At 74.7% G+C, this 57,671-nt stretch carries 39 protein-coding genes (1 of these 39 cut by a window edge); 12 read left to right on the top strand and 27 right to left on the bottom strand.

Annotated features, from left to right (window positions below; translation table 11 throughout):
- Both ABZ497_RS05525 and ABZ497_RS05520 read left to right on the top strand, forming a co-directional pair.
- Positions 1-3,508: the 3' portion of a bifunctional glycosyltransferase family 2 protein/CDP-glycerol:glycerophosphate glycerophosphotransferase gene (locus tag ABZ497_RS05525; protein ID WP_359803551.1), read on the top strand. It extends 65 nt beyond the left edge of the window; the window shows 3,508 of its 3,573 coding nt (coding positions 66-3,573); its start codon lies beyond the left edge, outside the window; the stop codon is at positions 3,506-3,508.
- 308 nt (positions 3,509-3,816) lie between these two features.
- Positions 3,817-6,381, top strand: coding sequence for a CDP-glycerol glycerophosphotransferase family protein (locus ABZ497_RS05520; protein ID WP_359803549.1), 2,565 nt, complete (start codon positions 3,817-3,819; stop codon positions 6,379-6,381).
- Here the strand turns inward: ABZ497_RS05520 and ABZ497_RS05515 are convergent.
- The 6 genes from ABZ497_RS05515 to ABZ497_RS05490 all read right to left on the bottom strand — a co-directional run bounded on the left by ABZ497_RS05515 (position 6,366) and on the right by ABZ497_RS05490 (position 11,991).
- On the bottom strand, positions 6,366-6,854 hold the full coding sequence (locus ABZ497_RS05515) for a 2'-5' RNA ligase family protein (RefSeq protein ID WP_359803548.1): 489 nt from the start codon (positions 6,852-6,854) through the stop codon (positions 6,366-6,368). The genes ABZ497_RS05520 and ABZ497_RS05515 overlap by 16 nt on opposite strands.
- Positions 6,855-6,916: 62 nt before the next feature.
- The gene (gene trpS / locus ABZ497_RS05510) at positions 6,917-7,957 is read right to left on the bottom strand and encodes a tryptophan--tRNA ligase (RefSeq protein WP_329488032.1); all 1,041 of its coding nucleotides are present in this window, start codon (positions 7,955-7,957) and stop codon (positions 6,917-6,919) included.
- 30 nt (positions 7,958-7,987) lie between these two features.
- Positions 7,988-9,310 carry a hemolysin family protein gene (locus ABZ497_RS05505; protein ID WP_329488033.1) on the bottom strand — a complete coding sequence of 441 codons (1,323 nt, stop codon included), beginning with the start codon at positions 9,308-9,310 and terminating at the stop codon, positions 7,988-7,990.
- 80 nt (positions 9,311-9,390) lie between these two features.
- Positions 9,391-10,383, bottom strand: coding sequence for a malate dehydrogenase (locus ABZ497_RS05500; RefSeq protein WP_329488034.1), 993 nt, complete (start codon positions 10,381-10,383; stop codon positions 9,391-9,393).
- Between the two features lie 215 nt (positions 10,384-10,598).
- Positions 10,599-10,985: a DUF3017 domain-containing protein gene (locus ABZ497_RS05495; RefSeq protein ID WP_329488035.1), complete on the bottom strand. Its 387-nt coding sequence runs from the start codon at positions 10,983-10,985 to the stop codon at positions 10,599-10,601.
- Positions 10,986-11,136: 151 nt separating this feature from the next.
- On the bottom strand, positions 11,137-11,991 hold the full coding sequence (locus tag ABZ497_RS05490; protein ID WP_329488036.1) for a bifunctional methylenetetrahydrofolate dehydrogenase/methenyltetrahydrofolate cyclohydrolase: 855 nt from the start codon (positions 11,989-11,991) through the stop codon (positions 11,137-11,139).
- Positions 11,992-12,500: 509 nt separating this feature from the next.
- Between ABZ497_RS05490 and ABZ497_RS05485 the strand changes: the two genes are divergently transcribed.
- Positions 12,501-13,247, top strand: coding sequence for an RDD family protein (locus ABZ497_RS05485; protein WP_329488037.1), 747 nt, complete (start codon positions 12,501-12,503; stop codon positions 13,245-13,247).
- 119 nt (positions 13,248-13,366) lie between these two features.
- Here the strand turns inward: ABZ497_RS05485 and purH are convergent, their stop codons facing one another.
- Positions 13,367-14,968, bottom strand: a complete 1,602-nt coding sequence (gene purH / locus ABZ497_RS05480; RefSeq protein WP_359803545.1) for a bifunctional phosphoribosylaminoimidazolecarboxamide formyltransferase/IMP cyclohydrolase — start codon at positions 14,966-14,968, stop codon at positions 13,367-13,369.
- Positions 14,965-15,624, bottom strand: coding sequence for a phosphoribosylglycinamide formyltransferase (gene purN, locus ABZ497_RS05475; RefSeq protein WP_359803543.1), 660 nt, complete (start codon positions 15,622-15,624; stop codon positions 14,965-14,967). Before purN ends, purH begins: the two co-directional genes overlap by 4 nt.
- Positions 15,625-16,159: 535 nt before the next feature.
- On the opposite strand from purN, the gene ABZ497_RS05470 reads away from it, so the two are divergent.
- Positions 16,160-16,825, top strand: coding sequence for a hypothetical protein (locus ABZ497_RS05470; RefSeq protein WP_359803541.1), 666 nt, complete (start codon positions 16,160-16,162; stop codon positions 16,823-16,825).
- 26 nt (positions 16,826-16,851) lie between these two features.
- Here the strand turns inward: ABZ497_RS05470 and ABZ497_RS05465 are convergent, their stop codons facing one another.
- The gene (locus tag ABZ497_RS05465; RefSeq protein WP_359803539.1) at positions 16,852-18,489 is read right to left on the bottom strand and encodes a DUF6350 family protein; all 1,638 of its coding nucleotides are present in this window, start codon (positions 18,487-18,489) and stop codon (positions 16,852-16,854) included.
- 135 nt (positions 18,490-18,624) lie between these two features.
- Here ABZ497_RS05465 and ABZ497_RS05460 point away from each other — a divergent pair, with 135 nt between their 5' ends.
- Positions 18,625-20,685 carry a LuxR C-terminal-related transcriptional regulator gene (locus tag ABZ497_RS05460; protein ID WP_359803538.1) on the top strand — a complete coding sequence of 687 codons (2,061 nt, stop codon included), beginning with the start codon at positions 18,625-18,627 and terminating at the stop codon, positions 20,683-20,685.
- 283 nt (positions 20,686-20,968) lie between these two features.
- Here ABZ497_RS05460 and sucD read toward each other — a convergent pair whose 3' ends face one another.
- From sucD to ABZ497_RS05435, 5 genes are all read right to left on the bottom strand, one after another.
- Positions 20,969-21,853: a succinate--CoA ligase subunit alpha gene (gene sucD, locus ABZ497_RS05455; protein WP_329488045.1), complete on the bottom strand. Its 885-nt coding sequence runs from the start codon at positions 21,851-21,853 to the stop codon at positions 20,969-20,971.
- A gap of 18 nt (positions 21,854-21,871) precedes the next feature.
- Entirely contained in the window at positions 21,872-23,044 is a 1,173-nt protein-coding gene (gene sucC, locus ABZ497_RS05450) for an ADP-forming succinate--CoA ligase subunit beta (protein ID WP_329488047.1), read from the bottom strand.
- 337 nt (positions 23,045-23,381) lie between these two features.
- Positions 23,382-24,572 carry a VWA domain-containing protein gene (locus ABZ497_RS05445; protein ID WP_359803537.1) on the bottom strand — a complete coding sequence of 397 codons (1,191 nt, stop codon included), beginning with the start codon at positions 24,570-24,572 and terminating at the stop codon, positions 23,382-23,384.
- Between the two features lie 78 nt (positions 24,573-24,650).
- On the bottom strand, positions 24,651-26,972 hold the full coding sequence (locus ABZ497_RS05440) for a DUF5682 family protein (protein ID WP_359803535.1): 2,322 nt from the start codon (positions 26,970-26,972) through the stop codon (positions 24,651-24,653).
- A 137-nt stretch (positions 26,973-27,109) separates the two neighbouring features.
- Entirely contained in the window at positions 27,110-28,192 is a 1,083-nt protein-coding gene (locus tag ABZ497_RS05435) for an AAA family ATPase (RefSeq protein ID WP_329488051.1), read from the bottom strand.
- Between the two features lie 178 nt (positions 28,193-28,370).
- Here ABZ497_RS05435 and ABZ497_RS05430 point away from each other — a divergent pair, with 178 nt between their 5' ends.
- Both ABZ497_RS05430 and ABZ497_RS05425 read left to right on the top strand, forming a co-directional pair.
- The gene (locus tag ABZ497_RS05430) at positions 28,371-29,693 is read left to right on the top strand and encodes an SWIM zinc finger family protein (RefSeq protein WP_359803533.1); all 1,323 of its coding nucleotides are present in this window, start codon (positions 28,371-28,373) and stop codon (positions 29,691-29,693) included.
- Positions 29,694-29,802: 109 nt separating this feature from the next.
- Positions 29,803-31,479, top strand: a complete 1,677-nt coding sequence (locus tag ABZ497_RS05425) for a DUF5691 domain-containing protein (RefSeq protein ID WP_359803532.1) — start codon at positions 29,803-29,805, stop codon at positions 31,477-31,479.
- Between the two features lie 243 nt (positions 31,480-31,722).
- Here ABZ497_RS05425 and ABZ497_RS05420 read toward each other — a convergent pair whose 3' ends face one another.
- Complete coding sequence (locus tag ABZ497_RS05420) at positions 31,723-32,130, bottom strand: cobalamin B12-binding domain-containing protein (RefSeq protein WP_329492132.1); 408 nt, start codon at positions 32,128-32,130, stop codon at positions 31,723-31,725.
- Positions 32,131-32,481: 351 nt separating this feature from the next.
- Here ABZ497_RS05420 and ABZ497_RS05415 point away from each other — a divergent pair, with 351 nt between their 5' ends.
- Complete coding sequence (locus ABZ497_RS05415; protein ID WP_359803530.1) at positions 32,482-33,291, top strand: M23 family metallopeptidase; 810 nt, start codon at positions 32,482-32,484, stop codon at positions 33,289-33,291.
- Between the two features lie 104 nt (positions 33,292-33,395).
- Here ABZ497_RS05415 and pcrA read toward each other — a convergent pair whose 3' ends face one another.
- The 3 genes from pcrA to ABZ497_RS05400 all read right to left on the bottom strand — a co-directional run bounded on the left by pcrA (position 33,396) and on the right by ABZ497_RS05400 (position 38,184).
- A complete protein-coding gene (gene pcrA, locus ABZ497_RS05410; RefSeq protein ID WP_359803528.1) occupies positions 33,396-36,029 on the bottom strand; it encodes a DNA helicase PcrA in 2,634 nt (877 codons plus the stop codon).
- Positions 36,030-36,146: 117 nt separating this feature from the next.
- Positions 36,147-36,845 (bottom strand): response regulator transcription factor, encoded by a 699-nt coding sequence (locus ABZ497_RS05405; RefSeq protein ID WP_329488057.1) that lies wholly within the window; start codon positions 36,843-36,845, stop codon positions 36,147-36,149.
- Positions 36,838-38,184 (bottom strand): PspC domain-containing protein, encoded by a 1,347-nt coding sequence (locus ABZ497_RS05400; RefSeq protein ID WP_329492133.1) that lies wholly within the window; start codon positions 38,182-38,184, stop codon positions 36,838-36,840. The genes ABZ497_RS05405 and ABZ497_RS05400 overlap by 8 nt, the downstream gene beginning before the upstream one ends.
- A gap of 262 nt (positions 38,185-38,446) precedes the next feature.
- On the opposite strand from ABZ497_RS05400, the gene ABZ497_RS05395 reads away from it, so the two are divergent.
- Positions 38,447-39,886 (top strand): PspC domain-containing protein, encoded by a 1,440-nt coding sequence (locus tag ABZ497_RS05395; RefSeq protein ID WP_359803526.1) that lies wholly within the window; start codon positions 38,447-38,449, stop codon positions 39,884-39,886.
- Positions 39,883-40,104 carry a hypothetical protein gene (locus tag ABZ497_RS05390; RefSeq protein WP_329488061.1) on the top strand — a complete coding sequence of 74 codons (222 nt, stop codon included), beginning with the start codon at positions 39,883-39,885 and terminating at the stop codon, positions 40,102-40,104. Before ABZ497_RS05395 ends, ABZ497_RS05390 begins: the two co-directional genes overlap by 4 nt.
- A gap of 29 nt (positions 40,105-40,133) precedes the next feature.
- On the opposite strand, the gene ABZ497_RS05385 is transcribed toward ABZ497_RS05390, so the two are convergent.
- The 7 genes from ABZ497_RS05385 to ABZ497_RS05355 all read right to left on the bottom strand — a co-directional run bounded on the left by ABZ497_RS05385 (position 40,134) and on the right by ABZ497_RS05355 (position 52,670).
- Positions 40,134-41,183 carry a Rieske 2Fe-2S domain-containing protein gene (locus ABZ497_RS05385; RefSeq protein ID WP_329488063.1) on the bottom strand — a complete coding sequence of 350 codons (1,050 nt, stop codon included), beginning with the start codon at positions 41,181-41,183 and terminating at the stop codon, positions 40,134-40,136.
- A 205-nt stretch (positions 41,184-41,388) separates the two neighbouring features.
- Positions 41,389-42,984 carry a glutamine-hydrolyzing GMP synthase gene (gene guaA, locus ABZ497_RS05380; protein ID WP_329488065.1) on the bottom strand — a complete coding sequence of 532 codons (1,596 nt, stop codon included), beginning with the start codon at positions 42,982-42,984 and terminating at the stop codon, positions 41,389-41,391.
- Between the two features lie 1,166 nt (positions 42,985-44,150).
- Positions 44,151-45,689 carry a hypothetical protein gene (locus tag ABZ497_RS05375; protein WP_359803524.1) on the bottom strand — a complete coding sequence of 513 codons (1,539 nt, stop codon included), beginning with the start codon at positions 45,687-45,689 and terminating at the stop codon, positions 44,151-44,153.
- Positions 45,690-45,993: 304 nt separating this feature from the next.
- Positions 45,994-47,796, bottom strand: a complete 1,803-nt coding sequence (locus ABZ497_RS05370; RefSeq protein WP_359803522.1) for a GMC family oxidoreductase — start codon at positions 47,794-47,796, stop codon at positions 45,994-45,996.
- Between the two features lie 100 nt (positions 47,797-47,896).
- Entirely contained in the window at positions 47,897-49,540 is a 1,644-nt protein-coding gene (locus ABZ497_RS05365) for a succinic semialdehyde dehydrogenase (protein WP_359803520.1), read from the bottom strand.
- A gap of 106 nt (positions 49,541-49,646) precedes the next feature.
- A complete protein-coding gene (locus ABZ497_RS05360) occupies positions 49,647-51,410 on the bottom strand; it encodes a protein kinase (RefSeq protein WP_359803518.1) in 1,764 nt (587 codons plus the stop codon).
- 159 nt (positions 51,411-51,569) lie between these two features.
- Positions 51,570-52,670 (bottom strand): protein kinase, encoded by a 1,101-nt coding sequence (locus ABZ497_RS05355; RefSeq protein ID WP_359803516.1) that lies wholly within the window; start codon positions 52,668-52,670, stop codon positions 51,570-51,572.
- Positions 52,671-52,781: 111 nt separating this feature from the next.
- On the opposite strand from ABZ497_RS05355, the gene ABZ497_RS05350 reads away from it, so the two are divergent.
- A complete protein-coding gene (locus ABZ497_RS05350; RefSeq protein ID WP_352291282.1) occupies positions 52,782-53,330 on the top strand; it encodes an SHOCT domain-containing protein in 549 nt (182 codons plus the stop codon).
- A 57-nt stretch (positions 53,331-53,387) separates the two neighbouring features.
- Here the strand turns inward: ABZ497_RS05350 and ABZ497_RS05345 are convergent, their stop codons facing one another.
- On the bottom strand, positions 53,388-55,325 hold the full coding sequence (locus ABZ497_RS05345) for a serine/threonine-protein kinase (RefSeq protein ID WP_359803514.1): 1,938 nt from the start codon (positions 55,323-55,325) through the stop codon (positions 53,388-53,390).
- A gap of 252 nt (positions 55,326-55,577) precedes the next feature.
- Between ABZ497_RS05345 and ABZ497_RS05340 the strand changes: the two genes are divergently transcribed.
- Entirely contained in the window at positions 55,578-56,174 is a 597-nt protein-coding gene (locus ABZ497_RS05340) for a hypothetical protein (RefSeq protein ID WP_359803512.1), read from the top strand.
- 58 nt (positions 56,175-56,232) lie between these two features.
- Here the strand turns inward: ABZ497_RS05340 and ABZ497_RS05335 are convergent, their stop codons facing one another.
- Positions 56,233-57,360 (bottom strand): GuaB3 family IMP dehydrogenase-related protein, encoded by a 1,128-nt coding sequence (locus ABZ497_RS05335; RefSeq protein ID WP_329488079.1) that lies wholly within the window; start codon positions 57,358-57,360, stop codon positions 56,233-56,235.
- Positions 57,361-57,671 lie beyond the last annotated feature (311 nt).

Genomic DNA, 57,671 nt, shown 5'->3' with positions numbered 1-57,671 from the left:
CGACTCGATCGCCGCCCAGACCTTCACGGACTTCGAGTGCGTCATGGTCGACGACGGTTCGAAGGACGGCAGCGCGGCACTCGCCGAGGCGTACGCCGCCAAGGACTCCCGGTTCCGGCTGGTCCGCCAGGTGAACAAGGGCCTCGGCGCGGCCCGCAACACCGGCATCCGCCACATCGACCCGGACGGCGAGTTCCTCTGCTTCGTCGACTCCGACGACTCGATGCCGCCGAGCGCCTACGAGCTGATGATCAACACGCTCGACGAGACCGGCTCGGACTTCGCCACCGGCAACGTCCTGCGGTTCCGCGCGGTGGGCTACTACCAGTCCGGCGGGCACTCGCGGCCGTTCAAGGAGACCAGGCTCAAGACCCACATCACCGAGATCCCCGCGCTGGTCACCGACCGCACGGCGTGGAACAAGGTGTACCGCCGCTCCTTCTTCGACGCGGCCGGCATCCTCTACCCCGAGGGCATCCTGTACGAGGACGCCCCGGTCAGCGTGCCGCACCACTACCTCGCCACGAGCGTGGACGTGCTCTCCGAGCCGATCTACCACTGGCGCGAGCGCGAGGTCGGCGAGATGTCGATCACACAGATGCGGACCAACCCCAAGGGCCTGGTCGACCGCGTCACCTCGGTGGAGCTGGTCCGCACCTGGCTGAAGAAGCAGACCGACCCGCGCTTCGCCGAGTACCTGCGCTCCTACGACGAGAACACCCTCGTCGAGGAGATCCCGATGTTCTTCTGGTCCGTCGTGGACGGCGACAAGGAGTACCGGGACGCCTACCAGAAGAACGTCGGCCGGCTGCTCCGGTCGATCGGCCCCGAGCAGGTCCGCAAGCTGCGCGCGCCGCTGCGGCTGAAGTACCACCTGACCCTGGCGGGCCGGATCGACGAGTTCGTCGAGCAGATCAAGTACGAGGGCGAGAGCAACGGCGGCGTCGCCGCGCGCGGCCTGCTGCGCCCGTACGCCGACTACCCGTTCCTGCGCGGCGGCCGCAAGAGCGTGCCGGCCGGCATCCTCAAGCTGGACAACTCGCTGGTGATGCGCAGCCGGCTGTACGAGTCGGCCTGGGAGGGCGGCAAGCTGCAGCTGACCGGGCACGCGTACCCGGAGCAGCTGGGCGCCGAGAACCGGCACGACATGGTCCGGGTGCTGGTGCTCCGCGAGACCAAGGGCCGGCGCGTGCTGGCCGTGCCGACCAGGACGCAGTACAGCCCGGAGGCGACCGCCAGCTGCCACCACGACCTGTACAACTGCGACTGGGCCGGCTTCACCGCCGCCATCGACCCCAAGCGGCTCAAGCACCGGGGCCAGTGGAAGGACGGCAACTGGCGCGTCCTGGTGGCCGGCGCCGGCAAGGGCGGTGTCTACAAGGGCCGGATCTCGGCGGGCTGGAGCGACACCGCCCAGTACCTCCCCGCGCACTGGGTCGAGCCGGACGTGCGGATCGTGCCGTGGGTCCGCGACGGCAGCGTCTACCTGCGGGTGGAGACGGTCCGGACCAGGGTGACCGGGCTCGCCGTGCGGGACGGCCGGCTGGAGATCTCCGGCGCCGCCCGCTCCGGCCCGAACCTCACCGGGGCCCGCTTCAAGCTGACCCACGTCGAGTCGGACCGCGAGGTGGTCTACCCGCTGGAGCTCACCGCCCCGGTCGGCACCCTCCAGCCGTTCACCGTCACCGCCCCGGTCGACGAGCTGACGGCCGTCCGCGAGGCCTGGGCCGAGCTGGACCCGGTCGCCCCGGAGCGGGCCCGGGACCGCTGGGACACCGCCATACTGCTCGCCGACGGCAGCACCGTGCCGGTGGCCTGGGACGACCGCAACGCACCCGAGCAGCTGCACCTGCCGCTGAACCCGGACGCCCCGGTCGACGAGCGCCGCGCGCTGTACTCGAAGCCCTCCCCCGGTGGCTACCTCCAGCTCTCCGACCAGCTGCTGCAGCCGGTGGTGACCGAGGTCGCCTCGCGCGGCGCGGACGGCTACCTGCTCAGCGGCACCTTCCCGCTGCCCGGCACGCACCGCTGGGAGCTGGTCGTGCGGCACAACTGGCGCGAGGAGGAGCACGTCTACCCCGTGGAGATCGCGGACGGCGGGTTCCGGGCCGCGCTGCCGGCGGTGCCGACGGCCTCCTTCGCCGGCCGGGTGCCGCTCGCCCAGGGCACCTGGGACGTCTTCTTCCGCCCGCTCGGCGAGCCGGTCGAGACCCCGGCGACCCGCTACGCGCTGATCGCCCCGGAGTGCTTCGCCACCCTGCCGCTGGAGGTGGAGTCGCGCGGCAAGCGGATCGTGCTGGAGCGCCGCCACTACGACGGCCTCTCGCTGGAGTCGCACTCCGCGCTGCTGCCCGAGGAGCGCAGCGGCTTCCGGCAGCGCCAGCTGCGCACCACCGACTACCCGTCGGCCCGCCGGCTCCCGCTGCGCGACACCGTGCTCTACAACGTCGCGCTGGGCGGCCTCTACGCGGACTCGCCGCGGGCGATCCACGAGGAGCTGGTCCGCCGCGGCCTGCCGCTGGAGCACCTCTGGGGCAGCGACGACCTGCAGGCCGAACTGCCGCAGACGGCGGGCGCGATCCGGCTCTGGAGCCCCGAGTGGTTCGAGACGCTGGCCACCGCCAAGTACATCGTCACCAGCGCGCACCTGCCGGACTTCTTCGTCCGGCGCCCCGGCCAGGTGGTCGTGCAGACCTGGCACGGCACCCCGCTGAAGCAGATCGGGTACGACTTCGAGAAGGTCTGGTTCACCGACGCCAACTACCTGAAGGGCGTCGTCAAGGAGGTCCCGAACTGGAGCATGCTGGTGGCCGGCAACAGCTGGTCGGCTCCGGTGCTGCGCCGCGCGTTCGATTTCAAGGGCGAGATCCTGGAGAGCGGCGCGCCGCGCAACGACCTGCTGTTCGCCCCCGACCGGGAGAAGACCGCCGAGCAGGTCCGCGAGCGGCTCGGGCTGCCCGAGGGCAAGAAGGTCGTGCTCTACGCGCCGACCTTCCGTGAGGACCGCCGCCGCCCGAACGGCGGCTACCAGATCGACCTGCGGATCGACCTGGAGGCGGCCAAGGCGGCGCTCGGCGACGACCAGGTGCTGCTGGTCCGCCGGCACAGCGTGATGTGCGGTCAGATCCCCGGTGCCGGCAACGGCTACATCTGGGACGTCGGCAGCTACCCCGACATGGCCGAGCTGCTGCTGATCGCGGACGTCCTGGTCACCGACTACTCGGCGACGGTGTTCGACTTCGCCACCACCGGCAAGCCGGTCCTGTTCTTCACGCACGACCTGGAGCACTACCGCGACAACCTGCGCGGCTTCAGCCTCGACTACGAGGCGGAGATGCCCGGCCCGCTGCTGGCCACCTCCGAGGAGCTGGTCGCGGCGCTGGGCCGGGTTGACGAGCTGACGGGTGAGTACGCCGAGAAGTACACGGCGTTCCGCGAGGCGTACTGCGACCTGGACGACGGCCAGGCCGCGGCCCGCGTGGTGGACGGCATGCTCCGCCAGCAGTAACCGGTACCGCCCCGGAGGCGCCCGACGCGAATCCCGCGTCGGGCGCCTCCGTGTTTTCCCGGGCCGCCCCGGACAGCTTTCCGGACTTTTCTGGACGCTTTCCGGGAGGCCGCCGGAGATTCATATGAACAATTCAATCGAACCCATGTTTCGCCTACGGATTTCTCAGCTATTCCTCCGGATTTCTCAGTTGACCCCGGGTGTCATTTCGGTATTCGATATTGAATCGGCTTCGTCCGCTCCCCCGGTACGAATGCCGCCCCGGACCGCCGCCATGGGCCGGGATCCCGTTGCCGAAGGGCCACCCCATGCCTGTCCTCACGCGGTTCGTCCTCCCGCAGGCCTCCCCCCACTCGCACGACGACCTGCCCGCCGCCGACGAGGGCGTCGCCTTCGGCCTGCTGCGCGCCCGCTGGCACGCCCGCGGCCTCGAACTCACCGGCTTCGCCCGCCCCGACGACCTGGACACCGCCCGCCCCGGCTCGGCCTGGACCTGGCTGACCCTGCTCCGGGACGACGCCGAACCGCCCCTCCACCTCCGGTCCCGGCCGCGCCGGCTGCCCGAGATCACCGACGACAGCGCCCAGCCCGACCACAACCACGACTGGTCCGGCTTCACCGCCCTGGTCGAACCGCGCCGGCTGCGGCGGGCCGAGGAGTGGCTGCTCGGCGACTGGCGGATCGGGGTCACCCTGTTCACCCGCCCCCGGCCCACCCGGCTGCGCCGCCAGTACGGCGCCCTCGCCCCGCACTGGTGCGGCTCCGGCGAGTACCCGCCGGCCCGCTGGGTCGACCACGACGTCCGCCTCCAGCCGCACTTCGCCGACGGCCGACTGCGGCTGCGGCTCGAACGCCCCGGCGTCCGGCTCACCCACGCCGCCCCCGCCCCGGACGGCCTCGACCTGCGCGGCACCGCCGGGCACTGCCCGCCCGGCACCGCGCTGCGGCTGCGCCACCGGGAGAGCGACGCCGTCCTGCTGCGGCCGGTCGCCCGGACCGGCAACACCTTCGCCCTCCACCTGCCGTACCGGCCGTTCACCGCCGACGGGCGCGGCGCCGGCCACCTGGAGCACTGGGACGCCGAACTGCTGCGCCCGGACGGCTCCACCGAGCAGCTGACCCTGGACGAGCGCGGCGGCCCGGTGGCCGGTCAGCACGCGCTGCCCGGCACCCTCGACCGGGCGCTCTACCTGAAGCACCTCGCCGACGGCCGGCTGCAGTTCTGCGTCCAGCCCGCGGCCGGCTACGTCGAGCGGATCGCGGTGCGGGCCGGCGGCTTCGAGCTCACCGGGCACTGCCCCGGCCGCGAGCCGCTCGACCTCGTCCTGCGGCACACCGGGACGGCCGGCGAGGTCCGCCACCGGGTCGACCGCGGGGCGGACGGCCGTTTCACCGTCCGGCTGCCCGCCACCCGCACCGGCTCCGACGGCACCGCGCTGCCGCTGCGCAAGGGCGTCTGGGAGGCCTCGCTGCAGCCGTCCGGCCGGCCGGGAGCACCCCGGCCGCTGATCGCCGCCCCCGCGGCGCTCCCCGCGCTGCCCGCCGCCACCGGGGCCGGCGGCAAGCGGATCCTGCTCCAACGCCGCTGGCACGACACCCTGCTGGTGGACTCCACCCCCGTCCTCTCGCCCGCCGAGCGCAGCGCCTGGAGCCAGGCCCGCCAGCGTGCCGACGGGTACCCGGCCGCCCGCCGGGAGCCGCTGCGCGACGCCGTGCTGTACGACGTCTTCGGCGGCCGCGGGTACGCCGACTCACCGCGCGCGGTGCACGCCGAACTCGCCCGGTGCGGCGAGCCGTTGGAGCACCTCTGGGCGGTCGACGACGCCCAGGCCGAACTGCCCGCCGGTGTCCGCGCGGTACGGGTCTGGAGCCCCGAGTGGTACCGCGCGCTGGCCACCAGCCGGTACCTGGTCGGCAACACGCACTTCCCCGACTTCCTGGACCGCCGGGACGGCCAGGTGGTCGTCCAGACCTGGCACGGCTCGCTGCTCAAGCGGATCGCGCACGACGTCGAGAACCCCTGGCTCGCCGACCACGGCTACCTGGCGGCGCTCGACCGGGAGACCCCGCAGTGGAGCCTGCTGCTCTCGCCCAGCCCGTTCGCCACCCCGCTGCTGCGCCGGGCGTTCCGCTTCGGGGGCGAGGTCCTGGAGTCCGGCTACCCGCGCAACGACGTGCTGGCCCGGCCGGACGCCGGGCGGGCGGCGGCCGTCCGGCGCCGGCTCGGCATCCCCGACGGCAGGCGCGTGGTGCTCTACGCCCCGACCTGGCGGGAGGACCAGCGGCGCGGCGACGGCGAGGGGTTCCGCCTCGACCTGCGGATCGACCTGGACCGGGCCCGGCGCGCCCTCGGCCACGACCACGTCCTGCTGATCCGCCCGCACGCGCACGTCCGCGAGCCGCTGCCCGGCGCCGGGGACGGCTTCGTCCTCGACTGCGGGGACTACCCCGACGTCCAGGAACTGCTGCTGATCGCGGACGTGCTGGTCACCGACTACTCGTCGATCACGTTCGACTTCGCGATCACCGGCCGCCCGGTGCTCTTCTTCACCTACGACCTGGAGCACTACCGCGACACGCTGCGCGGCTTCTCCTTCGACTTCGAGGCGCAGGCTCCCGGCCCGCTCATTCCCGACTCGGCCGGGCTGCTCGACGCACTGCGGGGGCTCGCCGACGACGGCTCCGGCCCGCCGCCCGGGTACCGGGAGCGCTACCGCGCGTTCCGCGCCACGCACTGCGGGCTGGAGGACGGCGGGGCCGCGCGCCGGGTGGTCGACCGGATGCTCGACCTCGGCCGGGCGGGCGGGCACGGGGCACCGCGGCCCGACGGCCGCGCGGCCGCCGGCGGCGGCGCGGGTCAGCCGAAGTCGTAGGAGCGCCAGGGGCGCCAGACCTCGTCGACGTCGAACCGGGACAGGCCGAAGCCCGGCACCGCGAAGGCCGCCCGGAAGCCACGGGTCTGCCCGTACGCCTGGTCCAGCACGTCCTCCGCCAGCCCGTGCGCCACCGTGACGTGCGGGTGGTACGGGAAGGCCAGCTCCCGGGCCAGCGGGCCGGAGCGGATGTCCGCCTCCAGCAGCCGGCACTCCTGGGCGCCCCCCTCGACCCGGACGAAGACCACCGGCGAGACCGGCCGGAAGGTCCCGCTGCCGCGCAGCAGCATCCGGAACGGCCGGTGCGCCCGGGCCACCGCCGCCAGGTGCTCCTCGATCTTCGGCAGCTCGGCGGCCGCCACCTCGGTCGGCGGCAGCAGGGTGACGTGCGTGGGTATCGACCGGGCCAGCGGATCGCCGAACCCGGCCCGCGCGTCCTGGATCGCCGAGCCGTACGGATCCGGGACGCTCACGGACACGCCGATGGTGACGAGCTCGGGGAGATCGTCACCATCGGGCAGGCTCGTCAGGGCTGTCACCGCTTGGCGGCCGGGAGGAAGCCGATCCGGTCGTACACCGTCTCCAGCGTCTGCGACGCCACCGTGCGGGCCTTCTCCGCACCGATCGCCAGCACCCGGTCCAGCTCGGCCGGGTCGTCCAGGAAGGTGCGGGTGCGCTCCTGGAAGGGCGTCACCCACTCGGTGAACAGCTCGGCCAGCTCGGTCTTCAGGGCGCCGTACATCTTGCCCTCGAAGTGCGCCACCAACTGGTCGACCGACTGGCCGCTGAGCGCGGAGTGGATGCGCAGCAGGTTGGAGACGCCGGCCTTCTCCTCCTCGTCGTAGGAGACGACGGTGCCGGTGTCGGTGACGGCGCTCTTGAACTTCTTGGCGCTGACCTTCGGCTCGTCCAGCAGGCTGACCAGGCCCTTGGCCGAGGAGGCCGATTTGCTCATCTTGATGCCCGGGTCCTGGAGGTCCTGGATCTTCGCCGTCTCCTTGAGGATGTACGGCTTCGGGACGGTGAAGGTCGGGCTGTAGCGGGTGTTGAAGCGCTCCGCGAGGTCCCGGGTGAGCTCCACGTGCTGGCGCTGGTCCTCGCCGACCGGCACCGCGTCCGCCTGGTAGAGCAGGATGTCGGCGATCTGCAGGATCGGGTAGGTGAAGAGGCCGACCGAGGTGCTCGCGGCGCCCTGCTTGGCGGACTTGTCCTTGAACTGGGTCATCCGGGAGGCCTCGCCGAAGCCGGTGAGGCAGTTCATCACCCAGCCGAGCTGCGCGTGCTCGGGCACGTGGGACTGGACGAACAGGGTGCAGCGCTCCGGGTCCAGGCCGGCGCCGAGCAGCTGGGCGGCGGAGACCCGGGTGTTCTGGCGCAGCGTCGCCGGGTCCTGCTCCACGGTGATCGCGTGCAGGTCGACCACCATGTAGAAGGCGTCGTTGGCCTCCTGGAGATCGACCCACTGGCGGACGGCACCGAGGTAGTTGCCCAGGTGGAACGAGCCGGAGGTGGGCTGGATGCCGGAGAGTACCCGGGGACGGTCCTTGACCGGACCAGTGACCGCTGCGTTGACCATGCGGGCCATTGTTCCAGTTCCACCGACCGGTCAGGAAACCTCTGCCCCCGGAGGTTCCGACAGTGTGACCGCACTCACCCCGACCCGGGCGATCCGCCGGCCCTCCAGCTTGGCCACCGTCAGCCGGACCTCCTCGGCGCCGATCGGGATCCGGACCTGGTCACCGTCGACGGGCAGCCGGCCGAGCGCGGCCACCAGGCAGCCGGCCACCGTCTCGTACGGGCCCTCGGGCAGGGTGACGCCGGTCTCCTCGGTGAAGTCGCCGAGGTTCAGCAGGCCGTCCAGCTCCATGGCGCCGCCGGCCAGCCGGCGGGTGGTGCTCGGCTCCTGGGAGTCGTACTCGTCACGGATCTCGCCGATCACCTCCTCGACCAGGTCCTCCAGGGTGACGATGCCGGCGGTGCCGCCGTACTCGTCCACCACGATGGCCAGGTGGTGGCCCTCCCGGCGCATCTCGCCCATCGCCGCCAGCACCCGCTTGGTGCCGGGCAGCAGCTTGATCGGGCGGGCCAGGTCGCGCACCTTCACCGCCTGCTCGCCGCGGGCACCGTACAGGTCGCGGACGTGGACGAAGCCGGTGACCGCGTCGTAGCTGCCCTCGACCACCGGATAGCGCGAGTGCGGCGAGGAGTCGGCCTGCTCGCGGACCTCGGCGAGCGGGCGCTCTGCGTCCAGGAAGGTCACCTCGGTGCGCGGGACCATCACCTCGCGCAGCTGGCGCTCCCCCGCGGCGAACACGTCGGCGATCAACGCCCGTTCGTCGCTTCCGAGTTCGGTGTTGGTGGCGACCAGGCCGCGGAGCTCCTCGGAGCTCATCGAGCCGCGCCCGGCCGCCGGGTCGCCGCCGAGCAGGCGGACCATCAGGTTGGTGGAGTGGCCGAGCAGCCAGATCACCGGGCGCAGCGCCACCGACATCACGTCCACCACCGGGGCGGCGAGGACGGCGATGGAGTCGGCGCGCTGGAGGCCGATCCGCTTGGGGGTGAGCTCGCCGAGCACCAGCGAGGCGTAGCTGATCAGCAGGGTGAGGCCGACCAGGGCGAGCGCGTCGGCGACGCCCGCGGACAGCCCGGCCCGGACGAACAGCGGCGCCACCTTGCCGGCCAGGGTGTCCGCGCCGAAGGCGGCGGACAGGAAGCCCATGCAGGTCACCCCGACCTGCACGGCGGCCAGGAAGCGGTTCGGGTCGGCGGCCAGGTGTGCGGCGCGGGCCGCGCGCCGGGTCCCGCGCCCCTCCAGTGACCTGATCTGGCCCTCGCGCAGCGAGATCAGCGAGATCTCGGCGACGTTGAACAGGCCACCCAGCATGATGAAGACGAGGACGAGGGCCGCGTCCTCCAGGGTTTCGTTCACAGCGGGTCAGTGTAGGGCGACGGCCCGCCGCCTCCGGTCAAGGAGGCGGCGGGCCGTCGAAGGTCCTGCCGGGAACGGGCTCAGATGAGGCCGAGCTCCGTGACGGCGTCGCGCTCCTCGACCAGCTCCTGGACCGAGGCGTCGATGCGGCCGCGGGAGAAGTCGGAGATCTCCAGGCCCTGGACGATCTGGAACTCGCCGTCCTTGGTGGTGACCGGGAAGGAGGAGATCAGACCGGCCGGAACGCCGTAGGAGCCGTCGGAGACGACACCCATGGAGGTCCAGTCGCCCTCGGCGGTGCCGTTGACCCAGGTGTACACGTGGTCGATGGCGGCGTTGGCGGCCGAGGCGGCCGAGGAGGCGCCACGGGCCTCGATGATGGCCGCGCCGCGCTTGGCGACGGTCGGGATGAAGTCGCCCTCCAGCCACGCCTGGTCGGCGCCGACGGCCTCGAAGGCCGGCTTGCCGGCGATCTCGGCCTGGAAGATGTCCGGGTACTGGGTCGCCGAGTGGTTGCCCCAGATGGTGACCTTCTTGATCTCCGACACGGCGGCACCGGTCTTGGCGGCCAGCTGGCCGAGCGCGCGGTTGTGGTCCAGGCGCGTCATCGCGGTGAAGCGCGCGGCCGGCACGTCCGGGGCGTTGCGCTGGGCGATCAGGGCGTTGGTGTTGGCCGGGTTGCCGACGACCAGGACCTTGATGTCGTCCGCGGCGTGGTCGTTGATGGCCTTGCCCTGCGGGCCGAAGATGCCGCCGTTGGCCTGCAGCAGGTCGCCGCGCTCCATGCCGGCGGTGCGCGGACGGGCGCCGACCAGCAGCGCGACGTTGGCGCCGTCGAAGGCCTCGTTGGCGTTGTCGGTGATCTTGATGTCGCGCAGCAGCGGGAAGGCGCAGTCGACAAGCTCCATCGCGGTGCCCTCGGCGGCCTTCAGGCCCTGCGGGATCTCCAGGAGGCGCAGGTTCACCGGCACGTCGGCGCCGAGCAGGTGGCCCGAGGCGATGCGGAAGAGCAGCGCGTAGCCGATCTGGCCGGCCGCTCCGGTGATGGTGACGTTGACGGGGGTGCGGGTCATTTCTACCTTCTCCAGCAAATCGCCAGGTGCCCCAGGCACACCGGCGCACTGGAGCCGAGGATGATCTCTCGACATCGAGAGACCGGCGTCAGGTTATCGCAAAGCGAAGCGTATGCCGCGGGTGCCGTCGTGGCTGATTGGTCACAGACGATGACGGCCCCCGTCCCGACGGTGCGGGCGGGGGCCGATCGGGCCGGGCGGGCGGGCCGGGCGGGTCAGTGCTTCGGCCGCCCGACCAGCTCGCCGACGTTGTCCAGCAGCGGGATCTCCAGCCACGGGTTGGGCTGGGCCACCAGGGTCAGCAGCACGATCGAGACGCCCAGGAAGGTCAGCACGATCACGTCGGTGAACCGGCTGCGCACCGCCAGCATGCCGACCTCGGGCAGCACCAGCCGCAGCAGCGCGCCGAGCAGCACGCCGCCGCCGAGGATCAGCAGCCCGTACTTGAAGCCGTCCTTGAAGTCGGCGAACCAGGTGACGGCGAGCCCGGCGCCGACCACCAGCAGGACGAGGGTTATCGGCCACTGGCGCACCGGCAGGGCGTGGTCACGCCCCAGCGCCGCCGCCGAGCCCTCGGGGGGCAGCGTTCCGGTGGTCTTCACCGGCCTGCGCCGGGAGCTCGCCGGCCGTGGCCCGCTCATCGGCCCACCCCGCCCCGCTCGGCCGCCGCGTCGCGAAACGCGCGGCTCGCCGGCCTTCGCTCGGTCCGCCCGTTCATAGCTCGCCGTCCTTCCGGAGTCGGATCGCGGTCGTTCAGAGGCCGGCGCGGCGCTCGGCCGCCACGACGATGTTGTTCAGCAGCATGGCGCGGGTCATCGGGCCGACGCCGCCCGGGTTCGGGGAGATCCAGCCGGCCACCTCGGCCACGCCCGGGTGGACGTCACCGACGATCTTGCCCTCGCTGCGGCTGACGCCGACGTCCAGCACGGCCGCGCCGGGCTTGACGTCCTCCGGCTTGACCAGGTGCGGCACCCCGGCGGCGGCGACCACGATGTCGGCCTTGCGCAGGTGGTAGGCGAGGTCCCGGGTGCCGGTGTGGCAGAGGGTCACGGTGGCGTTCTCGCTGCGGCGGGTGAGCAGCAGGCCGATCGAGCGGCCGACGGTGACACCGCGGCCGATCACGACCACCTCGGCCCCGTCGATCGCCACGTCGTGGCGGCGCAGCAGCTCGACGATGCCGAGCGGGGTGCAGGGCAGCGGGCCCTCGATGCCCAGCGCGAGCCGGCCGAGCGAGGTGGGGTGCAGGCCGTCGGCGTCCTTGTCCGGGTCCATCAGCTCCAGGACGGGGTTCTGGTCCAGGCCCTTGGGCAGCGGGAGCTGGACGATGTAGCCGGTGCAGGCCGGGTCGGCGTTCAGCTCGCGGACGACGTTCTCGACGTCCTCCTGGGTGGCGGTGGCGGGCAGTTCGCGCTGGATGGAGGCGATGCCGACCTCGGCGCAGTCCTTGTGCTTGCCGTTGACGTACCAGCGGCTGCCGGGGTCGTCGCCGACCAGGACGGTGCCGAGACCGGGCGTGACGCCCTTGGCACGAAGGGCCACCACACGGGCGGCGAGTTCGGACTTGATCGCGGCGGCGGTGGCCTTGCCATCGAGAATCTGGGCAGTCATGACCCCATTCTCCCGGATGCCGGAGGCGGACGGCACCAGCCCCCGGCGACAGCGGTGCCGGGGAGCCCCGGCGGCTCGAAAACCGTTCGGACCACGTTGCGGTTGCGCCACAGTCCGGTCCGCCACGCGGGCGCGGCTGGACAGCGCCGGGCCGCCCGGTCGACGATAAGCGGGCATTCCCTGCCGCCTCCGGCCCGGTGACGGGCCGACGGACACCGGCGGGGCGTACCCGGGGGAAGAACAGAGTGAGCCGACCACACCACACCGTGCCGCCCGACCGCCACGGCCGCGTGCTGCCAGGACCGCAGCCGTCGATGCTCCCGTTCGCGCCGGACCGGCGCCACCCACGTTCCTGAGCCAGCCCGTGCCGGCGGGCGCCGGACCGTGTCCGCCCCCGTTGTCACCGCGCTCCGCTATCGTCCCGTCCGCTCGGCAGTTCGCCCCGCCGGTGCGTTCCGGACCCAGCGCTGTCCCGTCCCACGTCCCCACATCCCTGCCCGGAGGCATCGATGAGTTACCCGCCCGACCCGAACAACCCGTACGGCCAGCAGCCCCCTCAGCAGGGCTACGGCTACCCCCAGCAGGCCCCGCCGGCCGCCGGGTACGGCTACCCGCAGCAGCCGCCGCAGGCCCCGCAGTACGGTGTGCCGCAGCAGCCGGCGTACGGGTACGCGCCGATGCCGGGCACCCTCCAGGCCAACAACGGCTACATCAACATCGCCCAGCTGGGCACGGTGAAGATCGCCACCATGGGCCAGCGCTTCCTGGCCCGCCTGATCGACGGCCTCGCGATCGGCGCGGTCGTCGCCCTGGTGATGGCGCTCGGCCTGGCCAGCGCGCTCGGCATCGCCAAGGACACCCAGGACTGCAGCGGCAAGTACACCTACGGCGGCTCCAACTCGGCGTACTACGACTGCCTGAACGCCAACAACGACGCCGCCGCGGGCTTCTTCGTCACCATGCTGATCATGGTCGGCGTGCTCTCGGTGTTCAACCTGCTGTACGAGTGGCTGATGGTCTCCTTCGCGGGCGCCACCCTCGGCAAGATGGCCCTGGGCCTGCGCGTCGTCAAGGAGAGCAACGGCCAGGTCCCCGGCCTGGGCGGCGGCTTCATCCGCTTCATCATCCCGATCGTCGGCGCGTTCCTCTGCTACATCGGCGCCGCGCTGGTCTACCTGTCCCCGTTCTTCGACAACTCCGGGAAGCTGCAGGGCTGGCACGACCGTGCCGCCGGCACCCTGGTGATCAAGAAGTAACACCCACCGGCGACAGCGGAGCGGCCCGGTCCCCTTCCCAGGGGGCCGGGCCGCTCCGTCGTACCGTCACACCGCCGGTGCCGGACCGGGATCCTCCCGACCCGGAACCGGCGTCGGCGTCAGTGGAAGAAGTGGCGGGTACCGGTGAAGTACATCGTCACGCCGGCCGCGGCGGCGGCCGCGACGACCTCCTCGTCCCGGATCGAACCGCCCGGCTGCACCACGGCCTTGACGCCGCCGTCGAGCAGGATCTGCAGGCCGTCCGCGAACGGGAAGAAGGCGTCGGAGGCCGCGTAGGAGCCCCGGGCCCGCTCGCCCGCCCGCTCCACGGCGAGCTTCGCCGAGTCGACCCGGTTGACCTGGCCCATCCCGACGCCCACCGAGGCACCGCCCTTGGCCAGCAGGATCGCGTTGGACTTGACGGCCCGGCAGGCCCGCCAGGCGAACGCCAGCTCGGCCAGCTCGGCCGCGGGGAGCGCCTCGCCGGTGGCCAGCGTCCAGCTCGCCGGGTCGTCGCCCGCGGCGTGGATCCGGTCGGCGTCCTGGAGCAGCACGCCACCGGAGATCGGGCGCACCTCCTGGCGGTTGGCCGGCGCCTCGGGGGCGACCAGCACCCGCAGGTTCTTCTTGCGCGCCAGCACCTCGACGGCGCCGTCCTCGTACCCGGGGGCGACGACGACCTCGGTGAAGATCGGGGCGATCTGCTCGGCCAGCTCGACGGTCACCGGGCGGTTGACCGCGATCACGCCGCCGTACGCGGAGACCGGGTCGCACTCGTGCGCCTTGCGGTGCGCCTCGGCGACGTCCGCGCCGGTGGCGATGCCGCACGGGTTGGCGTGCTTGATGATCGCGACGGCCGGCTCGGCGTGGTCGTACGCGGCGCGACGGGCGGCATCGGTGTCGACGTAGTTGTTGTACGACATCTCCTTGCCGTGCAGCTGCTCGGCGCCGGCCAGGCCGCCGGTGCCGTCGCTGTAGAGCGCGGCGCCCTGGTGCGGGTTCTCGCCGTAGCGCAGCACGTTCTGGCGCTCGTAGGTGGCGCCCAGGAACTCCGGGAAGCCCTCGACGTCGCCGGCCGCGTAGCCGGCCTCGAACCAGGAGGCCACCGCGACGTCGTAGGCGGCGGTGTGCGCGAACGCGGCACCGGCCAGGCGCTTGCGGGTGGCCAGGTCGAAGCCGCCCTCCTGGACGGCCTTCAGCACGTCGCCGTAGCGGGCCGGGTCCACCACGACGGCGACCGACGGGTGGTTCTTGGCCGCGGCGCGGACCATGCTCGGGCCGCCGATGTCGATCTGCTCGACGCACTCGTCCGGGCTCGCGCCGGAGGCGACGGTGGCCTTGAACGGGTAGAGGTTCACCACGACCAGCTCGAAGGGCTCGACGCCCAGCTCGGCGAGCTGCGCGCGGTGCGACTCCAGCCGCAGGTCGGCGAGCACACCGGCGTGCACGCGGGGGTGCAGCGTCTTCACGCGCCCGTCGAGGCACTCGGGGAAGCCGGTCAGCTCGGAGACCTCGGTCACCGGGACGCCCGCGGCGGCGATCCGGCCGGCGGTGGATCCGGTGGAGACGATGGCGACCCCGGCGGCGTGCAGGCCCTGGGCCAGCTCCTCCAGACCGGTCTTGTCGTACACGCTGATCAGCGCGCGACGGATCGGGCGGACGCCGCTCTCCTCGTCGAGGGGGGCGGTGACGGGGGACGTGGTGCTGGGGGCGGCGCTCATGCCGGGATCCATACCTTTCGGTCCTCGATGCGGTGACCCTCGCGGGCCAGCCGGCCCACGATGTCGACGAGCAGCTTTCGCTCGACAGTCTTGATGCGCTCGTGCAGCGCGTCGCCGCCATCGGCGTGGTCGGCGTCGGTGACCTCGACGACGCCCTGCGCGATGATCGGCCCGGTGTCCACCCCGGCGTCGACCAGGTGGACGGTGCAGCCGGTGACCTTCACCCCGTACGCGAGCGCGTCGGTGACGCCGTGGGCGCCGGGGAAGGCGGGCAGCAGTGCGGGGTGGGTGTTGATGATCCGCCCGGCGAAGGCCGCGATGAACGCGGGGCCGAGGATCTTCATGAAGCCCGCCGTGACCACGAGGTCCGGCCGGTGCTCCGCGACGGAGGCGGTCAGCGCGCCGTCCCACGCGGCGCGGTCGGCGAAGTCCTTCAGTCGGTGCACGAAGACCGGCAGCCCGGCCCGCTCGGCGCGCTCCAGGCCCGCGATGCCGTCACGGTCGGCACCGACGGCGACGATCTTTGCGCCGAAGGCCGGATCGGCCACGGCGTCGATCAGCGCCTGTAGGTTGGTGCCGGAGCCGGAGACCAGCACCACCAGCCGGGCCGGGCCGGGAGTGCGGGGCGGGAAGAGTTGAGCGGGGGCGGCGGCCACTGCGCGATTCTCCGTAGGTCGGGCGCCGCCCGCTGGTACATCCACCGGCGGTGGGGCCACTACGAACGGCAGGTCGAGCGAGGGGGAACACCGGAGGAACCCGCCGCGATGCGGGCCCGGGGAACCTATCTGAGCTGCTGACCGTCACCACGATAACGGCTGGTCGGACGGCCCTTGAAACGCCCTGGCGGCGCTACGCGCGTAGTTGAGACGGGGATCTCCATCGGGGCGCCGTTCACCCGCCGTCGGCCCGGCGTCCGCCCGCCGGCCGTGCGCGGACGGCGGGCCGACGGCAGCGTCGGGGTGGTGCGGAGCTGCCGGCGGTGGCCGGCCGGGCGGGGCGGGGCGCCGGCGGAGTGGGGCGGCGGGCCCGGGGGCGGGACGTCGGGTGCGGCCGGGCGGGCGGGCCCTCGCGGGTTCGCCGGTGCGGTGGAACGCGCCCCGAAGGCAGGCCGCCGAAGGCCCCACGGGCGACTGCGGGATCATAGGGTGGCGCGGGCGTCCGCCCCACCGACCGAGAAGGAATGGCTGAACCATGAGCAGCGGTGACAACACCGGCGAGCGCAACCCCTTCGCGCCGCCGCCGGCGGATGCCCCGGACCAGCCGTGGCAGCCCCGCAACCCCGGGCCCACCGGAGGTTCCAGCGGTTCCAGCGGTGCCGACGGCACCGACGGCGGCGAGAACCAGGACGAGCGGCCCGAGGTCCCGCCGCCGCACCCGTGGAGCCCCGGCTACCAGGGCGGCGGCTGGCACCCCCGCCCGCCCGCCCCGCAGCCGCCCAAGCTCGACCCGAGCGACCCGGCGCAGCGCAAGGCCCGCAACGCCGCGCTGGCCGGTATGGGCGCGCTGGTCTGCGCGTTCGCCTCGCTGCACTACGTGGCGCTGTTCGTCGGCGCGCTGGCCATCGTCTGGGGAGTCGCCGCGATGCGGGCCCCCAAGCCGGCCACCGCGACCGCGGCCGGCGGGGCGGCACCCGCCGCCGGCGAGTCCGCCGCCCCCAACCCGCTGACCCCGGCCGCCCTCGCCGGGGTGCTCACCGGCGCGATGACGGTGGTCTTCGTCTCCTCGGTGATCGGCCTCAGCCTCTACTACAACGACTACGTGACCTGCGTCCGGGACTCGCTCACCTCCACCGGCGCGGACAACTGCGAGCGCCTCGCGCCGAAGTGGTACGTGGACATCACCTCGAAGAGCGAGTAGCGGGTAGCGGACGGACGGCGGCGCCGTCAGTCCAGCTCCTCCAGGCCGGTCGCGTCCTCCGCGGCCGCCTCCGCGCCGTCGGCCGACCGACCCAGCCGCAGCACCACGGCGTACGCGCGGGCGCGCAGCCACAGCACGCCCCGGCGCGCGCGGCCGGCGATCGCGCCGCTCCCGGGGGCGACGACGGCCCCGGGCACGCCGATGGTTCCGGGAACGCCGACGGTTGCGGGAACGCCGACGGTTGCGGGAACGCCGACAGTCCCGCCCCGGGGCAGGCCGACCGCGTCGGTATCGAGTCCGGTGTCCGCACCGGCCGCCGCCGTGGTGGCCGACGTCCGGGCCGCGACCCGGGCCCGGGTCAGCAGGGCCCCCGGGACGGCCACCGCGGCGATCCAGCCCGCCGCCGCCAGCCCCGTCCGCCACGGCACCGGGCCCAGCTCCGCCATCCGGCCGCCGGCCAGCGCCCCGCCGGAGAGCCAGCCGAGCACCGCGGCGGCCGCACCGGTCAGCAGGGCCACCGCCAGCACGGCGACGGCCGTCCCCGCCGGCCGCCACGCACCGGGCCGGGCCGGCGCCGGCTCCTCCCGCTGCCGGATGGTCCGGTCCGCGCCACCCGGGTACCGGGCCCCGGCCGCCGCACGGCCGATCAGGACGGCCGGGACCACCCCGGCCAGGGCCGGCAGCAGGCAGACCAGCTGCCGCCAACCGCCCGCGCCGGGCTCCGCCAGCAGGGCGAACAGCGGGAAGTCCGGCACCGGCCCCCGCACCGTGCCGGACGGCGCCACCACCGTCCCCGCACCCGCCGCGAAGCCCGGGCCCAGCGCGTAGGCCGTCCCCCAGAGCACCGCGTTCGGCAGCAGTGCCACGCTGAGCAGCAGCAGTCCGGCGACCGCGGCCGGGCCCTGCGCGAGCGCCACCGTGCCGTGGCCGCCCCCGGTCACCGCGTCCAGCAGCGCCGCCACCGCGACCACCGCCGCACCCGCCGCCACCAGCCCCGCACCGGCGGCCAGCGCCGCCGACCGGATCGCCGCCGCACCCCCGTCCAGGCGGGCCCAGGCGGGCAGCCCGTCCAGCGCCCGCCGCCGGAGCACCCGCCAGGGCGCCGTCCAGGAGGCCGGCCAGGACGCCGGTCCGGACCTCGGTGAGGGCGCCCCCGTCGCCCGGGCGCCGACGGCCGTCGCGACGGCCGCCACCAGCGCCACCACCAGGACGTCCGGCAGCACCCGCGCCCGGAACAGGCCCGCGCCCGAACACTGCGCGACCACCACCACGGCGACCGCGCAGTAGCCGGACCACACCGCCAACGGGCCGCTCCAGCGCGGCCGCAGCCGGCGCCGGGCCGCCGCCCGGGCACCCGCGCGGTGGAGCTGGCCCACCGCCAGCAGGCCGAGCAGCAGCGGAGTCACGGTCAGCGGGGCGTCCAGGGCGCCGCGGAGCACCGGCGCGCCGTGCCCGAGCAGCCAGAGCGCCCCGGCCAGCCGGACGGCGCCGGCCGCGCCGTCGTCCGCGTACGGGGTCACCACCCAGAGCCCGAGGACCGGGACGGCGACCACCGCCAGACCGAGCAGCGCCGTCCGCACCCCGGTGAGCACGTCGGCCAGGACGGGTCTGGCGCCCAGCTCGCCCGGCACTTCCAGGATCGGACGGCCCATCAGCTGCGTCATGCGCCTCATGGTGCCAAGGCGACTCGCCATGCTCCGTGAAGAGGCAAACCACCGTCGTGTCCCAGATTATTGGCTTATGCGCATTTTCAGACCCTGCCCTCATGCCGTCGCCCCCGCTCCGGCCCGGAGCGTCTGATGACCACGCCGCCGACCGCCGAGCGCCCGGCCGACGCCGCCGCCGCCAACCACCCCGCCCGGACCGCCGGGTCCGCCGACCCCCCGGCACCCCAGGGACGCCCCCGGAAGGAACGCCCCGGAAAGGGCCGGACCGAACGGGGCCGGGGGGCGCAGGCCGCCGCAGGTGCTGCGGGTGTCGCCGGTGCCGCCGGGCCCGGCCGGGCCACCGAGGCGAACGGGCCGGCCGTAGGGCAGAGCGAGGCGCTCCGGCTGCTGCGGCAGTTGACGCCGCGTGAAGCCCAGGCCCTCGCCCACCTCGCGGCGGGCCGGGACCTCGCCCAGTCGGCGGCGGCGCTCGGCGTCACCCCGGCCACCGCACGCAGCTACCAGCACCGGGCCATGCGCAAGCTCGGCACGCGGACCCACGCCGAGATCGTCGCCTTCGCCGCACTGCTGAGCCCCGCTCAGGGCGCCTCCGGCGGTCCGGCGGGCCCGCCGGACACGCCGGGGCCCGGCACCCCGGTGGAGCAACCGGCCGGGCGGGAACGGCGCGGGCACACCGAGGCCCGGCCGACCGGCCCGGGCGACGCCGCCTCCCACGGAGCCCCGCGCCCCGGGGAGGAGGCCCCCACGCCGCGACCCGCCGCAGACTCGAACCCCACGCGCCCCGGGACACCCCGGCCGAACGGCGGCAAGGCCGGCGCCGCGCACACCCCCGCCGCCTCCGGGACGCCCCGCACCGACGACGGCACACCCGACGCCCCGGCCACCGGCGCGGTGAACACCCCCGCCGCCGCCGGGACGCCCCGCACCGACGGCCGCACCGCCCCCCGGACCGGACCGGCGTCAGGCGCACCGTCCCGGCCGAACGGCGGCAGGCCGGCCGGCACCGCCGCGAAGCCGCCCGCCCGGACGAACCCCGCCGAGGGCCCCGCACCCGCCGGGTCGCCTCGCACCGACGGCGGGAGCGCCCCCGAGCCGAACGACCACAGGCCCGCCGCCGCCGCGCTGGCCGCCGCGAACGCGGCAGGTGCGACCGCGGAGCCCCTGGACGCCGTACCCGTACCGTCCTTCGAGGAGCTGTACGAGGCCGCCCACACCCGCCTGGTCCAACAGGTCTTCCTGCTCACCTCCTGCAAGCACCGCGCCGTGCACTGCGTGCGGCTGGCCTTCGGCGAGGCGCGCCGCCACTGGGACGAGGTGGCGGCCGGGGCCGATCCGGAGGGCTGGGTGCGGGCGCGGGCCTGTGAGGCGGCGCTCTCGCCGTGGCACCGGGGCGGTCCGCGGCGGACGCACGTCTGGCGGCTGCCGCACCGGCGGATCAAGGTCCGCCCGGCCGACGAGTCGCAGGCCGTACTGCCGGACCACGACCGGCTCACCGACCGGGACCGCGCACTGCTCAAGGCGCTCAGGCGGCTCTCCCGCCCGCAGCGCCGGGCGCTGGTGCTGCACGACGGCCTGGGCCTGCCCGCCGCCGCCGTGGCCGTCGAGGTGGAGTCGACCGTGGCGGCCGCCGAGGGCCGGGTGTGGGCCGCCCGGGCGGCGTTGGCGGAGTGGGTACCGGACCTGGTCGGGCCCGATCCGGCCGCCGAGGGTTTCGCCGACGGGCTCGCCGGACTGCTGCACCGGGCCGCCGTCCGCGGCTGCCCGGAGCCGCAACGGCCTCCGGTGCCGGTGCTGCGCGCCCGGCACCGGCTGGCGAACGCCACCCGGACCGGGGCGGCGGTGCTGATCACGGTGGCGGTCGGCGGCGCGGCGGCGGCGACACTGGCCGGCAGCGGCCCGGGGTCGCTGTTCCACCGGGCCCCCGAGCCGCCGAAGCAGGCGGTCTGCGGCGCGGTCAACGGCTCCGCCGTGCCGCTCGTCCCGGACGGTCCGCCGACGGGCATCCGCAGCCTCTGGTGCAGTCCGACGCCCGGGGTCGAGCCGGTCGTGGCGGACCCGCCGCCGCCCCGGGCGCCGCTGTGGGAGCTGCCGGCCGCCGCGCGCGCCGCGGCGGCCCTGCCCCCGCCCGGCTCGGCGGGCGGGCCGGCGGCCTGCACCCGCTGGTCGCTCCTCCCCTGCCCGGCGGACCGCTGAGCGGCCCGCCGACGGAGTCCCCGGCGTCCGACCCGGGCCAGGTCGGACCCCGGGACGCCGGGGCGCCGGGACGCCGGGGCGACGGGGCGACTGGACGACGGGGCGACGGGGCGACTGGACGACGGGGCGACTGGACGACGGGGCACACCTCACCGGCGACGGCCGGAGCCGCGGCCGGATCGGCGCGCGGTAGGGCCGCCGCTCTCCCGGCCGCAGGCCCCGCCACAACGGCGAGCGCCCCGCCCGGAGATCCGGACGGGGCGCTCGATGCGCGGGGCGAGCGTCAGCCGTTGATCAGCTCGCGCGCCAGGCGGGCGGTCTCGGACGGCGTCTTGCCGACCTTGACGCCGGCGGCCTCCAGGGCCTCCTTCTTCGCCTGCGCGGTGCCCGAGGAGCCGGAGACGATGGCGCCGGCGTGGCCCATGGTCTTGCCCTCGGGGGCGGTGAAGCCCGCGACGTAGCCGACGACCGGCTTGGTGACGTGCTCGGCGATGTAGGCCGCGGCACGCTCCTCGGCGTCGCCACCGATCTCACCGATCATGACGATGAGCTCGGTCTCCGGGTCCTCCTGGAAGGCCTTGAGAGCGTCGATGTGGGTGGTCCCGATGACCGGGTCACCGCCGATGCCCACGGCCGAGGAGAAGCCGATGTCCCGCAGCTCGTACATGAGCTGGTAGGTCAGGGTGCCGGACTTCGACACCAGGCCGATCTTGCCGGCCTGGGTGATGTCCGCCGGGATGATGCCGGCGTTGGACTGTCCGGGGCTGATCAGGCCCGGGCAGTTCGGGCCGATGATCCGGGTCTTGTTGCCCTTCGAGCCCGCGTACGCCCAGAAGGCGGCCGAGTCGTGGACCGGGACACCCTCGGTGATGACGACCGCGAGGCCGATCTCGGCGTCGATGGCCTCGACGACGGCGTCCTTGGTGAACTTCGGCGGCACGAAGATGACGGTGACGTCGGCACCGGTCTTCTCGATGGCCTCGGCGACGGAGCCGAAGACGGGCACGTCGGTGCCGTCGACGTCGACCGTGGTGCCGGCCTTGCGCGGGTTCACGCCACCGACGATCTGGGTGCCCGAGGCGAGCATGCGGCGGGTGTGCTTCATGCCCTCGGAGCCGGTCATGCCCTGGACGATGACCTTGCTGTCCTTGGTAAGGAAGATAGCCATGGTGTTAAGTCCCCTTCCTTACTTGTTGGCCAGCTCGGCGGCACGGTCGGCGGCGCCGTCCATGGTGTCGACGCGCTGCACCAGCGGGTGGTTGGCGTCGTCGAGGATCTTGCGACCAAGCTCGGCGTTGTTGCCGTCCAGGCGGACGACCAGCGGCTTGGAGACGTTCTCGCCCTTGGACTCCAGCAGGGCCAGGGCCTGCACGATGCCGTTCGCGACGGCGTCGCACGCGGTGATGCCACCGAAGACGTTGACGAAGACCGACTTGACGTCGGGGTCGCCCAGGATGATCTCCAGGCCGTTCGCCATGACCTCGGCGGACGCGCCGCCGCCGATGTCGAGGAAGTTGGCGGGCTTGACGCCGCCGTGGCTCTCGCCCGCGTAGGCGACCACGTCGAGGGTGCTCATGACGAGACCCGCGCCGTTGCCGATGATGCCGACCTGGCCGTCGAGCTTGACGTAGTTCAGGCCCTTGGCCTTCGCCGCCGCCTCCAGCGGGTTGGCGGCGGCCTTGTCCTCGAGCGCCTCGTGCTCGGGCTGGCGGAACTCGGCGTTCTCGTCCAGGGAAACCTTGCCGTCGAGCGCGATGATCTTGCCGTCGCCGGACTTGATCAGCGGGTTGACCTCGACGAGGAGGGCGTCCTCCTTGATGAAGACGACCCAGAGCTTCTGCAGGACATCGGCGACCTGGTCCGCGATCTCCGCCGGGAACTTCGCGGCGGCGACGATCTCGGCGGCCTTCTCCGGGGTGCAGCCCTCGTTGGCGTCGACCGGGATCTTGGCGAGCGCCTCGGGGTTCTCCTCCGCGACGACCTCGATCTCCACACCGCCCTCCACGCTGGCCATGGCCAGGAAGGTGCGGTTGGTGCGGTCCAGCAGGAAGGAGACGTAGTACTCCTCCTTGATGTCCGCCGTCTGGGCCAGCATCACCTTGTGAACGGTGTGGCCCTTGATGTCCATCCCGAGGATCGCCTCGGCCTTGGCGACGGCGTCCGCCGGGTCGGCGGCGAGCTTCACGCCACCGGCCTTGCCTCGGCCGCCCACCTTCACCTGAGCCTTGACGACGGCGCGGCCGCCGAAGCGCTCCGCGATGGCGGCAGCGTCTGCGGCGGTCTCGATGACATCACCGTCAAGCACGGGAACCCCGTGCTTGGCGAAGAGGTCCCTCGCCTGGTACTCGAACAGGTCCACGTGTTTGTCCTTGTTCGTGGTCGCGGATTGTGTCTCTACGAGCGTGCCACGGCAGGATCTTCGCTGCGGGTCGTCGGGGCGGTGCGGGTACGCAGAGGTACGGCCTTGCGGCCCACACAGCCACGGGCGCACACGTCAATCAACACGCGCGTCACGTCCGTCTGGCAGGTTATCCCCGGACGGCAGGCGTGTTTCGCCCGGGACCGGCCCGGCTTGGGTGAGAACCGTCACAGCCAGGCCCCGACCGGCTGCCGCGCGCCCTGCTCAGCAGGTGCGCAGATCAGCGGTGGGGCCGGGCCCGGGTTCGCTCGTCCGGGTGAACCCGCGCACCCGGTCGCTACCCGCCCTGCGGCGGGACGGGGATCGGCCGCTTCTCGATCGCCGCCGCCATGACGTCCGGGAACGCGTCCGGCGTGCAGGCGAACGCGGGGGCGCCGAGCGTGGCCAGGGCGGCCGCGTGCGCGTGGTCGTACGCGGGCGCCCCTTCGTCGGAGAGCGCGAGCAGCGCGACGAACTGGACGCCGGCCGCCTTCATCGCCGCCACCCGCTTGAGCATCTCGTTCCGGATGCCGCCCTCGTAGAGGTCGCTGATCAGCACCACGACGGTCTCGGACGGGCGGGTGATCCTCGACTGGCAGAAGGCCAGCGCGCGGTTGATGTCGGTGCCGCCGCCGAGCCGGGTCGCGAACAGGACGTCCACCGGGTCGCCGAGCTGCTCGGTGAGGTCGACCACCGAGGTGTCGAAGACCACCAGCCGGGTGTCCAGCGTCCTCATCGAGGCCAGCACCGCGCCGAACACCGCCGAGTGCACCACCGAGGGGGCCATCGAGCCGGACTGGTCGATGCAGAGGATCACGTCCTTCTTCACCGCGCGCTGCGCCCGGGCGTAGCCGACCAGCCGCTCGGGGACGACGGTGCCGTGCTCGGGCAGGTAGTTCTTCAGGTTGGCCCGGATGGTGCGGTCCCAGTCGATGTCGCGGTGGCGCGGGCGGTTCACCCGGGCGCTGCGGTCCAGCGCGCCGCCCAGGGTGGCCCGGGTGCGGTCGGCGAGCCGGCGCTCCAGCTCGGCGACCACCTTGCCGACCACCGCACGGGCGCTCTCCCGGGTGGTCTCGGGCAGCGCGTGCTTCAACGAGAGCAGGGTGGCGACCAGGTGGACGTCGGGCTCGACGGCCTCCAGCATCTCCGGCTCCAGCAGCAGGCGGTCCAGGCCGAGGCGGGTGATGGCGTCCTGCTGCATCAGCTGGACGACGCTGGTCGGGAAGTACTCGCGGATGTCCCCGAGCCACCGGGCCACCTGCGGCGCCGAACCGCCCAGCCCCGCGGTGCGCCGGCCGGACCGCCCGGCCCGGCCCTCCTGCGGCGTGCCCCGGTACAGCGCGGCGAGCGCGCCGTCCATCGCGGCGTCCCGGCCGCGCAGCGCGCTGCCGGTGCCGTCCGCCTCGCCGCCGAGCACCAGCCGCCAGCGGCGCAGCCGCTCCTCGGCGGCGAGGGTGACGGGAGCGGCGGGGGTGGTGGCCTCTGCCATCGGGTGCTCCTTCCGGTCCATCGGGTCAGGTGCGTCGTCGGGTGCGGGTGCATCGCGTCGGGCGCGTCGGGTGCGGGGTCAGGTGTCGCGGCCCTCGGCCTGTCGGGGGATCCGCGGCGGCCCCGCGGGGTGGACCGGGCAGCCGGGCAGGCCGAGCAGCAGGGCGACCACGGGCAGCGCCGCGTCGGCGCGGGCCGGATCCAGCTCGGGGCCCGTGCCCGCCGCCGCCACCGGCTCGGTGCCCAGCGGACCGGCCGCGACCCTGCTGCCGACGGTGGTGCGGACGCCCGCCTCCAGCGCGGAGAAGGTGCGGCGCAGGAGCGGCAGCACATCGGTGAAGACCTCGGCCGGCACCGCCGTCAGCCACCCGTCGAGCAGGCCGAGCAGCCGGGGATCGTGCAGCAGCAGGGCGCCGCCGCCGCTGAGGAAGCCCTCCACCCAGCCGGCCGCGTCCGCCGGGGCGTTGGCCGCCGAGAGGACGAGGCCCATCCGGCGGCCGGCCTCCTCGGAGTCGAGCCGTCCGTCGTCCAGCAGCAGCCGGACGGCGCGCCCGCGCAGCAGGCCGGGCACGCCCGTGGCCGGACCGCCGACCGGTTCGCGGCGGGCGAGCGCCCGCAGCGTCCCGGCCCACCGGTCGGCGAGCCCGCCGCCCGGCTCCAGCAGGCCGATCGCGCCGTGCACCTCGTCGAGCCGGCCGCGCACCGCCTCCGCGCCGGCCGCGTCCAGCCCGGTGCAGGCGGGCGGCAGCCCGACGCAGATCCGGTCGGCGAGGCCCGTCGCGACCTCGCCGAGCGCACGGTGGTCGGTGCCGCGGACGTCGCCGTAGCGCAGCGCGCGGACCAGCGCCGGCAGCGCCCCGGCCAGCTGGGCGACGTCGGTGTCGAGCGCGGCGCAGTCGGCGAGGATCCGCATCACGGCGGGCAGCGCGTCGGCCAGCCCGGCCAGCAGGCAGGTCTCGACCAGGGCGGTCAGCTCGGCGAGCTCCACCGCGGCCCGCGCCGCGCCGACCGCCCGGCCGGTCGCCGCCTCCTCGACGGTGGTGCCCCACTGGGCGGCCTCGGCGATCCGGACGGCGAACTCGGGCTGCCAGCAGAGCCGCCAGCTCTCCCGGAAGGTGCCCGTCGAGGTGACGGCGGAGCGGCTCGGCACGCCCCAGTCGATGCCGAGCAGCCGCAGCCGGTGCAGCAGCCGGGAGCGGGCCGCGTCGTTCTCCTTGCGCAGGTCCAGGTCCAACTCCCGCGGCTCGACCGCCGGCTTCAGCCGCAGCGAGCGCTGCAGCCGGGTCAGGTCCCGCTGCAACGGCACCGCCGGAGCGCCGTCCGGCACCCCGCCGAGGACGTCCCCGGTGACCAGGCGGTCGTGCACCAGCGCCAGTGCGACGTCCGAGCCGTCGCACATCACCGAGCGGACGGCGTCCAGGGTCTCGGTCAGGCCGGCGAGCGGGCGGCCGCGCATCACCGCCAGCGTCCGGGCCAGCCGGACGGCCTCGATCACGTGCGCCGAGGAGACCGGGTGGTCCTCGGCCCGCAGCAGGTCGGCGGCCCTGGTCAACCAGAGCGGCACCGGATCACCCGTGGTGGTGAACAGGTGGTGGTACCAGCCCGGCGAGACGATCCCGGCGCCGTAACCGCTCTGCTGGGAGAGCCGGCGGTGCGTCCACGGCACCCAGGTGATGTCGGTGCGCACCTTCTTCGGCAGGCCGGCCAGCACCGCCCGGTCGTGCGCGACGGTCGGCAGCACGGCCAGCGCCGGGACGTGGAACGCCCCGCAGACCACGGCGATCCGCCGGTGCCCGGCCCGCTTGGCGGCCCGGATCTGCTGGCGCATGTACGCCTCCCGCAGGTCGTCGCGCCGGACGGGCCCGCCGGGCGCGACGTCCTCGCGCAGCGCCGCCATCGCCTCGGCGACCGCGGCGAACGGGGCCAGCGCGTCGGTACCGGGCGAGCGGTGCTCGATCACGTCCTCCCACCAGCGCTCCGGGTCGTCGCTGCCGGCGGCCTCGGCGAGCATCCCGATCGGGTCCGCCGCCCGCTCCGGCTCCGCTGCCCGGTCCGGCTCCTCCGGCTGCTCCCGCTCCTCGGCGAGGCCGTAGGCCGCCGGGAGGTCGATGAAGCGGACCGGTACACCGGCGTCGAGTCCGTACCGGATCGCCACCCACTCCGGGGAGAACTCGGCATAGGGCCAGAACGCGGCCCTGGCCGGGTCGTCCACGACGTGGGCAAGCAGGGCGACCGGTGGCACCATGTCCTTTTCGGCCGCCAGCCCGACGATCGGATCGGCCTCCGGCGGGCCCTCGATCAGCACCGCGTCCGGCCGCAACTGCTCCAGTGCGGCGGCCACCGCGCGGGCCGAGCCGGGACCGTGGTGCCGTACGCCCAGCAGCGTCACCTCCGCGCTCATCGCGCCCTCCCTCCTCGTGCCTCGAACTGACTCGGACTGAATCGAACTGCTCAGCACTGCTCAGCACTGCTCTGAACTGCCTTGGACCGCCTTGAACTGCCGCGAACTGCCTTGAACCGCCATGAACTGCCATGGCGTCAGCGGGCGTTCTCCCGGGCGGCGCGGTAGAAGTCCTTCCAGCCGTCCCGCTCGCGCAGCACGCCCTCGACGTACTCGCGCCAGACCACCTGGTCCGCCACCGGATCCCGGACGACGGCGCCGAGGATGCCGGCCGTGACGTCGCCGGCCCGCAGCACGCCGTCCCCGAAGTGGGTGGCCAGCGCCAGACCGTTGGTCACCACCGAGATGGCCTCGGCCGTCGACAGCGTGCCGCTCGGCGTCTTCACCTTCGTCCGGCCGTCCACCGTGAGGCCGGCCCGCAGCTCCCGGAAGACCGTCACCACCCGCCTGATCTCCTCGGCTCCACCGGGCAGTGGCGCGAGTTCCAGCGAGCGCCCGAGCTGGTCGACCCGCCGGGTGACGATGTCCACCTCCTCCTCCAGCGAGCCGGGGAGCGGCAGCACCACGGTGTTGAACCGTCGGCGCAGGGCGCTCGACAGCTCGTTGACGCCGCGGTCCCGGTCGTTCGCCGTGGCGATCAGGTTGAACCCGCGCACGGCCTGCGTCTCGCCGCCCAACTCCGGTATCGGCAGCGTCTTCTCCGACAGGATGGTGATCAGACTGTCCTGGACGTCCGCCGGGATCCGGGTCAGCTCCTCGACCCGGGCGATCTTCCCGTCCGCCATCGCCCGCATCAGCGGCGAGGGCACCAGCGCCGCCCGGCTCGGACCGTTGGTCAGCAGCTGGGCGTAGTTCCAGCCGTACCGGACGGCCTCCTCCGGCGTACCGGCCGTCCCCTGGACCAGCAGGGTCGAATCGCCGCTGATCGCCGCCGCGAGGTGCTCCGACACCCAGGTCTTCGCGGTGCCGGGCACGCCGAGCAGCAGCAGCGCCCGGTCCGTGGCCAGCGTCGTCACGGCGACCTCGACGATCCGCCGCGGGCCGATGTACTTGGGGGTGACCACGGTGCCGTCCGGCAGCTCGCCACCGAGCAGATAGGTGGCGACGGCCCACGGCGAGAGCTTCCAGCGCTCGGGACGCGGGCGGTCGTCCTGCGCGGCCAGCGCGGCCAGTTCCGCCGCGAAGGCGTCCTCCGCGTGCTGCCGCAGAACGTCGGTCATCAGGGGGCTCCTTCGGGTCGGCCGCCGGACACACCGGTGGCGGGCGGCGAGGTGATCGGGGGGAGCCAGGTCGGCGTCCCGGCCTGTGGGAACCACCCTGCACCGGACCACTGACAATCCTGACCGGACCTCAGTTCGACCACCCGGCCTGTCAGTCCCTCCGCCTACCGTCGTCGGCATGGAGGAACGCTGGAGCACCGAACACGTCCTGTCCCTGGCACCCGACGCGAGCTCGCAGAAGGCCGCGGGCAAGCTCTCCTCGCCCGCGCCCTGGTCGGCCACGGGCACCGACGGCGCCGCGCTCTGGGGCGAGTGCAGGGGCAGCGGCCGGACGCCCTACCGCACCGCCGTCGAGCTGGCCACGCCCGCCTACTCGTGCACCTGCCCGAGCCGGAAGTTCCCCTGCAAGCACGCGCTCGGGCTGCTGCTGCTCTGGAGCGGCACCCCCGAGGCCGTCCCGGCCGGCGAGCCTTCCGACTGGGCGTCCGACTGGCTGGCCGAGCGCCGCGACCGCGCCGAGCGGCGGGCGACCGGCGCCACCGCCGCGGCCGACCCGGCCGCCGCCCTCCGCCGGGCCGAGAAGCGCCACGCCCGGGTGGCCGCCGGCGCCGGTGAGCTGCGTCTGCGGCTGGCCGACCGGGTCCGCCACGGCCTCGCGGACCCGTCCGCCGCCGGCCCCTGGGAGGAGGTCGCCGCCCGGATGGTCGACGCCCAGGCCCCCGGCCTCGCCACCCGCGTCCGCGAACTCGACGCCGTCACCGGGCCCGACCTCCTGGAGGAGTACGCCATGCTCCATCTGCTCGCCACCGCCGCCACCCGGATCGACGACCTGCCCGCCCCGCTGGCCGCCACCGTCCGGGCCCGGGTCGGCTACACCACCGACGCCGCCGAGGTACTGGCCGGCCCCACCGTCCGCGACCGCTGGTACGTCCTCGGCAGCCGCACCTCCCCGCTGGACGGCACAGCGGACGAACGCCTCACCACCCGCCGGCTCTGGCTGCGCGGCGCGAAGACCGGCCGGGCCGCCCTGCTCCTCGCCTTCGGCCGCCCCGGCCGGGCACCCGACCTCGCCCTCCCCACCGGCCACCTGCTGGAGGCCGAACTCGCCTTCCACCCCGGGGCCCGCCCCCTGCGCGCCGCCCTCGGCACCCGCTACGACGCCCCCGGCCAGGGCCCCGCCGCCCCGCCGCCCGGGCTCACCCCCGCCGAAGCGGTCGCCGCCTACGGCGACGCCGTCGCGGACGATCCCTGGCTCGACGCCTGGCCGGCCGTCCTGACCGGCGTCGTCCCGGTCCTCACCCCCGACGGCTGGCAGCTCACCGACGGCCGGCACACGCTCCCGGTCCACCGTGGTGCCACCCCCGAAGCGGCCCTCTGGCGCCTCGCGGCCGTCTCCACCGGCCGCCCCCTCACCGTCTTCGGTGAGCAGGGCCACCACGGTTTCGCCCCGGTCACCGCCTGGGGCGCGGACCACCGCCCGATCGACCTCACCACCGGGTAGGCCCCGAAGCGGGGACCGGCCCGCGCGGCCCACGGGCCCGCCGCGGGCCCCGGCGCCCCACCCGCCCGAGAGCCTCCGACCAGCACCCACCGACCCGCAGGAGCCCCGCGTGCCGCCCACCGCCCCGACCCCGACCGACCCCTGGGAGTCCCTCCACACCACCGCCCTCCTCGGCACCGACCGCCGCCCCCTGCCGCCCCCGGCCGCCGGTGACTCCGCCGCCCACCTGGCCGTCGACCGCACCGACCCGGCCACCGCCCTGCTCGAACTCGCCGCCCTGGAGACCGTCCGCCGCCGCGCCGGAGCCCGCCCGGCCCCCGCCGGCGAGGCCGTCACCGCCCTGCTCGCCGCCCCCGCCCCCGAGGACCACCGGCCCGAACTGCCCACCCCCGCGGCCCGCCGGCTCACCCTCCTGCTCGGCAGCCGGGGCGCCGGATCCCCCGGCACCCTCGCCAACCTCACCGAACTGCTCCCGCAGTGGCTCGCCACCGCCCGCGCCCGGGGCTTCCGCCCACCCGCCGCCGCCGTACCTGCCCTGCTGGACGCCGCCCGCGGCCGGACCGAGCTGCGCCCCGACGCCGTGGCCCTGGCCGGCCCCCTGGGCCGCTGGCTCGCCGCCCGGAACGCCGACTGGCGCTTCGTCCTCCGCACCACCACCGACGCGCCCGCCGGCACGGCCGCGCCCGGCGGACCGGACGGACCCGGCGGAGCGGCGGCCGCCGCTCCCGGGGACCACCACCTCTGGCACGAGGGGCTCTTCGCCGAGCGCGTCACCCATCTGACCGCACTGCGCCGGAGCGACCCCGCCGCCGGCCTCGCCCTGCTGGTGAGCACCTGGCCCACCGAGCGCGCCGAGGACCGGCTGCTCTTCCTGGACGCCCTCCAGGACGGCCTCTCGCTCGCCGACGAGCCCTTCCTCGAAGCCGCGTTGGGCGATCGCAGCAAGAACGTCCGGGCCACCGCGGCCGAGTTGCTCTCCACCCTCCCCGGCTCCACGCTCGCCCACCGGATGGCCGAGCGCGCCCGGGCCGCCGTCCGCCTCTCCGAGCGCGGCACGCACCTGCTCGTCACCCCGCCCACCGAGTGCGACACCGCGATGCAGCGCGACGGCATACCACTCAAGTCGCCCACCGGGCGCGGCGAGCGGGCCTGGTGGTTCGGCGAGGTGATCGCCGCCACGCCGCTCTCGCTGTGGCCGGAGTCCACCGGTCTGACGCCGGGCCGGCTGCTCGGGCTCCGGGTGGGCGACAGCCTCGACGAGAGCGACAGCAGCTGGGCCGACGACCTGCGCGAGGCCTGGGCCAGGGCCGCCGTCCGCCAGCAGGACGCCGACTGGGCACGGGCGTTGCTGGGCCCCGCCCCGGCCCCCGCACCGGGGTCCCGCGGCGGCCGTGCCGCCCGTGCCCCCCGGAGCACCGGAGCCCCCGCCAAGCTGCTCGCCGTCCTCCCGCCCGCCGAACGCGCCGTCTGGACGGCCGCGTTCATCGAGGTGCACGGCCTCGGCGAGGCCTTCCAACTGCTCGGGGCCTGCGCGGCTCCGTGGACCCCGCCGCTGTCCACCGCCGTCGTCGCGGCGCTCGCCCGGGCGGCCGCCTCCGGGGCGTACCCGTGGAGCCACAGCGGGGTGCTCGGTATGACGGAGCGCGCGCTCTCCCCCGCAACGGCCACCGCCGTCGAGGAGTTGGCCGCCGAGGCGGCGCCCGCCGGCGCCTGGGCCGAGACCTTCTCCCGGCTGGCCGGCACCCTGCGCTTCCGGGAGGCGATGCTCGCCGAACTCGGCGCCTGACCGCCCGCGCCGGAACGCGGCCGGGCCGGTACGGGGGTGTCCCGCACCGGCCCGGCCCAGCACTCGGCAGGCGCACCCCACCGGCGCGCACCCCTCGGGCACGCACCCGGCTGGCACACGGTCGAAGCAGTCGCTCGGTGGAAGCAGTCGCTCGCCCGCAGCGGGCGCGCTACGGCAGGCGCGCACTTCGGCGGGCGCGTACCCGGCAGGCGCGCGCCCCGCGGAACACCTCCGCCCGAGGGGTCAGCTCGCGGCCCGCAGGTTCGCTTCGACCCAGGCCACCACGTCCCGGGTCGGCGTCCCCGGGGTGAAGATGTCCGCGACGCCCATCGCCTTGAGCTCGACGATGTCCTCTTCCGGGATGATGCCGCCGCAGAAGACCTTGATGTCCTCCGCCTCGCGCTCCCGCAGCAGCTCCAGCACCCGCGCGCAGAGCGTCATATGCGCCCCGGAGAGGACCGACAGCCCGATGCCGTCCGCGTCCTCCTGGATCGCGGTGTCGACGATCTGCTCGGGCGTCTGGTGCAGGCCGGTGTAGATGACCTCCATACCGGCATCACGCAGGGCACGCGCGATGACCTTGGCGCCGCGGTCGTGACCGTCGAGCCCGGGCTTGGCGACCACCACACGGATCGGGCCTGACACACCCATCACTGCCTCCTGGACTTCGTCGTCCACCACCCACCGGACCTCGTCGGGCACGGGCGCGGTTAACCAGCAATAACAACCTGAGGGGAGGTTAGCGTCACCCGGGCGGACTGACCGTGCCGCCCCTCAAGAGGAGGGCAAAATCACAGGCCCACCCCTTGCTACCGACGGGTATACCCCGACGGCTCCGTCCGCAGGCCGCCAACTCCCCTCTTGACATACGGACTTTTGTCCGGATCCCGGCGTTACGGCTACAGTCTCGGCTGTTTTCCCCTCGCCTTTCCGTCCGTCCCTCCCCTCGCCCTTCCCCTCGCCCGACGATGTGCCCGAGGTCCACCGAGGAGGCAGCCCCCGATGGCTCCCGACGCAGCCGGCCGCCCGACCCGTGCGGAGCTGCGGGTGGCCGCCCGCGAGCAGTCGCGCGCCCAGCGCCGCGGCGCCGCCAAGGCCGCCACCCGGACCGCCCTGCTGCGCGTCGCGCTGCCGTCGATGGCCGCCCTCGGAGTGGCCGGGGCAGCCGCCGCGACCGTCCAGGGCGAGGCCGACCAGCAGCGTGCGCAGGCGGCCGGCCGGGCCCCCGAGCAGGCCGCCGAGGCCCCGGACACCGCGCCCGCCAGGGCCGCCGCCCAGCAGGTCCTCGCCGCGGGCGAGGCCGACCAGGCATCCCGCGGCGACGCCCGGGCTCCGCTCTCCGGCACCCAGCCCGCCGGCCCGGCGGGCGGGACGGCGCTCGCCGCTCCGGCTCCGGCGCCGGAGCCCGAGCTCCCGAAGGTCATCCTCCCGGTCGCCCAGCGCGGGCTCGGCGAGATGTTCGGCGCGTCCGGCACGCACTGGGCGGCCCGCCACACCGGCATCGACTTCCCCGTCGACGGCGGCACCCAGGTCATGGCGGTCACGGACGGCGTCATCCGCACGCAGTGGAACCCGTCGTACGGCTACATGTCGATACTGAAGATGGCCGACGGCACCGAGGCCTGGTACTGCCATCTGCGGTCGTACAAGATCCGCAAGGGGACCGTGAAGGCGGGCGACGTCATCGCCTTCGTCGGCAGCAGCGGCAACAGCACCGGCCCGCACCTGCACTTCGAGATCCGCCCGGCCGGCGGCGGCGCCCCCGTCGACCCGCTGCCGTGGTTCCTCGCCCAGGGCGTCGACCCCCGCTGACCGCGCCCCGCCGGGCCGCACCCGCCCCGACCCCGCCCCGCCGGTCGCGCACACCCCGGCCCGGCGCGGACCCGGGTCGAACCCCGGGCCCGCGCCGCCGGGCCCTACAGCTTCTCCACCGGCGCGTACCGCAGCAGCAGCTGCTTGCGCCCCTCCGTCCCGAAGTCCACCGTGGCCTGCGCCTTGTCGCCGACACCGGCGGTGGCCACCACGGTGCCCAGGCCGAAGGTGTCGTGGGTGACGCGGTCCCCCACCGCCAGGGCCACGACCTCGCGCTCGACCGCCGTACCGGCCCGCCGGGCCGACTGCCCCCAGCCCGCCTTCGGTGAGGCCGCCGCCGCCGCACCGCGCGACGCGCCCCGGGAGGAGCCGCCCGAACCGGCGGACTTCCCGCCCCAGGACGACCCCGAGGAGTACCCGCGCGAGGCCGGCACCGACGCCGCGCCCGTCCGCTTCCACTCCACCAGCGTGTCCGGGATCTCCTCCAGGAACCGCGAGGCCGGGTTGTACGAGGGCTGCCCCCAGGCACTGCGCAGCACCGAACGCGTCAGGTAGAGCCGCTCCCGCGCCCGGGTGAGGCCGACGTACGCGAGCCGGCGCTCCTCCTCCAGCTCCTTGACCTGGTTGAGCGCCCGCATGTGCGGGAAGATGCCGTCCTCCATGCCGGTCAGGAAGACCACCGGGAACTCCAGCCCCTTGGCGGTGTGCAGGGTCATCATCGTGATGACGCCCCGGCCCTCCTCGTCCTCGTCCGGGATCTGGTCCGAGTCCGCGACGAGCGCGACCCGCTCCAGGAAGTCGGCCAGCGAGCCGACCGGCGGCGCGTCGTCCTCCCCCGCGTCGGGCCGCTCGCCCGGGTCCTGCTCGTACTCCAGGGCGACGGAGGCCAGCTCCTGGAGGTTCTCCACCCGCGTCTCGTCCTGCGGGTCCGTGGAGGACTGCAGCTCGGCGAGGTAGCCCGTCTCCTCCAGCACCGCCTCCAGCACCGCGGCGGGCCCGGCACCCGACTCGACGACCTGTCGCAACCCGGCCATCAGGGCGTTGAACTTCTTCACCGCGTTCGCCGAGCGGGCGGCCATGCCGTACGCCTCGTCGACCCGCTGGAGCGCCTGCGCGAAGGAGATCCGCTCGCGCCCGGCGAGCGCGTCGATCATCGCCTCGGCCCGCTCGCCGATGCCGCGCTTGGGCACGTTGAGGATCCGGCGCAGCGGCACGGTGTCCTCCGGGTTGGAGAGCACCCGCAGGTACGCCAGGACGTCCCGGACCTCCTTGCGCTCGTAGAAGCGCACCCCGCCGACCACCTTGTACGGCAGGCCGACCCGGATGAACACCTCCTCGAACACCCGGGACTGGGCGTTGGTCCGGTAGAAGATCGCGACGTCGCCGGGCTTGGCCTCGCCCCGGTCGGTCAGCCGGTCGATCTCGTCGGCGATGAACTGGGCCTCGCCGTGCTCGTCGTCCGCGACGTAGCCGACGACCTTCTCGCCGTGGTCGCCGGCCGTCCAGAGCTTCTTCTCGCGGCGGCTGGTGTTCCGCTCGATGACGGCGTTGGCGGCGCTCAGGATGGTCTGCGTGGAGCGGTAGTTCTGCTCCAGCAGGATCGTGGTCGCGTTCGGGTAGTCCTCCTCGAACTGGAGGATGTTGCGGATCGTCGCACCGCGGAAGGCGTAGATCGACTGGTCCGCGTCACCCACCACGCACAGCTCGGCCGGCGGCACCTCGGCCAGCCGTCCGGCGGCCGGGTCCACGTAGTCGCCGTCCACGGTGCGCTTCGGCGCGGCCGCGGCGGAGCCCCCGCTGAGCTCCCGGACCAGCATGTACTGGGCGTGGTTGGTGTCCTGGTACTCGTCGACCAGGATGTGCCGGAACCGCCGCCGGTAGTGCTCCGCGACGTCGGGGAAGGCCTGGAGCAGGTTCACCGTCGTCATGATGATGTCGTCGAAGTCGAGCGCGTTGGCCTCGCGCAGCCGCCGCTGGTAGAGGAAGTAGGCCTCGGCCAGCTTCTTCTCCATCGGGTTGGCCGCCTGGTCGGCGTACGTCTCCTCGTCGATCAGCTCGTTCTTGAGGTTGCTGACCTTGGCCGTGAAGGACTTCGGCGGGAACTGCTTCGGGTCCAGGTCGAGGTCCCGGCAGACCAGGGACATCAGCCGCTGCGAGTCGGCCGAGTCGTAGATCGAGAACGAGGACGTGAAGCCGAGGAGCTTGCTCTCCCGGCGCAGGATCCGCACGCAGGCGCTGTGGAAGGTGGACACCCACATCGCCCGGGCCCGCGGCCCGACCAGCTGCTCGACGCGCTCGCGCATCTCGCCGGCCGCCTTGTTGGTGAAGGTGATCGCCAGGATCTCGCCCGGCTGCACCCCGCGGGCGCCCAGCAGGTGGGCGATCCGGTGGGTCAGCACGCGCGTCTTGCCGGAGCCGGCGCCGGCCACGATGAGCAGCGGCGAGCCCGCGTGCAGGACCGCCTCGCGCTGCGGGTCGTTCATCCCCTCCAGCAGCTGGGCCGGGTCCACCACCGGGCGGGCGGCGCCGTTGCGGTAGAAGGCGTCCCGCTCGGCCTGGGCCGCGTGGTCGGTCTGGAACAGCCCCTCGGGGATCGCCTCCTCGTACGCGTCGTACGGGACGTCGTCCTCGAACGGCGGCGGCTCCTGCGTCGTCGGGGCGGCGGCGGGCTGCTGCTTCGACCCGGCGGCGGGGGCCTCGAAACCGGGGAGCGGGAGGTCGTCAAAGAGGCTACTCATGGCACTCCGAGTCTATGGCCCCGCACTGACAAGCCCGCCCGGCCCGGAGGAATCCGGGCCGGGCGGGCGGCCTCGCGAGGGCCGTCGGCCCTGGCGCGAGCGGCGTCGCGAGGGCCGTCAGACCAGGCGGCGGGCGGTGGCCCACCGGGTCAGCTCGTGCCGGTTGCTCAGCTGGAGCTTGCGCAGCACGGCCGAGACGTGGCTCTCCACCGTCTTCACCGAGATGAACAGCTGCTTCGCGATCTCCTTGTAGGCGTAGCCGCGCGCGATCAGCCGCAGCACCTCGCGCTCGCGCTGGGTCAGCCGGTCGAGGTCCTCGTCCACCGGCGGGGTGTCCGTGGCGGCGAAGGCGTCCAGCACGAAGCCGGCCAGCCGCGGCGAGAACACCGCGTCGCCGTCGGCGATCCGGAAGACGGCGTTGACCAGGTCCGTGCCGGTGATCGTCTTGGTGACGTAGCCGCGGGCACCGCCGCGGATCACGCCGATGACGTCCTCGGCGGCGTCCGAGACGGACAGCGCCAGGAACTTCACCTGCTCGCCCATCAGCCCGGCCGAGCGGCGCAGCACCTCGACCCCGCCGCCACCCGGCAGGTGGACGTCGAGCAGCACCACGTCGGGCCTGGTCTCGGCGACCACGCGGACCGCCGACTCCACGTCGTCGGCCTCGCCGACCACGTCGATGCCGGTGACCTCGGTGCGCCCGATCTCGGCCCGCACCCCCGTCCGGAACATCCGGTGGTCGTCGACCAGTACGACCCGCGCGACCCTCCCCCCGCCCTCGGCCGGGGTCCCTCCCGTCGGCGCTGCGTCAGTCATTCGTTCTCTCCATCTCCAGCTCGACCTCGGTGCCGCCGTCCGGCGCGGGCCGCACCCGTGCGGTGCCGCCGTTGCGCTTCATCCGGCCGATGATCGACTCGCGGACACCCATCCGGTCCTCGGGCACCGTGTCGGGGTCGAAGCCGGGGCCGTGGTCGCGTACGAACACCGACACCGTCTCTCCCTCCACCTCGGCGTAGACCTGGACCGGTCCCCCGCCACCGTACTTGGCCGCGTTGACCGTCGCCTCCCTCGCGGCCTGCATCTGCGCGGCGATCCGCTCGTCCATCGGGCAGTCGCCGACCACGACCAGCTCCACCGGGACGCCGTGCCGGTCCTCGACCTCGGCGACCACCGCGCGCAGGCTCTCCGCCATGGTGTCCGGCGCGTCCTCGGCGACCGCCTCCGGGCGGTAGAGCCAGAGCCGCAGCTCGCGCTCCTGGGCCCGGGCGAGCCGCAGCACCTCCTTCGGGTCCTCGGCCCGGCGCTGGATCAGGGTCAGGGTGTGCAGCACCGAGTCGTGGACGTGGGCCGCGATCTCGGCGCGCTCCTGCGCGCGGATGCGGGCGGTCCGCTCGGCGCCGAGGTCCTGCCACATCCGCAGCGCGTACGGGCCCACCAGCACCAGGACGCCGGCCAGCACCGCCAGCGAGGCCTCCACCACCGAGCCGAGCGTGGAGCCGCTGCCCTGCATGGCGAGGAAGGCGATGGTGCCGGCCACCACCAGCAGCACACCGCCGCCGACCCGGGTGTAGGCCCCGCGCCGCTTCTCGCCCTCCTCCAGGCCGAACCAGCGCTGCCAGCGGGAGTCGTCGGCCTGCCGCCAGACCAGCGCGACACCGACGCCGATCGCCAGCAGCGGCCAGGTGTACGGCCGGGCGGTCTGCACGCCGAGCGCGTTCAGCAGGGCGATCAGCCCGATCACCACCATGACCAGCGCGGCGAGCTGCCCCAGACCGCCCTGGCGCCGCCCGGCCCGCCCCGGGGCGGGCTCCCCGCCCGGCTCGGCCACCGCCGTGGCGGGCTCGCCCTGCAGCGCGTGCTGCAGCAGTTCGCGCAGCCGGCCGATCCAGCCGCGCCGACCCTTGCTCAGCTCCGCCCCCGACGCCCCGGAGGCCTGCCAGGAGCCGGCCGGCACGAAGGCGCCGTTGACGTAGACCCAGTGCGCGCCGCCGCGCTGCGCGGGCTCGCCGATGCCGATCGGCACCACGAACCAGAACGCCGCGTACAGCAGTGCGCCGATCCCCTGCGCGAAGAAGAGCAGCACGAAGGCGACCCGGACCCAGGCGACCGGCAGCCCGAGGTGCACCGCGAGCCCGTGCGCGACACCGCCGAGCATCCGGCCCTGCGGGCTCCGGTAGAGCCGCCGGTACGGCGGGCGCTCGCTACCGGGCACGGCCGGGTCGGCGACGGCCGCCGACGCGGGGTCGGGGACGAGGGGGCGGGGATCGGTACCGGGTGCTGCCACGGCACCGATGGTTCCACGCACGCGGGCCCGGGCGCATCAGGGTGGAGCCCCCATCCCTCTCAGGGACAAGTCAGGGTACGGACAGGGCTCGCACCGGTTGGGCGGCGCCGCCGGAGCCACCAGGATGGTGGGCATGACCGAGGACCACCGCATCCAGGAGACCGGGACGAGCGCCCCGCCGGCACCCGACCGCCCGCCGCTGAACCGCACCGAGCACCACCGCGTGGTGGCCGGGGTATGCGGCGGCCTGGGCCGGCACCTGGACATCGACCCGGTGGTCTTCCGGGTGGTGACGGTCGTGCTCTGCCTCTCCGGCGGCCTCGGGCTCTTCCTGTACGGGCTGGCCTGGCTGATCATCCCGACCGAGCCGGTCCCGGACGGCCGGGGCGGCAGCAAGGGCGGCCGCACCGAGCTCCAGCGGGTGCTCACCGGCCGGGTGGACGGCCAGTCGATCGGCGCGGTGCTGCTGACCGTGATCGGCACCGGCGTCTTCTTCGCCTCGATGGGCGACGGGGACACCATGTTCCCGCTGCTGCTGCTCGGGGCCCTGGTCTTCCTGGCGGTCCGCTACGACCCGGAGCGGCGCCACGGCCGGCCGCGCGGGCGCCGGCGCGGCCGGGACCGGCGGCACGGCCCGTACGACCGGTGGTTCCCGGAGGCCGAGCCGGCCCCCGCCGACCACTCCTGGCCGCGCACCGACGAGGGCGAGCGGGCCCGCGAGCGGCACGCCCGGGAGCGGGCATCCGGCACGGTGCCGGCCGACACCCCGCACGCGGGCCCGAGCGGCTACCTGTGGGACCCCCGCCACCCCGAGCGCAACCCGTACGGCGCAACCGCCACGCCTCCTCCCGGCGGCCCCGCGCAGCCCTGGTGGCAGCGCCCCGACCTGCCCGAGGGCGACCCGCTGCGCAAGGGCGGTCCGGCCGCCCCGGCGCCGCCGCGGCCGGTGGTGGTGCACCGCCGGCACGAGCGCTCGCCGCTCGGCCTGATCGGGCTGCTCCTGGCGGTCGGCGCGGCCAGCGCGGTCTGGTCGGCCTCCGCCCACGGCGGCGCCGAGGTGGTGACCGGCACGGTACTGGCCACCGCGCTGCTGGTGGTCGGGCTGACCCTGCTGGTGGGCGCCAAGTTCGGCCGGGCCCGCCGGCTGGTCGTCCCGGGGCTGCTGCTCACCCTGGCGCTGGCGTTCACCCACGGCTCGTCGTTCTCGGTCCAGAACGCCGTCGGCGACCGCGACTGGACGGTCGTCTCGGCGGGCGACCTGGACGACCGGTACACGCTCGGACTCGGCAACGGCCGGCTGGACCTCAGCGGGCTGGACCCGGCCGGTGCCACCCTGCACAGCACCGTCGACCTCGGCGCGGGGCAGCTCACCGTGGTGGTGCCGCCGGACGTGACGGTGAGCCTGGACACCAAGGTCGGGCTGGGCAACGTCAAGGTGCCCGGGTCGGACGAGGTCAGCGGCAACAGCTCCCGCGGCTTCCAACTGCACCCGGTGAACGGTCAGGCATCCAAGGGCACGCTCGTCCTCTCGCTGAGGGTCGGGCTCGGCGACATCAAGGTGGTCCAGTCGTGAGGAAGCACCAGCTCGACCTGTTCTCGCTGATCGCGGGAGGCCTGTTCACCGTGATCGCGGTGCTCTACCTGGTGGCGGCGATCAACGACGTCTCCGTGAACGGCCGGATCGTCATCCCCGTGACCTTCATCGTGCTCGGCGTCGGCGGGCTGGCCGGGGCGGTCGCGGCGGCGGTGCGGCGCGGCCGTCCGGAGCCGCGGGACCAGGACGCGCCCTGACGGGCGCGCCCCGGCGGGGGCCGCGCAGCTCAGCTCTGCAGCGGCCCGAGGTTCAGCTTGTCGCCGTCCTTGGTGACCCCGTACCGGGGCAGCGGCTTGGTGGCCGGGCCGTTGACCACCGCGCCGGTGGCCGCGTCGAACCGGGAGCCGTGGCACGGGCAGTAGAACTGGCCGTTCTTCGGCGCGTCGACCGCGCAGCCGGAGTGCGTGCAGATCGAGGAGAGCCCGCAGTACTGGCCGGCCTTCGGCTGGACGATGTAGACCGCGTCACCGGTGGCCGGGTCCTTGACCTGGGCCGAGCCGCCGACCGGGACGCTCGCGGCGTCCACCGAGACGGGCGGTCCGGCGGGCGCCGGCGCGGCCGAGGGGCCGACGGCCTTCTTGTCCCGGCCGAAGGTGGCGGTCAGCGAGCCGGTGAGCAGCCCGGCGCCGCCGATCGCGACGGCCGCGATCCCACCGTCCATCAGGGCCCGCCGCCGGACGTGCTGCTCGCGCAGCCCGCGCTCGCGGTCCCGGGCGGCCCGCCGGGCCAGGTAGCCGTCCAGCGAGAGGTACGGGGTGCCGGCCAGCACCAGCGGGGTCCAGGCCATCAGGTAGGCCAGGTCGTTGCCGAGGTAGTACGGCGAGACGTTCCAGCTGACGGTCAGCCAGAGGCTCAGGTTGATCAGCGCGCCGCCGAGCGCCGCGACCCGGCCCCAGAGGCCGAGCAGGGTGCCGAGGCCGACCGCCAGCTCGCCGAAGGCGACGGCGAGCGCGAACAGGGTCGGCGCGTCGAGCGCGGCTCCGAGCAGGAACGAGATCGGGCTGGAGCCCTTGGCCGCCTGGGTCTGCGAGACGAACGACGCCGGGTCGCCCGCGCCGGCCAGGTAGTGCGAGTCGGCGAGCTTGTCCAGCGCCGCGTAGACGAAGGTGACGCCCAGGAAGATCCGCAGCGGCAGCAGCGCGTACCGGGAGGCGGCCGCCTTGCGCTGGGCCAGTCGCCCGGCCCTGCCGCCGCCCGCCGCCACCGCGCCGGTCACCGTGGAGTCGCCCGCCGCCGTGGAGCTGCTGGTCGCCACGGAGCTGCTGGCCTCCGACATCCCTCACACCTTCCTTCACGGCCCGCCATCACCTGACAGGTCCGGTCCGCATTCTGCACGCTCGTGAGCGCTTTCGGTGGGAGATCCCACCCGGCGGGCGCCCGGTGCCCCGGTCCGCCACCGCGAACGGCCGCGCCGTCGCTCCCTTGTGTACGGGAACGACGGCGCGGCCGTTCAATGCCGGTTCAGAGCCGGCGGGGAGTGCCTACTCCCACTCGATGGTGCCCGGCGGCTTGCTGGTGCAGTCCAGCACCACGCGGTTCACATCGGCGACCTCGTTGGTGATCCGGGTGGAGATCTTCGCCAGCACGTCGTACGGCAGGCGCGACCAGTCCGCCGTCATGGCGTCCTCGGAGGAGACCGGGCGCAGCACGATCGGGTGGCCGTACGTCCGGCCGTCGCCCTGGACGCCGACGCTGCGGACGTCCGCGAGCAGCACCACCGGGCACTGCCAGATCTCACGGTCCAGGCCGGCCGCGGTCAGCTCCTCGCGGGCGATCGCGTCGGCCTCGCGGAGCAGGTCCAGGCGCTCCTTGGTGACCTCGCCGACGATCCGGATGCCCAGGCCGGGGCCTGGGAACGGCTGGCGCTGAACGATCTCCTCCGGCAGGCCGAGCTCCTGGCCGACCATCCGGACCTCGTCCTTGAAGAGCTTGCGCAGCGGCTCGACCAGCTGGAACTGCAGGTCCTCGGGCAGGCCGCCGACGTTGTGGTGGGACTTGATGTTGGCGGTGCCGGTACCGCCGCCGGACTCCACCACGTCCGGGTACAGGGTGCCCTGGACCAGGAAGTCCACGGACTCGCCGTGCTCGCCGGCCTCGGCCACGATCTCGGCCTGGGCCTGCTCGAAGACCCGGATGAACTCCCGGCCGATGATCTTGCGCTTCTCCTCCGGGTCGCTGACGCCCTTCAGCGCGTTCAGGAAGCGCTCCTGCGCGTCGACGACCTTCAGCTGCACACCGGTGGCCGCGACGAAGTCCTTCTCGACCTGCTCGGTCTCGCCCTTGCGCATCAGGCCGTGGTCGACGTAGACGCAGGTCAGCTTGGTGCCGATGGCCTTGTTGACCAGGGCGGCCGCGACCGCGGAGTCCACGCCGCCGGAGAGGCCGCAGATGGCGCGCTTGTCGCCGACCTGGGCGCGGATCAGCGCGACCTGCTCGTCGACCACGTTGCCGGTGGTCCAGGTCGGCGCGATGCCCGCGCCGCGGTAGAGGAAGTGCTCCAGGATCTGCTGGCCGTGGTCGGAGTGCAGCACCTCGGGGTGGTACTGCACGCCGTAGAGGCGGGCCTCGTCGTTCTCGAAGGCCGCGACCGGGACCACCCCGGTGGAGGCGGTGACGGTGAAGCCCTCGGGCGCGGCGGAGCAGGCGTCGCCGTGCGACATCCACACCGAGTGCTGCGCCGGGACGCCCTCGAACAGGGTCGAGCCGGTGCGGGAGACCGTCAGCGGGGTGCGGCCGTACTCACGCGCACCGCTGTTGTCGACGGTGCCGCCGAGCGTCTTGGCCATCAGCTGGAAGCCGTAGCACATGCCGAAGACCGGCACCCCGGCCTCGAAGATCGCGCGGTCGAGCTGCGGCGCGCCCTGCTCGTAGACCGACGAGGGACCGCCGGAGAGGATGATCGCCTTCGGGTTCTTGGCGAGCATCTCCGCGACCGGCATGCTGCTCGGCACGATCTCGCTGTAGACCCGGGCCTCACGCACCCGACGGGCGATGAGCTGGGCGTACTGGGCACCGAAGTCGACGACCAGGACGGTGTCGGTCTCAGGCGCGGACTGGTCGGGAATAGCAGAGGACACGGACGGCCTTCCGGCAGCGGTATCTAGAGGTGTCGCGGAGCACGCCCCCGGAGGGACGGCGGCGGCGACGGGCGGGGGTCTGGGCACGAGTCTACCGGGCTGGCCGGTTTCACTCGTCTGCACGTCCAGGAGACCGTGACCGGCCGGGCGGCCGCTTCGTTGCATCTGACGAACGCACGACCGCGCCGCGCCCGCCAGGTGCGCCGCCTCCGCCCCGGCAGGGGCGCCGCCGTGCGGACTAGCAGGACCACGCGTGGAGCTCATCCCAGTCCACCGGCGCGCGTGGCGCAGCCGCTGTCCCGGCCCCGCCGGGAGCGCTGCGCCGTGGGACCGCGCGCGGGTGCAGCGGCCGGCCAGCAGGGGACAGCGACCCCGGCCGTGACTGGACACCCAAGGAGGTGGGGCGGCCGGCCCCGGGGACGCCCGGGTACCGGCCGCCGCACCCCGGCGCGCCCCTGGCGCGCACCGTTCACCGTCCCCGCGCCACCGTGCGCTTCCCTGTGCGCTGCAGCACCACCACTACGCACGGTGATCATCGACAGTGCCCGCCTCGTGCCCTCCGGCGGACCGCCGAGCCGGTCCGAACGGCCGCCGCGCCCCGGCCGGGACGAAAATGGACTGTGCCGAATCATGCCGAATCGGTTGCAGAGCAAGCCCTTCGTCCAGCACGATGCTGCTTGGAAGAGGTTCTCCCGGCAGCCGAAGGCCCCCCGCGGAGTGCCGTCCCGATGCCTCCGAGACCCGCGATGGCAACGATTATCACCTCACGCTCCGTGAGCGAGCGTCCGGTGCAGGCATGCGCGCCGGCCCGCCCCGCCGCGTGCGTACCCGCCCTGCGCGACCGGCCCACCTCATGCCGGTGCCGCGCCGGCACCACCCAGAAGCCATTCGACGCGACGGCGCTCCTCCCCCGGCGCCGTCACCCCCAGCACCGGCGCAGCCCTGACGCCGAGTGCTGAGCGACAAAGGGCCCCGTTCCCCCGCGGGGCCCTTTGCCCTGTTCGGGGGCGGTGCGCCCGGTTCCGCACCGCGCGCACCGCTCCGGCCGCGCCGCCGCTGCCGACCACGCCACCGCTGCCCGCCCGCGAGCGCGTTCCGGCGACGGTCGGCCGAGCCGCACGGATGCGTGAGGGGCGCGCGGCTGCTGGCCACGCGCCCCTCGACCGCTACTGCTGCTTGCGCCAGACGCTCGGGTCGACCGGCTCGTCCTCGCCCGGCGACCGCGCGGGCGGCACCCCGCCGGACGGCGTCGCCGGCGGCTCCTCGTGCGAGCCGATCACCTCGCTCACCCCCGGCCGCAGATCGGCTTCCGGCGCGATCCCCGCCTCCTGCGGCGCGCGGGCCGGAGCGGGCGCCCCCTGGTACGGCGCGTCCTGCGGCGCCGCGCCGGGCACCGCCTGGGCCCGGCCGCCGCCCGTGGCCGCCAGCAGGGGCGGCACCGCCAGCGCGCCGACCGCCGCCCAGATCACATTGACCGCCAGCACGGTGGCGAAGGCCAGCCCCACCGCGTACTCGGCGCCGAACTCCCGCTGCCGCCCGGAGTACGTCGTGGTGGAACTCGTCGAGACCACCGCGCCGGCGATCGCCATCAGCAGGCTGAGCCCCGCCGCGTACACCACCGCCAGCCGGAGCCGGTCGGCCGCGTCCAGCCGCCGCCGGTACGCCGTCCACCCGAGGAAGGCCACCGCGGCCAGCGCGAGCAGGCCGGTCCACCGCCAGTCGGCGCTCTCCCCGTGCAGGTCGAAGAAGGAGAACTCGCCGTTGTCACGCGGGCCGGACTCCCCGTCCGGGTCCGCGGTGGAGGGGCTCCCGCCGCTGCCCACCTCCAGCGTCGCCGCCGACCCCAGGCCGAGCAGCAGCAGACCGACGTTCGGCAGCACGGCCAGCGAGGCGCCGGCCTCGCCGCCCTCGCCCTGGACCGCGATCAGCACGAAGCCGACCAGCGAGGCGAGGCCGATCGTCATCGTCAGCGCCCGGCCCGCCGCCAGCGCGGCCACCGCCCAGCCGCGTACCGCCCGGTTGCGCCAGGCCGCCCAGCGCAGCGCGTCCGTCCCGTGGACGGCGAACGCCACCAGCCCGGCCAGCAGCGCCGTCCAGCCGACCGCCTGGAGCCAGCCGGAGTCGGCCGAGTACGTCACCCCGCCCAACGAGCCGGCGTAGTCGTCCACGTCGAACCGGCCGTCGGAGGTCCCCGGGTGCCAGTCGGCGCCGGCGACCAGGCCGATCAGCAGGGTCACCGCCGCCGCGGCCACCGCGGTCCGCAGCGCCTCGGCGGCCGCCTGCCGGCTGGTCCACTGCTCACCGGTACCGGCCTGGCGACGGCGCGCGGCGGTCCGCAGACCGATCCAGAGCGCGAGCAGCCAGAGCGCGGTGACCGTCATCGGCACCGCCCGGACGAGCGCCTCGCCGCCACCGTCCCCGTACCGGCCCCCGCCGGTGAAGCCCAACTCGAACGGCGCGCCGAGGGCGGCCAGCGCGAGGGCCAGCGCACCACCGAAGCGCTCGCCGAAGGACGGCGCCCGGAACAGGTAGAAGAAGGTGTAGTCGTCCGGGACCGCCGCGATCAGCGCCGCCAGGAACAGCACCGCGGTCGGCGCGATCATCACCTTGAACGCCGGCCGCCAGTCCGCGCCGGTCAGCCCCCGCAGGACGGCCGGGCGCGCGGCGGCCGGGTCGTAGGGCCGGCCGGTGCCCCAACTGCCCACCGCCGGCGGCGCGAAGGCGGGCGGGGCCGGTGGTGCGGCGGGCGGCGGAGGCGTGAACCCGGCGGGCGGTGCCGCGGGCGGGGCGGGCGGCGGCGGGGGCGGCGGCATCAGCGGCCGCCCGCACGAGGCACAGCCGAGCGCCCCCTCCCCCGAAGCCGCGCCGCACGATGCGCAGATGGCCATGGACCCCGAACCCCCCGTGAACGGTTGCTCCCTGGTCCCCCCAGGGAGCCCGTTTATCCCATCGTGCCCGGACGGCTGTCAACCGGCACCGGCCACGGCTGCCAATCGGACCGGCGGAGCGTCAGGAGCTTTCCGGGTCGCGCTTCTTGGGCACCACCGGAACGGCGAGCAGCGGCAGTCGCAGCGCACCGAAGGCCTCGGCCGGCACGGCCGGACGCACCGGCGCCACCGCCGCGACCCGCCGGTAGGCCTCGCCCGGAGCCGGGCGGCCGTCCGCCTCGCCCTTGTTGGGCCACATCGACATGGCCCGCTCGGCCTGCGCGGTGATCGTCAGCGAGGGGTTCACCCCGAGGTTGGCGGAGACCGCGGAACCGTCCACCACGCTGATCCCGGGGTGGCCGTGGAGCCGGTGGTACGGGTCGACCACGCCGGTCTCGGCGGAGTCGCCGATCGGGCAGCCGCCGAGGAAGTGGGCGGTCATCGGGATGTCGAAGATCTCGCCGACGGTGCTGCCCGCGAACCCGTTGATCTCGGCGGCCAGCGCCTGGGCGCCCTGCTCGGCCGCCGGGATCCAGCTCGGGTTGGGCGCGCCGTGGCCCTGGGTGGAGGTCAGCTGGCCCTTGCCGAGGCCCTTGGTCTTCAGCGAGACGGTGATCGAGTTGTCCAGCGACTGCATCACCAGGCCGATGATGGTCTTCTCCGACCAGCGGTGCTGGTTCATCGACCGCGCGAAGGTCACCGGGTGGCGGGCCGCCGTGCCCAGGTAGCGCAGCCAGCGGGGGCCCTTCCCGCCGCCCTTGACCTGCATGACGGACAGCGCGCCCATCGCGTTGGAGCCCTTGCCGTAGCGCACCGGCTCGATGTGGGTGTTCGCGTCCGGGTGGATCGAGGAGGTGATCGCGACGCCCTTGGTGAAGTCCGCCCGGCTGCCGTAGCGCCGGTCGGTCGTCTGCGCGCCGACCAGCGCCTCGGAGTTCGTCCGGGTCAGCTCGCCGAGCCGGGCGGAGAGCCGCGGCAGGTGGCCGCCGTCGCGCATCCGGTGCAGCAGCGACTGGGTGCCGTAGGTGCCGGCCGCGACCACCACCCGGGCGGCGGTGATCGTCCGCGCGCCCGCCTTGACCCGGTCGGTCGTGGAGCGGGCGTCGGTCCGGCGGACGTCCACCGCGAAGCCCTCGCCGTGCTCGCGGATCCGGGCCACCGTGGTGAGCGGGTGGATCTCGGCGCCACCGCGCTCGGCCAGGTACAGGTAGTTCTCGGTGAGCATGTTCTTGGCCCCGTGCCGGCACCCGGTCATGCACTCGCCGCACTCCACGCAGGCCCGCCGGGCCGGGCCGGCCCCGCCGAAGTACGGATCGGCCACCTCCTCGCCGGGCGCCGCCCCGACCGCGCCGTCGGAGTCCTTCCCGTCGCCGAAGAAGACCCCGACCGGCGCCAGGTGGAAGGTGTCCCCGACGCCCATCTTCTCGGCGGCCGCCTTCAGATGGACGTCGGACGGGGTGACGGTCGGGTTGAGCCGGACCCCGAGCATCCGCTGCGCCTGGTCGTAGAACGGCGCCAACTCCTCCTGCCAGTCCGTGATGTGGCGCCACTGGCGGTCCTCGAAGAACGCCTTCGGCGGCACGTACAGGGTGTTCGCGTAGTTCAGCGAGCCGCCGCCGACCCCGGCGCCCGCCAGGATCATCACATTGGCCAGCAGGTGGATCCGCTGGATGCCGTACAGGCCGAGCCTGGGCGCCCACAGGTACTTGGCGAGGTCCCAGGAGTTCCGGGGCAGTTCGTCGCGCTCGAAGCGCCGCCCGGCCTCCAGGACGGCGACCCGGTAGCCCTTCTCGGTCAGCCGCAGCGCGGAGACCGAACCACCGAAGCCCGAGCCGATCACGACCACGTCGTAGTCGAAGTCCGCCTCGTCGCGGGACGCCACCATGTGCCACTGCTCCTTCGGGATACGAACGGACTTCGGGGCCGGGCGCCCGGGCCGGGCGGCTCCGCCGGTCGGTCCGGCCCTCGGGCCGGACCGGAGGGGACTACTTGAACCGCAGCGCCTTCAGGACCCGCAGCCCGCCGGTGAACACCGCGGCGAACTGCCGGTCGTCCAGGCCGAAGGCGGGCGCGAGCGGCATCACCCGCTGGCTGGCGATGGTCTGCGCCTCGGTGAACCGCAGGATGCCCTCGCCGCCGTGCCGCCGGCCGAGTCCGGACTCGCCCATCCCGCCCATCGGCGAGCCGACCGAGCCGTACGCCGCCGCGTAGCCCTCGTTGACGTTGACCGTGCCGGTACGCAGCCGCGCCGCGATCGCCCGGCCGCGCCGGCCGTCCTTCGTCCAGACGCTGGAGTTGAGCCCGTACGGCGTGGAGTTGGCGATGGCCACCGCCTCGTCCTCGGTGTCGAAGCGGTACACCGAGACCACCGGGCCGAAGGTCTCCTCGGAGCAGACCGCCATCTCCGGGGTGACCCCGTCCAGGATGGTCGGCTCGTGGAAGAACGGGCCGAGGTCCGGCCGCGCGCGGCCGCCGGCCACCACCGTGGCGCCGGCCTTGACCGCCTCCTCCACGTGCCGGGTGGTGGCGTCCAGCTGTCGCACCGAGACCAGCGACCCCATGTCCGCGCCGTAGGCGAGGCCGCCGCCCAGCCGCAGCGCACGGGTGCGCGCGGCGAACTTCGCCAGGAACGCGTCGGCCACCGAGCGGTGCACCAGCAGCCGCTCGATCGAGATGCAGAGCTGGCCGGCGGAGGAGAAGCAGGCCCGGACGGCGCCCTCGGCGGCCCGGTCGAGGTCGGCGTCGGCGAGCACCAGCATGGCGTTCTTGCCGCCGAGTTCGAGCGAGGCGCCGACCAGCCGGGCGGCGGCGCGCTGGGCGACCTCGCGGCCGGTGCGGGTGGAGCCGGTGAACGAGACGTAGTCGGCGTGCTCGACGACGGCCGGCCCGACCACCGGGCCGTCACCGATCACGATCTGCCAGAGGTCGGCCGGCAGCCCGGCCTCGATCAGCAGCTCGCGGGCCCAGAGCGCGGTCAGCGCGGTCTGCGTGTCCGGCTTGTTGACCACCGCGTTGCCCGCCACGAAGGCGGGCAGCGCGTCGCCGATGGACAGCTCCAGCGGGTAGTTCCAGGGCGAGATGTGCCCGATCACGCCCTTGGCGCGGCGGGCCTCGACCGCCCGGGTGAGCACCGGCAGCGCCCCGCCGTGCCGCTTGTCGCGCAGGTACCCGTGCGCGGCGCGCCCGTAGTGCCGGGCCGCCATGGCGACGGCCAGCACCTCCTCGAAGGCGTGCAGCCGGGCCTTGCCGGTCTCCGCCTGGATGAGGTCCAGGACCTCGTCCTGGCGCTTGAGCAGCAGGTCGTGGAAGCGCAGCAGGACGGCGGCGCGGCGGCGGACCGGCAGCGCGGCCCAGACCGGCTGGGCGCGCCGGGCCTGCTCGTAGGCGACCTCGACGTCGGCCGGGGTCGAGCGCGGCAGGGCGGCCAGCGGCTCACCGGTCAGCGGGGCGACGGTCTCCACCAGCTCCGGCTCGCCCGCCGCGGTGACCCCGGCGGCGAGGCGGGTGACCAGGGAGGGCGGAACGGCCGCGGCGACGGTACGGCCGCCGCCGGGGGCGGCGGGGTTGCGGGCCGCGGCGCCGGCGCCGGGCTGCTCGGAGACCGTGGCATCTGCTGTGAGGTCCGTCATGGGGCGCAGCCTAGGCGCTCGGCGGCCGGTTCGGTACCCGTCGGTAACAAGAATGTCGGCGCGCCGCGGCGCGGCCGGGAGCCGGCCGACCCGGTGGGGCGACGGCTCAGCGGGTGGGCGTGAAGTCCTTGAGCACCGCGTTGAACCGCTGCTCCCCCTCCGGCCAGTCCTTGTCCGTGTCCGGGCTGGAGAGGTAGATGGCGTAGCCCGTCCCGTCGCGGTCGATGAACTCCGCCTCTATCGCCCGCCGCCGGCCGCCCTCCTTGGCCGCGTAGCTGAACTCCCAGACCGCCGCGTCGTGGCCGTTCACCAGGACGCTGGTCAGCTTGTGCTGGCGGTACTCCTTCAGCTTCGAGACCGTGGTCTCCATCTGCCGCAGGTGCTCCAGCGGCTTGACCGACTGGCCGACGGTGACGGCGAACTGGAGGTAGTGGGTCTTGTTGTCCGGGCTGTAGAAGATCTGGTTCGCGGTGTCGGTGCTGCGCTGCCAGGCCGGGGTGGCCACCGGCAGCGGGAACCGGAAGCCCGCCGGGTCGTCCACCCAGCGGTAGCCGGTGGGCGGGGGATCGGTGTCGCCGGACGCGGTGGGCTGCGGCGTCCCGGAGCCGGTGGCGGTCGGGGAGGGACCGGGCTCCGGGGCTCCCCGGTCACGGGTCGCGAGGAAGGTCGCCCCGGCGGCCGCCACCGCGACGGTCAGGGCGATCGCGACGACCCGCAGCACGGCCCGGCGCCTGGCCGGGCCACGCGCGGGCGAAACGGAGTGCGCTCCCGGCGTGGGCGTGGCGGCGTGCGCTCCCGACATGGGCGTGGCGGCGTGCGCCCCGGACAGCATGGCCGGTCCGGCGGCCCCCAGCGGCCCCGTACCCGGCCGCTCGGCGTCCCCCGCGGCGTGTACCGGCGGCTGCGGCGTGGTCGGCCCCTCGGAGTCGACGGCCGGGACCGGCCCGGCCGGCGCGTCGGTGCGGTCGACCACCGGCACCGACTGGGTGGGCGTCTTGACCGGCGCGACGGGCTTGAAGCCCATGGTGTGCCCGGCCTTCACCTCGGCCAGCATCCGGGCCGCCTCGTCCGCGCTCGGCCGCTCGGCCGGGTCCTTGGCCATCAGCGCGGCCAGCACCGGCCCCAGCGCCCCGGCCCGCTTCGGCTCCGGCAGCGGCTCGCCGACCACCGCGGCCAGCGTGGTCAGCGGCGAGGTCCGGCGAAACGGCGAGTCGCCCTCCACGGCCGCGTACAGCGTCGCCCCGAGGCCCCACAGGTCGGAGGCCGGGCCCGGCCGCTCGCCCTGGGCGCGCTCCGGCGCCAGGTAGTCCGGCGAGCCGACCAGGTCGCCCGGGCGGGTCAGCTCGGTCGAGCCCTCGAAGGTCGCGATGCCGAAGTCCAGCAGCACCACCCGCCCGGTGCCGCGCTCCAGCAGCACGTTGGCCGGCTTCACGTCCCGGTGCAGCACGCCCAGCTGGTGCCCGCGGTGCAGCGCGGCCAGCACCTGGCTGCCGACCTCGGCGGCGGCGCGCGGCGAGAGGGTGCCGTCCTGGCTGATCACATCGGCCAGCGAGCGGCCGTCGACCAGCTCCATCACGATCCACGGCTTGCCGTCCTGCTCCAGCACGTCGTGGACGGTGATCACGCCGGGGTGCTTGATCCGGGCGGCGGCGCTGGCCTCGCGCTTCATCCGGGCGTTCAGGATCTGCAGTTCCTCTTCGGGGAGGTGGCTGACGGTCAGCTCCTTGACCGCGACCTCGCGGTCCAGCATCCGGTCCCAGGCCCGCCAGACCGTGCCCATGCCGCCCCGGCCGAGCCGGTCACCCAGCTCGTAGCGCCCGGCCAGCAGCCGCTCACCCTCGGCCGTCCCCGGCCGGTCCTGCACGCCCATCGGCGACCGCTCCCCCTCCTCCACCTGCCGTCACCGCGACGGAGGGCCCGGTACAGACCACATTTCGAACAGCTCTCACGGCACACCCTAGGCGCACCGCCCGGCCCCCGGTAACCTCCCCCGGCCGCAGGAGGGACGGGGGCGGCCCGGCGGGCACCGTCAGCCTGCGAACATCACCACGGCGGCCACCCCGAGCACCAGCAGCAGGAACACCCCGCCGACCAGGACCGGGCCCAGCAGGGCGGGTGGCAGCAACGGCTTCCGGGCGGGCGGCGGACCGGCGTCGGGCGCTGCCTCCGGGCGCGGGGCGCCGCGGCCGCGCCGACGCGGGTTCAGCGGTACCAGCGGCCCCTCCGGCCGGAGTTCGAGCGCCCGGGCCGCGCGCTCCTCGTCGACCGGCTCCGGGGCGCCCGCCAACAGGTCCGCCAGCTCCCGCCGGATCCCCTCCGCCCCCGGCCGCAGCGCCGGATCGGGCTGCAGCAGCCGCTCGACCAGTGGCGCCAGCGGCCCGCAGACCGTCGACGGCTCCCGCCGGCCGTCGCGCACCGCGGTCACCAACTCGGGCACCCCCTGGTCGGGGTACGGCGAGCGGCCCGTCACCAGCCGGTGCAGCAGCACGCCGAGCGCCCAGCAGTCCCCGGCCGGGCCGCCGTCCAGCGGCCAGCGCTCCGCCACCGCACCGACCAGGGTGGCCCGGACCTCGTACCGGCGGCGGCCGCCGGGCCCGCCCAGCTCCTCCGCCAGCGCCTCCTCGGCCACCCCCGGGAGCAGCCCGCCCAGCAGGGCCGCACCGTCCTCGCAGACCAGGACGGACTCGGCGGTCAGGTTGCCGTGCGTGAGCCCGGCCTCGTGCAGCGCCCGCAGCGCGCCGGCCAGGTCCGCCGCCAACTCGGCCGCCCGGTACGGCGCGACCGGTCCGGCGGCGGCCAGGTCGGCCAGCAGCACCCCGGCCGGCCACTCCTCGACCGTCCGGAGCAGCTCACCGTCGACGAACGCGCCGACGCCCTGCAGCAGCCTCGGGTGCACGGGCGCGGCCGAACCGACCTCGGCCACCCGGCGGACCAGCCGCTCGCTCTGCTCGGGCATCGGGCCGTCCGGATCGTCCGGGTCGTGACCGCTCGTCAGCAGCGCGGGAAGCTCCAGCGCGCGCAGCAGGACGGTGGCTCCCGTCCGCTCGTCCACCGCGAGTGCCCGCAGCGCCTCCGGACGGTCCGTCAGTCGGTAACGCCCCGCCAGTACCTGACCCGGACCCGCTCGCATGGGTGTTCCTCTCGCTCACCGCCCAGCCTAGGCCCTGACCGGCCGAACCTCGCCGGGTGCGCGGCGACCGGCCCAACGGGGCCGCGTCGACGACCGCATTACGCTCGTTCCATGGACTGGACCGATCTGATCGACGCGGCCTTCGACGTGGCCGGCAACAGCAACCGTGACAACCGGGCCGAGGCCCTGCGCACCGTCGAGGCGAACGTCGTGCCCGACGAGAAGCCGGTCGCCTCCACGGCCGGGCGCCACCCCGACCACTTCCGCAAGGGCGTACTGGTCCTCACCACCCAGCGGCTGCTCTTCCTGAAGGACGGCAAGCCGCCGGTCCCGGTTCCGCTCTCCGCGGTGACGGACGCGACCGTCAACCGGAGCAGGCTCAACGGCGAGGTGCTGCTGGTGGTCGCGCTCACCGGCTCGCACCGCTTCGAGGACGTGGTCAAGGCCGAGGTGTTCGCCGAGCAGATCCGGGCCACCGCCCGGCTGGTCCGCGAGGCCGCGGCGAAGGCCCCGGCCGCACCCGCCGGCGCCCCGGCCGTCGCGCCGGCCGCCTCCGGCACCGAGCTGCTGGACCAGTTGGAGCGGCTGACCGCCCTGCACACCGCGGGGGCGCTCACCGACGAGGAGTTCAGCCGCGCCAAGCAGCGCCTGATCGGCTGACCACCGCCGGCCGGGCCCGGCCTCGGGCCCGGCCGGCGGAGCCGCCGGCGGAGCCGCCTACGGTGCGGGCTGGAAGGTGTCGAAGGCGACCTGACGGGCCTGCACGCTCGCCGGCGTGCCCCAGTCCGCGTCCGGGGTGATCCAGTAGATCGAGTACCCGTACTTGGCCGGAGTGCCGGTCACGAAGCCCCGGTTGAGCGAGTGCATCCTGGGCGTGCCGTTGGTCCACTCCCAGTCGGCGGAGTTGGCCCAGTCCCGGTAGGTGATGGCCTGCAGCTGCACCCGCTGGTAGTTGCTGACCTGGGCGCGCAGCCCCGGCTCGGACTCCTGCCAGTCGGCGACCGCGCTCGGGCCCGGGGTGGTGGTCCACTCGATCTTCAGGGTGCTGCCGTTGCCCTTGAAGACCCGGCGGATGGACTCCGAGCCGGCGGGCTGCAGCCAGTCCGGCAGGACGATCGAGAAGCCGGTCGGGTCCTTGTACTCGTGGTACCCGGCGGGTACCGCCGCGCCGGGAGCCGCCGGGGCGGGCGGCACGGCGGCGGGCTGGGTCGCGGGCACGGCGGCCGGAGTGGTCTCGGCCGGAGCCGCCCCGCTCCCGGCCGGGGTCGTCGCGGCCGGTGCCCCCGGCGCCGGGGTACCGGGCGCGGCGCTGCCGGGCCCCGCGGTGGCGGCCGCCGGAGTGTCGGGTGCCGAGGAACCGGTCACGGCGGCCGGGGAGGTGGCGCCCGCGCCGTTGGCCGCGCCGCCGTCGGCGTCACCGAAGGCCCGGACCATCGCCACCGCCCCGGCGATCAGCAGCAGCACCACCACGACGGTCACCACGGCGAGCCGCCGCCGGCCCTTGCGCGGATCGGCGCCGGCGGCCTGGGTCGCCCCGAGGGTCCACTCACTGGTCACCGGCCGGATCGGCTCCGCCGCGGGCGCGGCGGCGGCCCCGGCGGCGGGCTTCGCGGTGTCCTCGGCGGGCTCGGCGTCCTTGGCCCGGCTGCCCACCCGGACGGTGCCGAGCAGCCCGCCGATCGTGCGCCGGGAGGCCTCCCCGCCCGTCGGCTTCGCCGTGGCGCCGCCCTCGGAGTCGCCTCCCCCGGCTTCGCCGGCCGCGGGCTCCCCGGCGGCCGGCTTCACCGGCATCGCGTGCTCGGTGGTCGACTCCGCCCGGGTGGTCGCGTCGGCCACCACCCGCTTGAGCAGCGAGCGGGTCTGCGAGGCGTCCAGCCGCTCGGCCGGGTCCTTCGCCAGCAGCCCCTCGATGACCGGCCGCAGCGGCCCGGCGTTGAACGGCGTGCCGAGCTCCTCCGTCATCACCGCCGTCAGGGTGGCGAGCGCCGAACCCCGGTCGTACGGCGGCCGGCCCTCGACCATCGCGTACAGCGTGCCGCCCAGCGACCAGAGGTCGGCCGGCGGCCCGGGCTTCTGCCCGCGGGCCCGCTCCGGGGATATGTACGAGGGCGCGCCGACCAGCATGCCGGTCGAGGTCACCGAGGCGTCGCCCTCCACGCTGGCGATGCCGAAGTCGGTGAGCACCACCCGGCCGTCCTCGCCGATCAGCACGTTGGACGGCTTCACGTCACGGTGCAGGATGCCGTGCGCGTGCGCGGCGACGAGCACCCCCAGCACGTCCAGCGCGATCTCGGCGGCCCGGCCGGGCGACAGCGGCCCGTCCTCCTTGATCACGTCCGCCAGCGAGCGGGACTCCACCAGCTCCATGACGATCCACGGCCGGTCGTCCTCCTCGACGACGTCGAAGACGGTGACGGCCGAGCTGTGCCGGATCCGGGCGGTGGCCTTGGCCTCGCGCAGCGTCCGGACGATCAGCCGGTGCTTCTCGTCCTCGTCGACGCTGCCGTTCATCCGCAGTTCCTTGACCGCGACGATCCGGCCCAGCATCTCGTCCTCGGCACGCCACACGGTGCCCATGCCGCCGCGCCCGAGCACCGCGTCCAGCCGGTAGCGTCCGGCCAGGAGGCGGCCGGTGGAGCCCTGCGCCTGGGTCATTCGGAACGTTCCCCCATGTGCTGCTGGCGGTCGAGGTGACGGCGCGTCGGCCCGGCGCGGGCCCGAACGCCAAGCCTCCATCATCCCCTGTCCCGAGGGCCCGCGACCACCCGGCCCCCGGCCAGCCTGGTGACGGACCGGAACGGCCCCGGCGCTCCGTGCCCGATCTGTGATCGAAAACTCTGTCCGGCCGCCCCCGGGCGCTGCTAGCGTTCGGCAGCTCACCGTCTTTCCCGGGGGGATTCGACGCCCATGACCGCACCCGCACCGGGCACTGACGGCCGGTCGGACCGGCCGCGTACGGCCACGCACTACTCCGTCGCACCGGAACCGGAGACCCCCGAGGGCTATGTCGCCCCGGGCATGCCCGGGGCCCCGGTGGCCGGTTACCACCCCACCCCCGCGCCCGGGCCCGCCCCGCAGGGCCGGCGGCGCCGGGGCCGCGGGGGCCGCTGGGGCGGCCGCACCGCCGTCGCGATCGCCCTCGCCGTCGCCGCGATGCTGGCCGGCGCGCTGGCCTACGGTCTCGCCCCGGCGCGGGCGGCGAGCACCGTCGGCTGGCTGGCCATCGCCCCGGCCGCCGCCGTCGCCCTGCCGCTCGGCCGGCTCGGCGGCCGCGGCCACGCCCTGCCCCCGCTGGGCGCGCTGCTCGCCGCCGGCGCGCTCTTCCTCGGCCAACTGATCGGCGAGGCCCGCCGGCTGCCCGGGCCGACCGGTGCATACGACGCGCTGCTCCAGGACGCCCTCGCCCACTGGCGCGCCGACCGCCACCCGCTGGACGCCGTCTTCTACGGCATCGCGGTGATCGGCGGCTTCCTGCTCACCCGCCGCGCGGCCGCCCGGGACTGAACGCGGGAGGCCCCCGCCGGAACGCGTCCGGCGGGGGCCTCCCGCACAGCGGGGCGGCTCAGCGGTGGTTGAGCGCCGGGTTGACCGTCACCTCGACCCGCTGGAACTCCTTGAGCTCCGTGTAGCCGGTGGTGGCCATCGCGCGGCGCAGCGCGCCGAACAGGTTCATGGTGCCGTCGGGGGTGTGCGACGGACCGGTGAGGATCTCCTCGGTGGTGCCGACCGTGCCGAGGTTGACCCGCTTGCCGCGCGGCAGCTCCTCGTGGACGGCCTCCATGCCCCAGTGGAAGCCCTTGCCCGGGGCGTCCGTGGCGCGGGCCAGCGCCGCGCCGATCATCACCGCGTCGGCGCCGCAGGCGACGGCCTTGGGAATGTCGCCGCTGTAGCCGACCCCACCGTCCGCGATCACGTGCACGTAGCGGCCGCCGGACTCGTCCATGTAGTCGCGGCGGGCGGCCGCGACGTCGGCGACGGCGGTGGCCATCGGCACCTGGATGCCGAGGACGCCACGGGTGGTGTGGGCGGCGCCGCCGCCGAAGCCGACCAGCACGCCGGCCGCACCGGTGCGCATCAGGTGCAGCGCGGCCGTGTAGGTGGCGCAGCCGCCGACGATGACCGGGACGTCCAGCTCGTAGATGAACTGCTTGAGGTTCAGCGGCTCGGCGCCGCTGGAGACGTGCTCCGCGGAGACGGTGGTGCCGCGGATGACGAAGACGTCGACACCGGCGTCCACGACGGCCTTCGAGAACTCGGCGGTGCGCTGCGGGGAGAGCGCGGCGGCGGTGACCACGCCGGAGTCGCGGACCTCCTGGATCCGCTGCTTGATCAGGTCGGCCTGGATCGGCGCGGCGTAGATCTCCTGCAGGCGGCGGGTGGCGGCGGCCTCGTCGGTGAACGTGGCGATCTCGTCCAGCAGCGGCTGCGGGTCCTCGTAGCGGGTCCAGAGGCCTTCCAGGTTGAGCACGCCCAGACCGCCGAGGCGGCCGATCGCGATGGCCTGCTGCGGGGAGACCACGCTGTCCATCGGGGCGGCCAGGAACGGCAGGTCGAAGCGGTAGGCATCGATCTGCCAGGCGATCGAGACCTCCTTCGGGTCCCGGGTGCGGCGGCTGGGGACGACGGCGATGTCGTCGAATGCGTACGCCCGGCGGCCGCGCTTGCCTCGCCCGATCTCGATCTCAGTCACTTCGTTCGAGCCCTTCTGGTTTGTTGCTCATACCCGCCGGGTCACCCCGGCCGCCCCCAGTATCCCGCACACTGTGCTAGTCGCGCGCTCGCCTCCGGGGCGCTTCGACCCGGCGCGGGTCGGGTCGGCTGGGCTCGGGCAAGCAGCACTGGTCCACGCCCCTTCGGCTCGGGAGGGGTCGGGTCCGCGAGGGCTCGGGCAGGCAGCACCAGTCCGGCCCCTTCGGCTCGGGAGGGGTCGGGTCCGCGAGGGCTCGGGCAGGCAGCACCAGTCCGGCCCCTTCGGCTCGGGAGGGGTCGGGTCCGCGAGGG

This window comes from Kitasatospora sp. NPDC005751, assembly GCF_040630835.1.
Classification (GTDB): domain Bacteria; phylum Actinomycetota; class Actinomycetes; order Streptomycetales; family Streptomycetaceae; genus Kitasatospora.
The sequence above is the reverse complement of the archived record's forward strand: the minus strand, read 5'-3'. Positions and strand labels throughout refer to the sequence as shown.

Bases quoted from the DNA above. Each gene is read 5' to 3' on its own strand.
- ABZ497_RS05345 (WP_359803514.1), bottom strand. From the start codon at position 55,325: ATGACCCAGGCGCAGGGCTCCACCGGCCGCCTCCTGGCCGGACGCTAC.
- ABZ497_RS05435 (WP_329488051.1), bottom strand. From the start codon at position 28,192: ATGACCGACGTTCTGCGGCAGCACGCGGAGGACGCCTTCGCGGCGGAA.
- purH (WP_359803545.1), bottom strand. From the start codon at position 14,968: ATGAGCGCCGCCCCCAGCACCACGTCCCCCGTCACCGCCCCCCTCGAC.
- ABZ497_RS05470 (WP_359803541.1), top strand. From the start codon at position 16,160: ATGAGCAGCGGTGACAACACCGGCGAGCGCAACCCCTTCGCGCCGCCG.
- ABZ497_RS05340 (WP_359803512.1), top strand. From the start codon at position 55,578: ATGACCGCACCCGCACCGGGCACTGACGGCCGGTCGGACCGGCCGCGT.
- ABZ497_RS05440 (WP_359803535.1), bottom strand. From the start codon at position 26,972: ATGAGCGCGGAGGTGACGCTGCTGGGCGTACGGCACCACGGTCCCGGC.
- ABZ497_RS05460 (WP_359803538.1), top strand. From the start codon at position 18,625: ATGACCACGCCGCCGACCGCCGAGCGCCCGGCCGACGCCGCCGCCGCC.
- ABZ497_RS05350 (WP_352291282.1), top strand. From the start codon at position 52,782: ATGGACTGGACCGATCTGATCGACGCGGCCTTCGACGTGGCCGGCAAC.
- ABZ497_RS05520 (WP_359803549.1), top strand. From the start codon at position 3,817: ATGCCTGTCCTCACGCGGTTCGTCCTCCCGCAGGCCTCCCCCCACTCG.
- ABZ497_RS05385 (WP_329488063.1), bottom strand. From the start codon at position 41,183: ATGTCGGAGGCCAGCAGCTCCGTGGCGACCAGCAGCTCCACGGCGGCG.
- trpS (WP_329488032.1), bottom strand. From the start codon at position 7,957: ATGGTCAACGCAGCGGTCACTGGTCCGGTCAAGGACCGTCCCCGGGTA.
- ABZ497_RS05500 (WP_329488034.1), bottom strand. From the start codon at position 10,383: ATGACCCGCACCCCCGTCAACGTCACCATCACCGGAGCGGCCGGCCAG.
- ABZ497_RS05420 (WP_329492132.1), bottom strand. From the start codon at position 32,130: ATGGGTGTGTCAGGCCCGATCCGTGTGGTGGTCGCCAAGCCCGGGCTC.
- ABZ497_RS05405 (WP_329488057.1), bottom strand. From the start codon at position 36,845: ATGACTGACGCAGCGCCGACGGGAGGGACCCCGGCCGAGGGCGGGGGG.
- ABZ497_RS05355 (WP_359803516.1), bottom strand. From the start codon at position 52,670: ATGCGAGCGGGTCCGGGTCAGGTACTGGCGGGGCGTTACCGACTGACG.
- ABZ497_RS05370 (WP_359803522.1), bottom strand. From the start codon at position 47,796: ATGGTGGCGTCCCGCGACGAGGCGGACTTCGACTACGACGTGGTCGTG.
- ABZ497_RS05395 (WP_359803526.1), top strand. From the start codon at position 38,447: ATGACCGAGGACCACCGCATCCAGGAGACCGGGACGAGCGCCCCGCCG.
- sucD (WP_329488045.1), bottom strand. From the start codon at position 21,853: ATGGCTATCTTCCTTACCAAGGACAGCAAGGTCATCGTCCAGGGCATG.
- ABZ497_RS05430 (WP_359803533.1), top strand. From the start codon at position 28,371: ATGGAGGAACGCTGGAGCACCGAACACGTCCTGTCCCTGGCACCCGAC.
- ABZ497_RS05485 (WP_329488037.1), top strand. From the start codon at position 12,501: ATGAGTTACCCGCCCGACCCGAACAACCCGTACGGCCAGCAGCCCCCT.
- ABZ497_RS05360 (WP_359803518.1), bottom strand. From the start codon at position 51,410: ATGGGCGTGCAGGACCGGCCGGGGACGGCCGAGGGTGAGCGGCTGCTG.
- pcrA (WP_359803528.1), bottom strand. From the start codon at position 36,029: ATGAGTAGCCTCTTTGACGACCTCCCGCTCCCCGGTTTCGAGGCCCCC.
- ABZ497_RS05445 (WP_359803537.1), bottom strand. From the start codon at position 24,572: ATGGCAGAGGCCACCACCCCCGCCGCTCCCGTCACCCTCGCCGCCGAG.
- ABZ497_RS05490 (WP_329488036.1), bottom strand. From the start codon at position 11,991: ATGACTGCCCAGATTCTCGATGGCAAGGCCACCGCCGCCGCGATCAAG.
- ABZ497_RS05415 (WP_359803530.1), top strand. From the start codon at position 32,482: ATGGCTCCCGACGCAGCCGGCCGCCCGACCCGTGCGGAGCTGCGGGTG.
- ABZ497_RS05365 (WP_359803520.1), bottom strand. From the start codon at position 49,540: ATGACGGACCTCACAGCAGATGCCACGGTCTCCGAGCAGCCCGGCGCC.
- ABZ497_RS05465 (WP_359803539.1), bottom strand. From the start codon at position 18,489: ATGACGCAGCTGATGGGCCGTCCGATCCTGGAAGTGCCGGGCGAGCTG.
- ABZ497_RS05400 (WP_329492133.1), bottom strand. From the start codon at position 38,184: ATGCTCGGCGGTGTCGCGCACGGGCTCGCGGTGCACCTCGGGCTGCCG.